This is a genomic window from Paenarthrobacter sp. NPDC089307, from assembly GCF_040685055.1.
Taxonomy (GTDB): Bacteria; Actinomycetota; Actinomycetes; order Actinomycetales; family Micrococcaceae; genus Arthrobacter.
Genome location: NZ_JBFBHE010000003.1, coordinates 277,746 through 335,063 on the forward strand (window position 1 = coordinate 277,746; position 57,318 = coordinate 335,063).

Here is a 57,318-nt window from a genome sequence, read left to right on the forward strand (position 1 = left end):
CGGTTCCATGGCTTGGCCGAGCATCGGGCCGATGAGCTGGGGCTCTGGCAAACCTTCATCGAAGGGCAGGTCCCGCTTGCCGGCGTCGAGGATCGCCAGGCCTGGCTCCGGCTGCGACACCACCCGCGCCCAGCCGTGCATTCCGGCAGTGAAGGGCTGATCGCCGGCCCGGGAGAACGGCGAGATTCCGCGGTAGAAGCCGTCGTCGTGGATGATGTAGGCGCCGCTGCGGATCATGAGGTCGACGCTGGGATTTCCCATTTCGGCACCGGTACTGATGCATGGCGAAAGGACTGTGACGACATCGTCGAAGTACGCGCTGCCTCCCGCAGTGATGAACACGGACCCCGATCCGTACAACCGGGCGGCGAGCAGTTCCTCATGCAGGAGCCGCATGTCGGCGAGGTAGCCGCGGACGGCACCGAGTCCGGCGTCGTCCGCCGTGTGCGCGAGTGAACCTTCATAGCCGCTGACGCCCACCAGCCGGAGGTGATCCGCGGCGTCCACGGCCTGGGCAACCTCCATGGCGGCATCAACGCCCCGGGCTCCTGTCCTGCCGCCGGGTGCGCCGAGCTCCACGAGGACATCCAGCACGGCGTCCGTGCCGGACAGGGTGCGTTCGATCACTGCGACCGTGTCTACGGAGTCAACCCAGGACAGGATGGTGGAGTCCTGCCCGGCGACCCACTGGATCGCGTGCGGATCCGTGAGGCTGTTGGCGAGTTGCAGGTTCTGCACGCCAAACGCACGGGCAACCCGCAGCTGCGCAAAGTTGGCCAGCGTAATGCCCCAGGCACCACGCTTGAGCTGCTCGGTCCAAAGCTGAGGGGACATAGTGGTCTTGCCGTGTGGAGCCAGCAGCACACCCTTTTCGGCGCACCACGCCGCCAAGTGGTCGGCGTTGGACTGGAGTGCGTGCGAGTCCAGCGTGAGCAGCGGGGTCTGCAAATCGGCCAGGGTGTGCCGGGCCGCCAGGAACTCTGCGTGGGTGACCCCGTTGGCCGTGGCGGGGACTGCCTTGTGATGCCAGTCGAGGCGGCGGTCTGACAGGGATGCCACGGCGGTTGCCGAGATGGCTTCGGATGTGTCCACGCGTTGATTCCCTTCGCGGTGCTGCGGCGTTGAAGCTGCGTTGTGGGTCATTTTACTTGCGTTGCGTATTTTGCAACGCTGGTTGCAAACCTGCTGGTGATATGTCTAACATGGTGGCGGATCGAGAGTCAAGGCCGCTGCAAGGCGCGTGAACATGGGAGAACGAGTGCTTTCAGCTGTATGTATTGGCGAAACCATGGCCATGCTCACCCCCGTCCAAGCGACCCCGCTGCACCTGGCCACCGAGCTGCACTTCGGGATCGGCGGCGCTGAATCCAACGTCGCCATGGGCCTGGCCGCCATGGGCCTGAAGACGCACTGGGTCAGCCGGGTGGGCCACGACGGCTTCGGCACCCGCATCCTCCACGAACTCCGCGATCACGGCGTCGGAGTCTCCGGAGTAGAGGTGGACGCACAGCGGCCCACCGGCCTGTATGTGAAAGTCCCCGCCCAGGATTCAGACCCCGACGGCGGCAGTTCAGTCCTCTACTATCGGCAAGGTTCCGCGGCGTCGGCCATGGGACGGGACACTCTTTCCAATCCGGCAGTTTCCTCGCTGCTGGAGAAAGCTTCGCTCATCCACTTGAGCGGGATCACCGCCGCGCTCTCCCCTGAGTGCCTGTCCCTCCTCGAAGCCATCCTCACTGCGCCCCGGAACGGCCGGACCATCAGCTTCGACGTCAACTGGCGCGAAGCTCTGTGGGCAGGGCAGGATCGCGCCGTCCTGCAGCGGTTGGCGAACCTGGCCGACGTCGTCCTCGTCGGTAAAGACGAAGCCGAGCACGCCTTCGGAACCACTGACGAAACCGAACTCCGCCGCCTGCTGCCGGACCCCGCGGTGCTTGTCATCAAGAACGAGGCCATCAGCGCCATTGCACTGACGCGCGGCACGGCTGACGCAAGTGGCACCCGGGAAGAGGTTCCCGCGCTGTCCGTCGACGTCGTCGAGCCCGTTGGCGCCGGTGACTCGTTCGCCGCCGGGTACCTCAGCGGCATGCTGTTCGGACTCGGGCAGAAAGAGAGCTTGCGCCGGGGCCATGTCGCGGCGGCCTGCACGCTGACGGTCCACGGCGACCGCGGGCCGTTGCCGTCCGCAGACGAGCTCGCTGTCATCCTCGATTCTTCGGATGACGCCTGGGCTGCTATCCATGTTGAAGACGGACAATTCAACACAAACCGGAGCGTGACACCTTGAGCCAAAGCCTCATGCGGGCCATCGACCTGCTCGGCGAACTCGCCGCGAAGCCAGCAACCCTGGATGAACTCTCGTCAAAGGCCTCGGTGCACAAGACCACCGTGATGCGACTCCTGCACGCGCTCGAGGAAAAACGGCTGGTGGTGCGGGACGAGGACCAGCGGTTCATGCTCGGTTCCAAGCTGTTCGAACTGTCCTCCCTTGCCCTTGAGCAACGGGACATCCGCAAGGTGGCCCACCCGCATCTGGCCGAACTCAACGGCAAGACCGGGCACACCGTGCACCTGGCCGCCTTTGAAGGGAACGAGGTGGTGTACATCGACAAGTTCGAATCGCACCACCCCGTCCGCATGTACTCGCGCATCGGCTTGACTGCATCGCTGCACTCAGCCGCTGTGTCCAAAGTCCTCCTCGCCGATATGCCGCGCAGCCGGCAGGAAAAGATCGCGGCCGGGTTGGACTACGTCAAAGTTACCGAGAACACCCTGACCTCGCCGGAGGCCTTGTTGGCCGAACTCCAGCAGGTCAAGGAACAGGGCTGGGCCCACGACAACGCCGAGCATGAAGCGTTCGTGCACTGCATCGCGGCCCCGATCCGCGACGCCAGCGGCGCCGTTGTTGCCGCAGCCTCTTGTTCGGTACCGGTAGTGATGCTCAGCTATGAAGGCCTGCTTGAGCTGCTGCCCGACCTCAAAGCCAGCACCGAGGCCATCTCCGAAGACCTCGGCTGGATCAGCCACGAAAGGAACCCAGCATGAGCGAAAAGACCGTAGTACTCACCGAAAACGCCCCCGCCCCGGCACACGTATTTTCCCAGGGCATCAAGAAGGGCGGCATGTTCCAGGTGTCCGGCCAGGGCCCCATGGATCCGGCCACCAACCAGTACATCGGCGACGGCGACGTCCGCGTCCAGACCCGCCAAACCCTGGAAAACGTCAAGACCATCCTCGAAGCCGGCGGATCCTCCGTTGAAGACGTCCTGATGTTCCGCGTCTACCTCACCACCCGCGACGACTTCGCCGCCATGAACGAGGTCTACGGTGAGTTCATCCGCGAGAACGTACCCAGTGGCCTGCTGCCGAGCCGCACCACGGTGTTCGTGGACCTGCCGCACGAGGTCATGCTGGTGGAGATCGACGCCTTGGCCGTCACCGCCTGACCCTCACTCACTTCCCGCGTGCTTGAGCCCAACGCTCATGCACATCCCGCGTGCTTGAGCCTAACGCTCATGCACCACCCGCGTGCTTGAGCCCAACGCTCATGCACCACCCGCGGGCTTGAGCACAACGCTCATGCGCCACCAGCGGGCTCGACGGCGGCACTCACTTGGGTGCCGCCGTCGGGCTTTAAGTGGTCGGAACCTTAAGAGGCGGTAACCCGTGCGGGTGCGTCCGGCTTCTGGAAGCGGAGCTCCCAAGGGGTGAGCGCGGATTCGAGTTGTTCGCGAAGATCCATCTTGGAAGCGCCCTCCACCCGCTCTTCAAAATGGATGGGAACTTCCATGATTTTCAGGCCGTTCCGGGCAGCCCGGTAGTTCATCTCCACCCGGAACGAGTACCCATCACTTCGGACGGAGGAAACGTCGATCTGCCGGAGGGCGGAGGCAGTCCAGGCCTTGTATCCAGCCGTGGCGTCCTTGACCTTCAAACCCAGGATGGCACCGACGTAAAAGTTCGCCCAGGCCGAGAGCGCCTTGCGGTGCCACGGCCATTCCGCAGCGGTGGAACCGCCGTCGACGTAGCGCGAGCCGATGACAAGATCGGCGCCGGAAGTCCCGATCCGTTCAAGCATGGTTGGGATGGCGGATACCGGATGGGACAGATCGGCGTCCATTTGGATGATGATCTCCGAATTCCCGGCCAGCGCCTCGGTCATTCCTGCCACGTAAGCCCGGCCCAGCCCATCCTTTTCCTTCCGATGCAGCACGGACAACGTAGCCGGGGATTCCACCGCTAATTGGTCCGCCAGCTCCCCGGTCCCGTCGGGCGAATTGTCGTCAACAACCAGCATGTGAAGTTGTGGAATGGCCAGTGCTTGGAGTTGAGCAACAAGAACCGGCAGGTTTTCCCGCTCGTTATAGGTGGGCACAACAACAGTTATCTTCGGATGAACAGCAGTCAAAACGTGGATCCCCAATTCGGTATTCAATGATCGCCGGGGCTCAGCGCAGTTTTCGCAGCCCTCCGGCAGGGCCAGTCTATTGAGCCAAGCTGAAGACTAAGACACCCTAACGCCCAGGTTGCAGTCGCTTCGGGGCAAGCGTTGGCGGGACCGCCGGAATCCGCTGCCGTTTGGCGTAGACACGGGCCCTCTGGCTGGAGAGTGCCAGGAGCACAAGGATGTCGGTGGCAAGGCCGGAAAGGCCCGCTTCCAAGGTGATGTTGGTGCTTCCGGTGAAGTAATCGATAGCTTGGACAACCACGGAAACGGAACTGAGGCCCATCGCCACCACGCGGGCTCCATTGCTGCCGAGGACAATCCGCCAGGCAAGGAAGATCTCACCCAACCCGAACAGCAGGACCACGATGGCAATGAAGGTGACTACCGCCGTCGTGGTTTGCGGGTCAAGGGGGTCACCGCCGGTGGTGAGTTCGGCAACCACCTCGGAAGAAGTCAGCAGTGTCATTGCCAGGATGAAGGCCGCAATGGATCTGGCCACCACCAACGCAGCCCCCATCATGGTGGGGGCCGGTCGCCGGTCGCGGCTGTCGGTTTGGCTTGAAGACTGCCGGGCCGGGACCGGCACGCGGCGCGCGTCGATGATGGGAAGGTCGCCGTCGGTGGAAATGGAATCCCCGCCGCCGTTCCGGGAGTGGTAGCCCGTGGAGAAATCCTTGATCACCTGAACGGAAACGGCAGGCACCGCAGCCGAAACGGTAGAGACAATGTGGTCCCGCTCAACGTCCGAGTTCTGCTCGATTTTGTGCGTGATCTGGAGGGTGAAGAGCGAGAATCCAACGCTGCGGTCGTAGGTGCCGGCGGCGAGCCAATCCACCTTGTGTCCTCCAGGCAACAGCCAGCCGTCCGGGCAGCGCCAGAAGCGGACGTGGTGGCGTTTGCCCGGGTTGTTGTCCACTTCCTGCTGGTACGCGAAATCCTGCTGCCGGTCGAACAAGTAGAGAGGACTCACCGGCGCCTCGGAGTAGCTTCGCCTGAAAACTGTTGAGCTGATGATGCGGCGGCTGCTGCCAAAGGTGATGTCATCGGCTTTGGTCCAGCCGGCAGCCCGCATGATGGCGTGGATCCGCGACTCGTCGCCCAGTAATGCAACGTTCACGGGATCGCCCAGGAGGCCATCGCTGGTCCGGGCCCGCCCAATGAAATAGCCGGGCACGTAGATGGTGGTGAGGATGCGGTGCAGCCGCGGCAGGAGCAGGTAGGCAAGGAACGCCCAGAAGAAGAAGTAGAACCACAGCTGACCCCAGCCCAGATGGAAGCTCTCGCCGACCAACAGGAACGCCAGCCACACAGCCGCGGCGCCGCCCAGGATGAAGAAGGCGTGGTCCAGCCAGGTGTCAGTCACGTCCTTGGTCGGCGCCTTGTACACGGAGAGCCCCCTACCCTTCGACGAGGCTGAGTTGCTTGTGTTCGATGAGCCACCGCACCGACTCGTGGACGGCCGCCTCCGGTTCGTAGCGGGGCGCGTAACCCAGCCGCGACTTGGCTTTCCCGATGGTCAGGCAATGGTTGCGGGAGAGGTGTGCCCAGCTTGTTTCTGCGTGCTCCTGCGTGGTGGTTCGGCGGAATTCCTCCCACCCGACCGTTTCAAACTGTGGGGTTTGCCCGAACCATGATGCCGCGATCCGGGCATAGCCGCGAACGCTCAGGGCGGTGGGAGCCACGATGTTGAAGTCTTCGCCAGCGGCCGCTTCGCGTCGCTCGATGGCTTTTTCAAATGCCTGGGCGAGGTCGTCCGCGTGGACGTGATGCATCATTTCCGCACCACTTCCGGGCATTTGCACCGGCTGCCCGGAAGAGATCTTCTGCCACACCGTGGGATCGAAGTTGCCCAAGGGCCCCACCGGATGCCAGCCCGGCCCCACGATGTGTCCGGGATGCAGGGACGTGGTGACCAGACCGCCGGATGCCGTCTCTTGTTTCAGCATCCGGGCTATGTCGCGCTTCTGGACCCCGTATTCATCACTTGGTTCGTCGGCAGAATCCGAGCCTTCGGCGATGGGCAACTTCAAGCTGGCGCCGTACCTCCAGATGGATCCACAGTGCAGGAGATGTCCCACCTCGCCGCGGAGCCGACCCACCAGCGCGGTGGCGGAGTCGAGCGTAAAGCAGACAAGGTCAACCACGACGTCGGCACGCAGCTCCGCGATTCGGTCACCGAAGATGCCGTCCCGGTCCTCCTGCTCGCGGTCCGCGACTACCTGGCGGACCTGCTGCCACTCCGGCGCGTCGGTGTAGGGCCTGCTGGTTCCACGGCTGATGTTGATGACCTCGTGCCCGGCTTTGACCAGCCTGGGGACGAGGAACGAGCCGATGTGTCCACTGCCGCCGATGACTACTGTTTTCATGGCTCTCCGATGTTTCTTTTCGGGAAAGAAAAGGCCTGGAATTACACAATAGTGAACTTACCCCTTACTCCCGGGATCCAATCTCCTGAATGGGACGGATCCGCAGGGTGGTGTGCGTGGAGACTGCTAGGGCAACAAGCGCCAGGGAACACATGGATATTATGACGGCCACGCTGGGGACCAAAGACAGGTGTGGAACTGCTTGGCCGGTGACTCCCACACTCATGCCGACCAGCGGCGGAACGGCTATGGCGACGCCGAATACGGCGGCGAACAGGGCCACCATGGCTGCTTCCCTGCGCATCATCGAGCGCACCTGCTTCCGGGATGCGCCCACCAGCTGCATCAACGCAAACTCACGTGACCGTTGTCCTGTGGCCATCATCAGTGTATTCACGACTGCGATTGCGATGTACCCCAGGATCACAATGAGGGCCACCATACCCACCCAGCCCTGCTGCGAGCGCCCTGCCGATCCGACCGGATCCCCGATACCGCCCCCGAGGACAAATCCTGCCTCCGAAAGGGCAGCACGCGTAGCGTCGACGTCGTTTCCGGGCTCAACCAACGCAAACCCGCTTAGCCCGGATGTAGTGTGCGAACGCACCACATCGCCGGACATCGTGACGTCGCCAAATCCCAGGCCGCGTTCGTAGATCGCCACGACCCTCGCCTCAAGTGGTCCGCCATCTCCAAAGTTTCCGGCAACGGTATCGCCGACGTTGAGGCCGAGCATCTGCTGGGCGTCACTGCTAAGGGCGAGTTGCTGCTCGCCTGCGAGTGCTCCCAGCGATCCTTCCCGCACTTTGAGGTCCAGTGTCTTTGGCGCAGCTCCTGGGTCAATGCCTTGCACAGGGAACTCGGAACTGCTCACTGGCTGGTCATCGCTGAAGCCGGGGCGACGAAGCACCACCTGGCTCACAGCCACGGGGTTCACTGCTGTCACGCCGGGGGTCCTTCGGATGTTTTCCACGCTCTCGTTCGAAAGCCCGCCGGGAGCACTGACCCGCAGCTGGGCCAGGACGCCAGCCCGGGCCTGCGATTCCGCCTCGCTGGCAAGGATGGACGGGCCGGCGAGCTGCACCAGGCCCAGCGCGATCCCGAGCGCGATCGGCGTAATCGCCGAGGCCAGACGCCGTGCATTGACGGCGGCGTTCTTCGAGGCGAGGAACGCCGGCGCCGAAGAACGCTTAAGAACCGTCCCAATGCTACGGACGGCAAAGCCCACCAGCACAGGCCCCAGGAGTGCCAAGGAGATAATCAGGATGATCGAGGCGCCCGCTGCTGCACCGGCTGATGCTTGTCCCCGAACCACCGTGGGCACGCCGGAGAGCATCAAACCGGCAATACCCAGTCCAATGCCTGTCATCAGCCGTCCCCGTCCAATGGTCACCGGACCGTTGGCTGCCTCACGCAGTGCCTCAATCGGGTCGATTTTTGCCGGACGACTCGCCGCAATGCGGGCAGCACTCCAACCTGCGAGCAGTACCAACATCACGGCCGCACATGCGGGGGCCGGACTCATTGCCAGTTCGAAATCACCAGGAATGACACCAGATTTCACAAATGCACCCTTCAGCGCAACAGCCAGCAGATAGCCAGGGACGACACCCAAAAGCGCTGCCGCTGAACCAACCGTGAACACCTCGCGGGTGATCAGGCGATGAATCTGGGACGGACTGGCCCCCACAGCCCTCAGCAGGGCGAACTCGCGGCGACGGGATTGCACCGAAAGAGACAACGTGCCCGACACGATGAACATGGTGACGAGCAGGCAGGTACCAGCAAACGCGGCCCCAATCGTCACCAGGGATGAACGCGCCGTCCCTGAGTCCGTGAACTCAACATCGCCACGAGCACTGCCGGAACGCACAGCAAGATCAGGAAAGCGGGCAGTGATTGCCGCTGCCAGTTCCGTGGAGGAGGTCCCCTTCTCGGCGCTAACGCCGAGCACCTGCGCGGCGCCCCCGCGGGGATCCAGCTGGGCGATTCGTTCCTCGCTGAGGAACACATGGCTGGCCCGCACGGGTTCCTTAGGGGCCTTCACCACGCCCACCACGCGATATTCAGCGCGCCCACCTCCGTGAGACAGAGGAATCGTGTCCCCAATACGGGCAGTCGAAGACGCCGTGACCACCACTTCATCCGCTGCCGAGGGCGCTTTTCCTTCCCGGATCTCAAAGCCGCTGAAGCCTCTCGCCTGCCAGGGGTGTCCCTCCAGGATCCCCTTTTCACCTGCCAGCCGGACGGTAACGTCCGCGACCACAGAGGAAACCCCTGGGAGTGTGGCGATCACCTGCGCCGCGCCGGCCGGAAGCACGGCACGCTCTTTCAGAGGCACTGGGATGTCTCCCTCCACCGGAAGCGATTGCCTGCCCCCAACAACCACATCACTTACGGCGTAGCGCTCGGGAGCTATGCCTCCGCGGATGCCGGACTCCACCAACACCCCGAGCCCTGTGATGAGGGTTGTCGCGACCAAGATCGACACTGCGACACCCAGGAAGCTGGTGCGGTTCCGCCGTAATCCTGCCCGGACGAGGCGGGCGAAGGTCAGCCGTTTGCCGGCCATTACCACTCCCCCAGTTCGCTCATGTGGTCACTGATCTGAGTGGCGTTGGCGCCGCCGAGATGTCCGGCGAAGAGGCCATCAGCGAGGAAGACAACCCGGTCAGCGTGGGAGGCAACCACGGGGTCGTGAGTGACGATCACCACCGTCTGCTCCAGTTCGCGTGCCGTTTGGGCCAAAAGATCCAGAACCTGCTTACTGGAACGGGAATCCAGGGCGCCCGTGGGTTCATCTCCGAAGACGACGTATGGCCTGGTGATCAAAGCCCTTGCGATCGCGACTCTCTGCTGCTGACCGCCGGACAGTTCGGAAGGCTGCCGTTCCCGGCGGCTCTCCAGGCCAACTGACTCAAGCAGGAAGTCCAGCCACCCCCTATCCGCACGGCCTCCTCCGAGGAGCAGCGGCAAGCAGATATTCTCTTCCACCGAGAGGGCGGGAAGCAGGTTGTACGCCTGGAATACGAAGCCTACGTTGTCCCGGCGGAAGGCCGTAAGGGCGGATTTGGAAAGTCCCGAAACCTCCGTGCCACCGAGGCTGACAGTGCCGCTGGTTGGCGTGTCCAGGCCGGCTGCGCAATGCAACAATGTGCTCTTGCCTGAGCCGGACGGACCCATGATTGCGGTGAAGCTGCCTCGTTGGAGGGACAGGCTCACACCGCCCAAGGCAGTTACCGGATTAGTCCGGGAACCGTACGTCTTGACGACGGAATCGAGGCAGAGCACCTCGGTGGACTGATGCGTCGCCCTGGCGACGTCGGGAGCGGATGAGATCATACTTCAACGCTAGGAGGCGCGCGCTGGCTGTCCCATCCAGCCAGGCACCGGACTCATGGTGGTGCCAGCTATACCAAGTTGGCACCTCCGGTATGACGCTAACGAACTGGACGCAGACGCGGGAGGTTTGTATGGCCCGTCAGTGCGCACGAGAAGAGAAGGACGCTCACGCCAGCGGTTATCGGGGTGATTCCTTCCACCAGCAGGACAATTACTCCCACCACTCCCAGCAGGGTGCTGAACACAACCCGGCTGGAACTGCTGGGGCGATCGCGTGGATCGCTGCCCGCGCGTTCGAAAATGCCCAGCACGTGGACGGTAGGAACAAGTGCGCAAAGGCAAGCCGCCAACCAGTAAGACCGGGTAAACCACCACTCCGCGCTCCCGGGAACGGGCAAGTGCAGCGGCAGGATCAGCAGCATGCCCGCGACCGCCACCAGAACCGGCATGTGCCAGAGGTAAATGGTCATGGCTCGTGTCCCCACCGAATGGGTGAGCTGCATGACAGCCGGATTTTCTGCCCAGGCGCGGATGGCAGGCTGGCAAAGGGAGAAGATCATCAGCTGTATTACGGCGAGCAACGCCAAGGCACCCGTGGGCGGGTTGAGATTGACGTACATGTCAGCGGAGTACCAGCCCGCGGCCACCGAAACCATCAGCAAGCCCAGCGTGAGGCCCGCAATCCATCCCCTGACCGCCGGCGTCGTGCGTTCCAAAAAGCCATCCGCGAGCCAGAAACCCAACTGCTGTATGAAGAGCCAAACAAAGGCGAGGTTCGCGTAGCCGACGGCGGTTTGGTCTGTCATTATGCGGAGCGCGTCCACTGCAAGCAGGCACAGGAACAAACCCAGCATGGTGCGGATCCTGGCCTTTTGATGCGCTCGGGCCATCAACGGAACCAGCGCGGAGCAGCCGATATATACAGCCAGGAACCACAGAGGTTGGCTTATGCGGTAGCCGGCGGTGGAGACAATGTCCGAGGGAAGGCCCGCCAAAGTGAGAACGAGCAGTCCGGCTCCAACAGCGCCGACCATGACTGCCGCCGGCACGAGGAGCCGCAGAAGCCGGGAACGGACGTAGTCCGCGGCGCTGACTCCTCGGGCTGACAGTGATCGCCACTGGGAGATTGAGCTGAAGCCTCCTGCAATGAAGAACAAGGGCATGATTTGGGCAAACCACGTCACCGGGACAAACCACTCCTGCCCATCCAGGGCGTTCTCAAGGACAGGTCCCTCCGGTCCGATACTGACGCCAACCATGAGGGCATGAAGCAAAACCACCACTATCAGGCAAAGGCTCCTGACGACGTCGATACTCAGGTCCCTGGGCGCAGATTTCGGGACGTCGAACGGGCGTTGGGCTGCCACAACGGGCGTACCGCCCGCCGTTAACTCCGCCCTCCTTATAGCTGTTGTTGTCTCTTCGGAATTCATGTTTTCGACGCTACGGATGGACGGCAGCGTCCACGATGGTGCAGGCTGCCTTCTTCCTGATGGTGGCAGCTACACCCTCCAAAGGTGGAGCTGGCTACACCGACAAGGGAACGCCTCTAGGGCAGACTTTAGGGGTGATCAAAAGACGACTTGGGCGATGGTGTCGCGCCTTTGCCTACCTCGCCGGAGAAATGGTGTCCGGGTTCATTTCCATGGGCTTCTTCATGCTCGCTGCGATCCTCACGCCGTTGCTTCTGTTCAGTGGGGGATGGCTCATCGCCCCCCGCGCCGTGGCAGCACTCCGTTGGTGGGCGACGCTTGCCCGGAACCGCACAGGCCGGTACCGGGAAAACGCAGTTCCCGCCGAATACATACCGATCCCGGACAAACCGTCCTTCGAGGAACGGCTGCGTCTCGTCTTCTCGCGCCCCACCGGACGCGACGCCGTCTGGCTGCTGGGGCATGGGCTGATCATCCCGATTCTCGCAGTTCTCTGTGTGGGCCTTCCCTTTGCTGCCGTGAACACGCTCCTGATCCCCAGCTACTGGTACCTGTTGCCTGAGGATCAGCCGGTCAGCAGCATCTACCCGGTGACTTCATGGGAGGGTGCCTACTGGATGCTGCCTATCGGCCTTGGTTATGCCGCCCTTTCGTGGTGGTTGATCCCGGCTGCGGCCAGGATGATTGCCTGGCTCCAGTCGGTGATCCTGGCACCTTCGAAGGCAACGCTGGCGGAGAGGGTGACGGCGTTGACGGCAAGCCGCGCCGCTGCCTTGGACGCGCACGCCGCCGAACTAAAGAGGATTGAGCGGGACCTCCACGATGGTGCGCAAAACCGATTGGTGGGTGTCGTCATGATGCTTGGCCTGGCCGAACGCACCCTTGAAAGGAATCCCGCTGAGGCGCTCCCCCACGTCCGGCGGGCGCAGCAGGCGGCCTCCGAAGCACTGGCGGGTTTGCGCACGGCCGTCCACGACATTCACCCGCCCATCCTGGACGAACTTGGGCTCGAAGGGGCCCTTTCGGCACTGACGGGGCGGTCAGCCATCCCGTGCCTCCTGACCCTGACCGAACTCCACAGGGTTCCTGCAGCCCTCGAGTCGGCCTGCTATTTCATCGTTGCCGAGTCCCTGACCAATGCGAACAAGTACAGCGATGCGACACAGATATCTGTTTCGGTCAGTCGGGACGCGGTAACCGCCGGATCGAGGGATAAACTACTGGTCGCCGTCGAAGACAACGGTTCCGGCGGCGCGTTTGAACGTCCAGGCGGAGGCCTTGCAGGCATCCGCCGCAGGACCGAGGCCTTCGAAGGATCGGCCCGGTTTGAGAGCCCGCCCGGGGGACCAACAACAGTCAGAGTGGAGCTGCCGTGCGAGTGGTAATAGCCGAGGACGACGCCCTCCTGCGGGAAGGGCTCTCACTTCTCCTCAAAAGTGAGGGGTTCGATGTCGTGGCCGCGGTGGACAATGCCGAAGACTTCCTGAAGGTTTTGGACGAAGCGGATGTGGCCGTCCTGGACGTGCGGATGCCCCCCACTTTTACCAACGAGGGGCTGCAAGCAGCCCGGGAAGCCCGACGACGGCGGCCCGGCTTCCCGGTGTTGGTCCTGTCCGCCTACGTGGAGGACCGCTACGCCGGCGACTTGCTGTCTGAAGGCGCTGCCGGCCTTGGCTACCTGCTCAAGGAGCGCGTGGGAAAGGTGGCCGAATTCACGGATACCCTGCGGCGCGTGGCCGGGGGCGCCACTGTCATGGATCCCGAGGTCATTTCCCAGCTCATGAGCCGACGTGGCGCCACCGATCCTGTCAGCACTTTGACGCCGCGCGAGCGCGATGTGCTGAGCCTGATGGCCGAGGGACTGGACAACCTTTCAATAGCCGCCCGGCTGGTGGTTACCGAGACGGCCGTCAGCAAGCACATTGGCAACATTTTCCAGAAGCTGCAGCTGTCCACCATGGACAGGGGGCATCGGCGCGTGCTGGCTGTCCTTGCCTACCTGCGAAGTTGAACCCTCCCTGGACGGCTACGCCAGGACCTCGCATTCGCTCACAGCCAACTCTGCCAGGACGTCCACGTCAACTTCGACGCCCAACCCGGGTTTCTCCGTCACCTGCACGTCCGGAACCACGTATTTCAGGTCTCCAGGCTCCTTTGCGAACCTCATGGGACCCGAAAGTTCGGTCGACACGATGTTTGGGTGGCTGAGCGCCAGGTGGAAGCCGGCCGAGGACGCGATGCTGGTTTCCAGCATCGAGCCGATTTGTACCTTCAGCCCCCCAAGTTCAGCTTGGGTTGCCAAACGGTGGCATGGCGTGATGCCGCCGCTCTTCATCAGCTTGAGATTGACCATGTCCACTGAGCGATCACGGACAAAATGCGCCAAATCCCGGGTATCCACCACGGCTTCGTCGGCCATGAGCCGCATGGACGTTCCCTGCCGCACCAACCGGAAACCGTCAATGTCATCGGCCAGGATGGGCTGTTCCACCCAGTCCACGTCGAATGGTTCCAGGGCCCGGATCATGGCGCGGGCTGTTGCCGGGTCGCCCCAACCTTGGTTTGCATCCACGCGGATCCCCATGTCCTGGCCGATGGCGGCCCGGACGGCCCGCACCCGTTCAATGTCCTGGCCGTCGCCGCCACCAAGCTTCATTTTGAGGTGGCGGTAACCTTCCTGCCGTGCCTGGATGGCTTGTTCCGCGAGAACATCCGGGGCCAGGATGCTCATCACCCTGGCAATGGTTGGTTGCTCTGGCCGACGCCCGCCCAGCAAGGAATACACCGGGCGCGCTGCTGCCTTCCCTGCCAGGTCCCAGCAAGCAATGTCGACTGCGGCTTTGGCTGCCCCGCAACCCTTGAGGACCGCGTCCAGCCGTTGATGGACGGCCGTGATGTCGCGGGGGTCCAGCCCCAGAACCGCTGGCACCAGTTCAGTTTTGAGGGCTTCAACGGTTCCTGTGGGTGTCTCACCGGTGATATGCCCGTCAGGTACGCTCTCGCCATACCCCACCAAGCCATCGTCCGTTTCGAGGGTGAGGATGATGCTTGGCATGGACGGGTACGTCGCGTAGGACACCACGAAAGGTTCAAGCAACGGAAGGTCAATCAGGGTGATGGTAGCGCGGGCGAGTTTCATAGGGGTTCCTATCGACTGATGAACGGAGGGGCGATACGTCACTTGGAGGGCTGTGACAGGATGCAGAGTTGAAGCATGGCGGCGAACCGGGTCCTGGGATCGTCCAGGTCCAGTCCTCCTACCAACGCCAAGCGCCGGAGCCGGTACCTGAACGTGTTCGGGTGGATGTACACGGAAGCCGAAGCGGTGGCCACATCGCCAAAGGCATCCAGCCATGCGCGCAGGGTGTCCACGAGGTTGGCGTTGTGTTTCGCGTCGTACGCGTACAAACGGGCGATCTGTCCGGTTGGTTGTTCACCCCGGGACGCCGCGAGGTCGGACAGTTCAAGGATCAGCGCCTCAACGTGGACATCGGCCAAGCGTGCAACGCGTTGTCCCTTGGCGTTCCCGGTGCGCAGTACGCGCAACACACGGTCTGCACTGGTCTTGGCTGCCGGCAATTCAGCCACCCCTCGAGCGAGGCTTCCGACGCCAATGGCCGCGTTTGCGCGCCCGCCCAACCTCCGCAGGAAGTCGGCGCCGGTTGACGCCGCGCGTTCTTCTCCTTGGTGATCTTGCCCTACGGAAAACAGCGCATAAGTGATGTCTCCAAGGAGGGCGACTGCACTGTTTGGCTGCAGGGCTCCCAGATGCATGGCGAAGCTGTCGTTGATTCTCTGCCGTTCCATGGCCAGCCCGGCGTCTGTTTCCAGATGCGGTTTACGACCCGGGTCCTGAAGCACTGCCAAGGCAAGCACCACCAAGGGCTGTTCGGCCAGACCCAGACGGTCCAGGGCATCCTGCGCGCCAATACCGCCTTCAAGAGCCTTGCCCAGCAGGTCGGCGCGCATCCGACGCTCTACATCGGCATCTGTGTGGAGCCGAAGCAGATGCAGCGCCACCAACTTGGCGGAGTCTTTCAAGGACTCCATCCTTTCTTGGCTCAGCGGGCTCCTCACAGCCACCCAGATGGAGCCGAGGACCTCGTCGCCGGCGCGGACGGCAACGGCGACACGTGGAAGGGAAACCGCGTCAAGGGATGGCGGCAACGCAGCAACGGTGACCGGCCCGTCCGAGCGGTACAACTCGCGGAAAACGCCCCTCTCGACAAATACCTGGGAAACCGCCTGGGGCACCTGGCGGCCCAGGATCGTTTCCACCCTTGAGTGGTCTGCTTCATCCTGTCGTCCTGAGAACGCGAGTACCCGGGAGTTGCGGTCCTCGATCGTGACCGGAGCGTCCATGAGGGCCGCAATGGCGTTGGCCAAGGAAAAAAGGTCACCGGAGGGCAGCCCGCCCAAAGTCAGGGGACCGTCAGCACGCGCGTCGCTCGAAGCCAGCAGGGTTCGCAGCATTGCCGCCAACTGGGCCCAGCCTGCCCCCGGCGTCAACCCCAGCAAGGCAACTCCCGATTCCCGGACTGCCTCAGCAATACGGGGGTCTGCCGCAACAGGGGCACGGACTATCAGCCCCAAGGCCCCTGATCCGCCCAGGCGCACCAGCAAGGAGGCGATGTACCCGGCATCCTGAAGGCCTATGCCCAGTACCAGGGCATGGGGCGGCAGCACCGGTTCGTCGAGGGGATCGTGAATGACGATCCCGCCGATCTCCTCTTGACAGCCGATATCGCCGTCAACGTGCTCAAGAAGGGTGGCCCCGAGATCGTCCAGAAGGCGCCCCAGGCTGACGCGTGGATGTAGGTCCATCATTCAAACCCCGCCTCCAAGGCCAAACGCGGTACCCCACCAAGCCGGCCGCCATTGGCGTGTTCCTCGATCCACTCAACAATGCGGCGATTGAAGTCGATCCGGTGGGACGGTGGACCCTCATCCGGGAACAAATGGGAGCCCCCGGGATAAAGGACCAACCGGCTCACCACGCCCCTTTCGCACAGAGCCGCATGCCACTGTTCCGCTTGGCCAACCGGGCACCGGAGGTCACTGGCGCCGTGGAGGATAAGCGTCGGCGTCGAGACGTTGTCCACCATCGAGATGGGCGACATTGCCTCGTAAGCCCCGCCGTTCACGGCGGTGCATCCGAGTTCGCATTGGTTGAAGAAGTGTCCGCTGTCAGAGGTCCCCGCGAAGCTCCTGAGGTCACTCACCACCCCACCTGCCACTGCGGCAGCAAACCTGTTGTCATGGCCGGTCAAGTAACAGGTCATATATCCCCCGTAGCTGTAGCCGGTCACCGCCAAACGATCCGGGTCCGCGACACCTTCAGCAACAAGCTCATCCAGCGGTCCCAAGAAATCAGGGGCATCCGCGATCCCCCAACGCCCGACTGCAGCCCGGTAGAACTGCTCTCCATAGCCATCGCTGCCCCGGACGTTGAGCAACAGCACGGCCCACCCACGAGCCGCGAGTTCCTGATGGTAGACATTCACTTCATCCGCAGCACTGTTCCAGGCGTTGTGCGGGCCACCATGGATGTCCAGGAGCAAAGGCTGGGCTTCCACGACAGCCGGGTCCCGCATCAGCCAACCGTGCACCACCGTGCCGTCAGGGGTCGTGAACTCCCGCTCCTTGCGCTCGAACAGTTCCACCTCCGCCAAGTTCGCCCCGTGCCCGGTGAGGACCCGCACGGCGCCCGATTCCACGTCCACGCTTGTAACTTCTCCGAAAGAGGTGGGCGTCCGGAGGATCGTGACAGCCGTAGTGCCGGCAACGGACAGCTCCGAGACCACAATGCCGTCTCCGTCCAGCAGCGGGCTCGGGAAACCGCCGTCGGCGTCTACTTCAAAAAGGTGCGTACAACCGCGGTCCCGCAGGCAGAACAGCACGGTCTTGTCGTTGTTCACGAGTCGCGGCGAAGCCCCCGGATAGGCAGGCGCCCCGGACATGACGTTTCGATCCAGAGCTTCCGACAGGTCTGTGCCAAGGCCACCATCCAAGGGAAGCCGAACCAGGGAACTGTGGCCCACCGGCCGGCTGAGAACCGCAAACAAGGATTCTCCATCCCCCGCCCATTCAAGCGCGCTGACAACAACGTCGGAGGGGCCCACCACTACGGGGGCAGCCTCCGGCTGATCAACATTCACCACATGAGCCGGCGCCACCAGGCTGGCCTCGTTGTCCACTGCCGGCCCTGCGGAAAAGGCCAAGCGACGGCCATCGGGAGACCACTCGGGATCCCTGACATGCCATTCCCCATGCGTCAGCTGCATGCACGCTCCGCTGGACGGCTCCAGGACATGGAGCTGCCGAACCAGCGATCCCAACATGCCAACACCGTCCGACCGGTAGTTCATGCCATCGGCAACCATCGGGGCATCTGCCAGCTGATGCTGCCCCTTTTCCCCAATGCTCGGAGCGGAACCGGACACGAATGCGGCGAAAGCCAACCGCGAACCGTCGGGACTCCACACGGGTTTGCCCGCTCCCGGCGGCAAGGTGGCTGCCGTCGCCACGCTTCCGTCGTTGAGGTTCATGATGCGGAGATTCTTCTGCCCCCCGGATTCGTGGACGAACGAAAACACTCCATCAGCAAGCCACGCGGGTGCTGACTCATTGTTGCTGAAGGTGAGCTGCCGGGGTGAACCACCACGAGTGTCCACCAACCAGATGTTCCGCTGGGTACTGTCCGTGCCGGCGTCGAGCGTCCGCAAAACGTAGGCGACCAGCTGGCCGTCCGGCGAGAGCGCAGGCTGCTCCGGGACCGCGAGATCCAGAACGTCCTCGCAGCGAAGCCTGCGGGTCATGGCTGTCCTGCCTTTCCTGAAAGCAGCAGTTCATCTGCAAAGTGGCAGGCGGCGGCGTGCCTGTGGCCGTCCGGGGCTGGGTCCACGTCTTTACAGACATCACGACCCGGAAGGACCAGGGGGCCAATCGGGCACCGCAGGTGGTACCTGCACCCGCTTGGCGGGTGGTGGGGGTTTGCTGGTTCTGCGTCATTGACGGCGCGGACGGCTGGGTCTGCCGCGACCGGCGTGAGGTCGGCACTGCTGTTGCCCGGTACAGCGGCCAGCAGATCCTTGGTATACGGATGTTGGGGATTCGAGAGAATCTGTTCTGCGGGCCCCTGCTCCACGATCCGCCCAAGGTACATCACCGCAATGGTGTCAGCGACGTACCGGACGACGGCCAGGTTGTGCGAAATGAACAACATGGACAAGCGGAGTTCCCGTTGCAGGTCCCGCACAAGGTTCAGGACCGTTCCTTGGACCGATACGTCCAGCGCTGACGTGATCTCATCCGCCACGATCACCTCCGGCCGCCCGGCCAAGGCCCGTGCCAAGGCAACCCTCTGCAACTGGCCACCTGACATCTGCCCGGGGTAGCTGAATGCCCGCTGTGGATCCAGGCCCACAAGCTCCAGGAGCCGCTCTACCTCGGCGGTCCGGATTGCGGCCCCCTTCACGGAACGCGGAATGGACTCGGCGATCGAGTCACCAATCCTCATTCGGGGGTTCAGCGACGAATGGGGATCCTGGAACACCATCTGCAGCGGCCTGTTTCCACTTCGTCCGGGCCGGAGGCCGTTGCCATCGACCAGGGGTTTGCCGTCGAACAGGACTTGGCCGCCGGACAGGGGCGTCAGGCCCGCGGCGGCACGGGCCAACGTCGATTTTCCGGAGCCGGATTCGCCCACCAGGCCAACCACCTGGCCTTGCGGCACCACCAGGTCAACGCCGTCCACGGCGGTCATGCCGCGGCGGCCACCGAAGCGGACAGAAACCTGCTGGAACCTCAATTCGTTCATGACGCGTCTCCTTGCAGTGCTGCGGCGTGCAGTTTCAATTCCACCGGGACCCGGCGCGGCTCCGCTTCATCCGAGGGGTGCCAACATGCCACCCGGTGTCCATCCTCGTGCTCCACCAGCTGGGGATCTTCGCGGGTGCATCCTTCCGAGGCCTTGGAACAGCGGGAAGCGAAAGCGCATCCTTGCGGCAACTGCGACGGATCGGCTGGACGTCCTGGAACCACAGCCAAGGGGCTTTCCCGGTCCGTATTCATGTCTGGAACCGCAGCAAGAAGTGCTTGCGTGTAGGGGTGCTGCGCCCGGCCTAGCTCCGAGGCGGGAAGGTCTTCCACGATACGGCCGGCGTACATCACCAGGACCCGTTCACACACCTGTCCTACCAGGGTGAGGTCGTGGCTGATGAGCAGCATCGCTACGTTGTCTTCCTGCCTGATCGCGGAGAGCAGCCGGAGCACCTGTTGCTGCACAGTCACATCCAACGCCGTGGTGGGTTCGTCGGCCACGATCAAGGCGGGCGTGCCCATGATGCCCATACCGATCATGGCGCGTTGCCGCATGCCGCCGGAGAACTCATGGGGATACTGCTTCAGCCGCCGCTCCGCTGCCGGCACCCTGACCGCGCGCAGCCGATCAGCGGCGCGGGCCAATGCTTGACGGCGATTCATCCCCTGATGACGCATGGCGACTTCAGCGAGTTGCCTGCCGATACGCATGGTGGGGTTGAAGGACTTCATGGGATCCTGGAACACCATGGCCAGTGAGGTACCCAACAGTTGCCGGCGGGCGCGGGAAGCGCCCTTCAATTGATCCTGGCCGAGAAACTCCAGTCGGGACGCGTTGACGCGTCCGGGATATTCCACCAGCTGTGCCAGCGCCAACGCTGTCTGCGTCTTGCCGGAGCCGGATTCACCCACTACACCCACAGCTTCTCCGCGAGCCAGGGTAAAGCTCACGCCCCGCACGGGGGTGATGGGACCGTCGGGACCGGGGAAGCTGACAAACAGATCCCGGACAGTCAGCACTGCGTTATCGGCCTCCGCTTCCTCACTGGAACCCCTGACAGCGGCAGGTTGCGCGGTGGGATGCCCCAGGCCGGCAGGTGCGGGGACGCGCTGGGGTGCCGTGCCGGAGCCGACGACGCCGGTCGGGGTGCCGAGGGTTTTGGCGACGGCTTCGCCGAACAGATTGAACGCCAATCCTGCGATGACCACCGCCAGGCTCGGAGCGAGTGCCGCCATGGGATGGACGTAGATGTCATTGAGGCCTTCATTGAGCAACCTGCCCCAGTCATAAGCCGGCGGTTGGACACCGAGCCCCAGGAACGACAGGCCGGCGAAGGCGAGGAGCGCGCTGCCCGCCCCTATGGTTGCCGTCACGACGAGAGGCTCTGCGATGTTCGGGAGGATGTGCCGGAGCAACCGTTGGACCCTGCCGACTCCCGCCAATTTCGCGGCCGCAATGAAGTCGCGGTCCGCTTGGGTCGAAACCAGCGTCTGAGTCAACCGTGCAAAAGATGGTGCCGTGGCAAAACCTATGGCCAGAACCGCGCCCGTTTCACCAACGCCGAAGATTACGGCGAAGAACATGGCCAACAGCAGGCCCGGGAAAGCTACGGCAATGTTTACGAACGCCGTGACGAGCCTTCCTGCACGCCTGCCCGCCAGTGATGGAACGGTGCCAAGCACGAGGCCGGCAAGGACGCCGATGCCCGTTGCGGCCAAGGCCAGCTTGACGGACAGTCCGGTAGCAACCAGCAAGCGGAAGAACAGGTCACGGCCAAGGCTGTCTGTTCCTACCAAGTGTTCTGCCGAGGGTCCCTGGAGAATGGCTTTGGTGTTCATTTCCTCGGCCTGTCCGGACCACAGCACCGGAGCGGCGACTGCCAGTGCGAGGACCAGGAAGAGCATCACCGCTGAGACTGCGCCAACCGGAGTCTTCAGCGCAGCCAACCAGCGGGTCCCCGCCCCCGGGGTTGCTGCCTCTCTTGAAGTGCGCATAAATCAGCTCTCTTTTATCGTCGAACGTGGATCCAGCATTCCCAATGCCACATCCACCAGAAGGTTCACCAGCAAGACGCCCAACCCGTACACCAGCACCACGCCCTGCACCACGGGGTAGTCCTTGGCCAGGATGGAGGAGACGATGGTGCTGCCAAGGCCAGGCCAGGCAAAAACGTTTTCAACAAGGACTGTTCCGGCCACCATGGCGCTGAGCATCAGGCCGCCGATTGTCAGGGTTGCCGTCAGGGCATTGGGAAGTGCATGCCTGAAATAGACCATCCAGTCGGGAAGTCGCTTGGCACGGGCGGTACGGACGTAATCAGCGCCCAGGACAGCAAGCATTTCCACGCGCACTATTCGCGACAACACTGCGGCAGACCCGATTGCCATGGACAGTACGGGGAGGACGTAGGAGTTCGTGTCTGATCGTCCCGCCACAGGGAACCAACCAAGATTGACCGCAAAGAAGAACACCAATCCCACGGCCAGGAGAAACTCAGGTATTGCGGCCACCACGATAGAGGTGGTGGTGAAAGCGAGCTCCGTTGACGGCCGGCGGCCACCTCTTGTAAGCACTCCCATGAGGGCACCCAGGGGCACTGCAATCAGAACGGCCAGCGCAAAGGCAAGGCTGGCCAACTCGAAAGTGGCGGGAAAGCGGTCCCCGACCACTTGGGCCACGGGGAGGTCCGAGGTCATGGACGTTCCCAGATTGCCACTGAGCAGGCCTTGAAGGTAGTGGATGTATTGGAGCCACAGCGGATCATTGAGGCCCAAGGCTTCCCGTCGGGCTTCCACCAGTGCGGCGGGGGCCGTAGCGCCCAAGGCGGATCTCACCGGATCACCGGGGATCAGGTGGATCATGAGGAACGACGCCGTGACCAGGACCCAGATGGACACCGTCAGGCGACCCAGTCTTCGCGCCGCAAACTTTGTCCACGGACTGCCCGTTGCCTCCGCAACCAAACGTGATGCAGTGCTCAATATTCACTCCTGCTCTGTGTATCTCTGTGGACCTCCACGAGACCGGCGACCTCCATTATCCAGCTCACATTCCGGTGGACCGTTGGCCATTTCGACGACGCATCTGGCTCGGGAGAGTGGAAACGGACAACGCTGGCGGAATGCCTGCGCCATAGCATTGGCGCATGACGAACCTCAACGAACTTCGGACGTGGCTGGAAGGCCGCCTCCCCGCCTTGCTGGCTGAGAACCAGGTCCCGGGCGCTGCCATAGCCGTCTCGGTCAAAGGCGAGGTGATCGAAGCCGCCGCTGGCGTGCTCAACAAGGCCACCGGCGTCGAAACAACCGTCGACTCGCTGTTCCAGATCGGCTCGATCACCAAGCTCTGGACCGCCACCTTGGTCATGCAGTTGGTGGACGAGGGAAAAGTGGACCTCGACCTCCCCGTAAGGAACTACCTCCCTGGCTTCAGGCTCGACGACGAGTCGGCCGCTGCTGTCATCACCACCCGCCAGCTGCTGAGTCATACGGCCGGATTTGAGGGCGACATCTTCACCGATACCGGACAGGGCGATGACGCCATTGCCAAGCTCGTTGAGACATTTGGAGACGTCCCGCAGCTTTTCACGCCGGGCACCATGTTTTCCTACAACAATGCCGCCTACGTGGTGTTGGGCAGGATGATAGAGGTCCTGCGCGGCAAGCCCTATGACGAGTGCCTGCGTGAATATCTGTTCGCCCCACTGGAACTCACCCACGCGGCCAACGGACCCTACGAGGCCATCCTCTTCCGCGCCGCCGTTGGACACATCGCAAACAATGAGGGCGAAGAGCCGCAGCCAAGCCCAATCTGGGCCTTGCCCCGCTCCACGGCTCCTGTGGGGGCCATGCTCACCATGAGTCCACGCGACCTCCTGGCGTTCGCACAAATGCACATGGATTCCGGACGGACGCGGACCGGGCGGCAGGTGCTCAGCGCCGCCTCCGCCGCTGCAATGCTGGAACCGCAAGTGAAGCTGCCGGACCTGGGGTGGATGGGCGCTGCTTGGGGCCTCGGCTTCTCGCTCTTTGATTACGACGGCGGTACTGTGGTGGGTCACGACGGCGGCACGATCGGCCAAACGGCCTTCCTTCGGATCTGCCCGGAGAAGGATGTCTCGATTGCCCTCTTTTGCAACGGCGGCACTCCACTGGCGGTGTTCACGGAGATCGCACAACGCGTGCTTGACGAGTTTGCCGGCATCCGGTTACCGGAACTTCCCGCTCCCTCAGAACCGCACACGCGAGTAGATGCTTCCCGTTATATAGGCGAGTACTCCTCACGGGTAGCAGACGTCGTGGTCAGTCAGGACCCGGACGGCCGGCTCTGGCTGGAGAGAATACCCAAGGGCCTCTACGAGGAAGTCGGCGATCAGAGGGAAAAGATTGAACTGGTGGCTGCTGGCGGGGACTCGTTCCTGCCCGCGCAACTGCAGTATGGCATGCACCTGCCCCACGTGTTCCTTGGCGACGACGGCGAAGGCCGCGCGCTGTTTGTCCACACCGGGCGCGCCGATCGCCGCGTCAGCGCATGAACCAGGGAACGGAGCAAATCGCCCGGATCTTCGCGTCTGCCGGGGCCGTGGGCTCCTTGTACGCGCGTGAGGTCGGAGTCGTTGGCGGGCCCGAGGTTTCCTTGAACGCCGACGAACCTGTTGTCCTGGCCTCTGTCTTCAAGGTGCCCTTTGCTGTGGCCTACTCCCGCGAAGTCTCCGCGGGCCGTCTGGTGGAAACAGAGCGAACCACCGTGACGTCCCGATACCGGGTCGGAGGCCTGGGGACCGCCGGCTGTGCGGACGACGTCGAAATGAGTTGGCGTGACCTGGCTTTGTTCATGCTGACAATGAGCGATAACGCTGCCACAGACGTCATCTTCCACCGCGTGGGCCAGGCAGCAGTTGACGCCGTCCTGGACGACCTTGACCTGAAGCACACGCAGATCATCGGGTGCGGAGAGGATATGGACCATCAGATGGCGGCCGATCTGGGCGTGGACCTGGCCGCTGGTCCCCTCGACATAGAGGCCGTGCTGGCCGCGGCGACACCGGAACAGATTTGGTCCTTGGGAATCCTTGACCCTGCCAGGACTCCCTCCTCCACGGCACGGGACATGGTCCGCCTTTTGGATGCCATCTGGACGGACACCGCCGGCTCACCCGAAGCGTGTGAACGCGTCCGCTCGATGATGGCCCGGCAGATCTGGAGGCAGCGCCTGGCATCCGGATTCGATGGCGGTGTCCTGGTAGCCGGCAAGACCGGCACCCTTCCGGCCATCCGCAATGAGGTGGGAGTGGTGACATACCCGGATGGCCGGCAGTACGCCGTCGCCGTCTTTACCAAAGCAGCGGATCTTGAGGACCCGCAGCCTGCAATCGATGCGTCCATCGGCCAGGCGGCACGCCTGGCCGTGGAATTTCTCCGCCAACAGTAGACCGAAAGAAGACCCCATGAAGACTCACCGCAGAATCAAGGCGGCGCTGGGCATCACCGCCGTCGGGGCGTTATCAATGACGATGACGGCCTGTTCGGGTTCCGCTCCCAAGACAGGTGGGGCAGAGCTTGCCAACGGCAAAACGTTCACCATGAGGCTGAGCGTGGATCCGGGATCCCTGGACCCCCACTTTGCTTCCAACTCGATCACTCAACAGGCCACGAGGTTCCTCTACGATTCGCTCGTCAACCTTGATCCGGACGGGAATATGGTCCCTGGTCTTGCGCAGGCGTGGGAAGGAACCGGCACTACGGTCACGTACACCCTGCGCAAGAACATCACGTGCTCCGACGGCACCCCTCTGACGCCGGAGATGGTCGCTTCCAATATCAACTTCGTGGGCGATCCCGCCAATAACTCCACACGGACCGGCGTCTTCGTTCCTCCCGGTGGCACAGCTACCGCGGATGGCACGGCCGGAACCGTCACCGTTACATCTCCTTCGCCCGAACCCTTCCTGGTCCGCAACGTGGGTAGCCTGCCCATCGTGTGCGCCGCGGGAACGAAGGACCGAAGCATCCTCGCCCAAGGGGCGGATGGTACTGGTATGTACACGGTCAGCGAGGTGGCAGCCGGTGACCACTACACCCTGACCCGGCGCAAGGACTACGCGTGGGGCCCCGGAGACTGGAAGAAGGACCAGGAGGGACTGCCGGACAAGGTGGTCCTCAAAGTCATTGCCAACGAGACCACCGCTGCAAACCTGTTGCTGTCCGGTGAGGTGAATGCTGCCACCATTGTGGGTCCTGACAAACAAAGGCTTGAAGGGAAGAAGACGTTCCACCGGGACCTGGTCACGGCACTTGGCCAGCTGTGGTTCAACCAGAAGCCGGGGACTCCGGGCTCCGATGAAAACGTCCGGCGCGCGCTGACGCAGGCGCTGAAGCTTGAAGAACTCGGGCAAGTGGTCACTGGTGGCAGCGGCAAGGCTGCCACGGGAGTCATCGCACCCGTGCTAAGTCCCTGCAAGCAGGACACGCTGACAGGAAATCTGCCGGAACACGATCTCGAAGCGGCCAAATCCACCTTGGACGCCGCTGGGTGGAAAACCGATGCGAACGGCGCACGGAGCAAAGATGGAACCCCGCTGAAATTGGAGTTCTTCTACCCCAGCACCATGGGTCCTTCTTTTGCCGCCGGGGCGGAACTGATCAAAGAGCTGTGGTCCGGCATCGGTGTGGACGTTCAACTCCGGCCGGTTACCGACGCCGAGGGCAGCTCGCTGATTCTGGGCGGACAGGGCGGCTGGGGTGCAGCGTTTGTGCCCATCGGCGTAGCGCTGCCGAATGAACTCGTGCCCTTGGTGTCCGGGACCACCCCGCCGGATGGCACAAACTTCGCCTATATCAACAATCCGGGCTATCTCGAAAACGTCCAAAAAGCAGTTGCAACCACGGGTGAGGCAGGGTGTGAACACTGGGCTGCCGCCGAAAAGCAACTCTTTGAGCACGTCGACATCGTTCCGTTCGTCAACTCGACCACCCCAACATTCGCCCAGGGCGCCACTTTCGAAATGGCCGACGGACAGCTGGCTCCGGCCACCGTCCGGATGCTTCGCTAACCTGCATTTGTTTGCAGCGAATGCTCCGTCCCGCACCCGCAGGGCGGAGCATTCCGCATTTTCCGGTGGTTCTCCCAGACAAGCAGCACTCCAACTGTTGGTCCGGGCGGACAAAGCCACGCGCCCCTCACCACGCAAGGATTGAATCATGTCACTGAATCTTGACGCCCACCCCTCCGCAGAGCGCGCACTGTTCAATGCCGCGTCTGCGGCGGCCAAGGCCAATGTCCACATCGTAGACGAGCACCACCGGGACAAGCTCCAACAGGTAGAAGAGCTCTTGGTGTCCGTTTGGGGGATGTCTCCCCACGGAGCTCCCATCCCGTTTGACCTGCTCCGCAGCATCTCACACGCGGGGTGCAACGTCTCTGCCGCCTATACCCCTGACGGTATCCTCTGCGGAACCGCGGTAGCCATCGTCTCGCCCGAAGGGTCGGTGTATTCGCTGATCGCCGGGGTCCTTCCGGGCATTGCCGACAGAGGCGTGGGATTCGCCCTCAAACAACACCAGCGTGCCTGGTCGCTGGCACGCGGCATGGAAACCATGACGTGGACCTTCGATCCGTTGGTCAGCCGGAATGCAAGGTTCAACCTGACCAAGCTGGGCGCTGTTGCCTCTGAATATGAGCAAAACTTCTACGGCGAAATGCAGGACCAGATCAACGCCAACGACGAATCGGACCGGCTGGTGGTGGTGTGGCCGCTGTCCTCACCACGCAGCATCAGGTGCAGCGAAGGCCTGCCCGACGAGGTAGACCTGCCGCAAGGGGCGCAGGATCAGGTATTGGAATACGGCCCGGATTCGCAGCCGGCCCTGGTGCAGTCGGACGGCAATCTCTGGTGCCGGGCACCTCAAGACATCGTCTCCTTGCGGGCAAGCAACCCGCACGAGGCTGCCCTCTGGCGCACACATCTGCGAGCCGTCCTGGAGGCCGCACTGGCGTCGGGGTACGTCGCATCTGGAGTCAGCCGTACGGGCTGGTACAAGCTCACCCCCGCCGCATTCACATTCTAAGGAGTCCACATGAAGGTCTACATTTCTGTTGATATGGAGGGCATCTCCGGGGTAGCCACCTACGATCAAGTCGTTCGGGGCGGCCATGGCTATCCCCGGGCGCAGGCACTCATGACTGCCGAAACCAACGCAGCCATTGAAGGCGCGTTCGAAGGAGGCGCCACGGAGGTCCTGGTCAATGACAGCCACGGCACCATGAACAACCTCCTGCACGAGGACCTGGACCCACGGGCACGCGTAGTCTTTGGTTCCCCTACCGCTTTTTGCATGGCAGAGGGATTGACGTCGGACTTCGATGTCGCCTTCTACGTTGGCTACCACGCCCCTGCCGGCGTTGAGGGCCTCCTGGCTCACAGCTTCTCTGCTCTCTTTACCAGTTTCAAGCTCAACGGGGAGATCGCGTCGGAGGCCGGCATTAATGGTCTTTTTGCTGCCACCCGGGGGGTTCCCGTGGGCCTGGTGACCGGCGACGACGTCATCTGTGCCATCGCCGAGCAGGACTTCCCGGGAGTAGTGACGGTCCCGGTAAAAGTCGCCCACGGATTCACCGCAGCCAACAGCCTCTCCCCCTCATTCGCCCGCGAGGCCATCCGCAAGGGCGCCCGTGCCGCAGTCCAGGGCGTGGAAAAGACCCGGTTGCTTCCCGTCCCTGGCCAACTCCGGCTTGAGATCGGTTTCCAGAATCCCCTGGCAGCCGAACTGTTGGAAGCCGTTCCGGGTGTGTCACGGGTAAGCAACCTTGTCATCGCGCGGGAGGTGGAGTCAGCCGAAGAGCTTTTGGGAATGATTGGCACTACTTATGAAATGGCTGCAGTCGCCGCCAAGACGATGTTCCTTCGGGAGTCCCTGAGCTAGCATTACGCCCACATAAACGTCTTTGCAGGGGCCGGTTGCGGCCCCTGCAAAGACGTTTAAGTGGACATTCGGGTGATTCGCAGTCAGTACTTGATCCTCGGGATCGAGTTGAGGAGAGTCTTGGTGTACTTTTCGCGAGGTTCAGCGAAAACTCTCTCCGTAGGTCCGGCTTCGACGATGTTTCCGTGGTACATCACGGCCACGTTTTCGCAGAGGCTCCGGACAACCGCCAAATCATGGGCGATGAACAGGACGGACAACCCCAGCTCATCCCGCAGGTCGGCCATCAGGTTGACGATGCCCGCTTGAACGGAGACGTCCAGTGCGGAGACGGCCTCATCGGCCACCAACAGCGTCGGTTCAAGAGCCAACGCCTTGGCGATCGCCACTCGTTGGCGCTGGCCACCGGACATCGAAATCGGATAACTGTCCAACGCCCGGGCCGGCAGTTGCACCTGCTCCATCAATTCTCTGCATCTGTTGTTGACGTCCCGCCGTTCCACGACCCTGTGGATGCCCAGCAATTCGGCAAGAGTCTGCCGTACGGTCATCCGGGGGTCCAAGGAGGAATAGGGGTCTTGGAAAACCATTTGGATCCGGCGTCTGAGCTCTTTGGTCCTGCGAGCGGGCAACTCTGCCCCGTCGAAGACCATGGTCCCGGTGAATGACCTTTCCAAAGCGGTAAGGACCCGGGCCAAGGTGGATTTTCCTGAACCCGACTCACCAACCAGCCCCAGGATTGTGCCTCTCGGGACAGTGAGATCAACGCCGTTGAGGGCAACCATCTGGCGTTTGGAGCGGCCGCGTCCACTGGAGAACTCCACCCGTATGTCCCGCATCTCCAGGATGTTGTCGTGGGTCGGCTGGCGTGGCGGGGTGTTGGACATGCTAAAGCTCCTCAGAGTTGGTTTGGATCCCCAGTGCATGGTCCGCCATCCGCATTGTGAACGAATAGTCCGTCGGCCTGTCCCTAAGCGCCAACGTGGTTCCAGGGATTGGTTGCAGTCGCTGGCCGGGCTCATCGATACGCGGCGTAGCAGCCAGGAGCGCCCGTGTGTACTCCTCCTCCGGCTTCCCCAGGACCTCCGCCGCGGTGCCGGATTCAACCAGCCGTCCGGCATAGAGAACACTGATGGTGCTGCAAAGTTCGGACACAACCGCGAGGTCGTGGGTGACGTAGAGTATGCCCGCGTTCAGCTCCGCCTTCAACCCGGCAAAAAGGTCCAAAACCTGGGCTTGGACCGTTACATCCAGGGCTGTTGTAGGTTCATCACAGAGAATCAGCTCTGGCTCGCAGGCAACACTGGCGGCGATCATGACGCGCTGCCTCATTCCACCTGACAACTGGAACGGATAGGCGTCCACGCGGAGTTCCGGACTCGGGATACCCACGAGGTCCATCATGTGGATGGCGTAGTCCCGGGCCTCTTTGCGGTTGAGCTTCCTCCGCTGGGCGATGCCGTCCGATATTTGCGTACCGACCCGGGCGATCGGGTTCAGGGCCACGGCGGGTTCCTGGAAGACCATCGAAATTCCTGAGCCGCGGATCTTCCGGATCTTCCTGCCGTTGTCGGCGAAGAGATCGGCCCCCTTGAAAAGGGCTCTTCCCCCAGTCACGCGTGCGTTCGGGGGGAGCAAACCCATCAGGGAGCGCAGAGCAAGGCTTTTTCCTGAACCGGACTCCCCCACAAGGCCGTGGGCTTCCCCCCGCTGGACAGTGAAGGAAACATCCCTGAGAGCTGGGTACGCGCGGCCCTCAATGGACACATCTACGGATAGGCCTTCAACCGCCAGCAACGGCTCCATGTCCGGTACTCCCCTCATCGCTTTGCCCTCAGTGAATTGGCGATTCCATCCCCAAGGAAGGTCAGGGAAAGGCTCGCAAGGATAACTGCTGCACCAGGAATCAGAACCAGTGAGTAATTCCCGGAGGCCAGGAATTGTTGGCCATCGCTGATCATTTGTCCCCAGTCCGGCGTAGGCGGAACAATTCCCAGCCCGAAATAGCTCAATGTCACAATGACGCCGATATTTGCTACGACATCGCTCATCGCGAAAACAATGGCTTGGGTGGCTGTGTTGGGGAGGACATGCCTAACCACGATTCGCGCGTTGCCAAGTCCCCCCGTTTCACAGGACTGAATGAAGTCCCTCCTGCGGATGACAAGTGTCTCGGCCCGCACGATGCGTGCGTACGAGACCCAACTCACCACACTGATGGCAAGGAAAATACTCATCGGGCCGTTCCCGAACACGAATACCAAGGTGATAACCAGGACAAAGAACGGAAAGGCAGACACAACATCAGCGATCCGCATGACCATGGTGTCGAACCAGCCCTGGAAGTAACCACACAGTGCTCCCACCACCGTCCCCAGGACGAAGGGAAAAAGGACGGCAAGAAAGGCGATGCCGAGGTCGCTGCGGGCACCAAACAGCAAGCGGCTCCAGGTATCGCGTCCGAGGTTGTCCGTCCCCAAGGGGTGGGCAGCCGTGGGTCCGGACAACGTATTGGCCAAATCTTGCGTCGTGGGGTCGTAGGGAGTCAGGAGTGGGGCACAGATAGCGGCCAGTACCATCGCCCCGAAGATGGTTCCCCCTACGATGAGTTCAATGTTGGACCCACGGTGCAAAGGCCGCATCCTGAGCCGCAACGGCCGTTTCGATTCAGTGATTCCGGACTTGGACGAAGGCTGGGGTAGAAGTGTCTGGGTCATGCCAGTCTCGCTCTCGGGTCGAGTAGTGCATAGGACAAATCCGTGACGAGGTAGACCACAACGACGATCCCCGCGAAGATCAGCGTGGTGGCCTGCACCACGGGAAAATCCCGTCCAAGAATGCCTGTCAGCATCAGACTTCCCATCCCGGGAATCGCAAAGACCTTTTCCACCACCAAAGCCCCGCCGGCCAGCGCGCCGGCCTGGATTCCCAAGATGGTCACGCCGGAGATGCTGCCGTTGCGAATGGCATAAGCACCCAACACGGTGGACCGACGGAGTCCTTTTGAATGGCCAAAAGCAACAAAGTCGCTCTGCAGCGCATCCGTCAGGGACGCTCTCAAGCTGTTCACCAACATGGGGACGATGCCCAAGGCGATAGTCAGGGCAGGCAGGACGAGCGAATGAAGATGTTCCGCCGTCGTTCTTCCGTAACCTCCCACCGGAAACCAGCGCAGGTTAAGGCCAAAGACGATAACCAACAGGGTGCCGGTCAAGAACGCCGGAGTTCCCTGCGCGACAGCACCAAAGAACCGGACTCCGACGTCGGCGCCGCCCCTGCCCCGGACGGCCACCCAGGTGGCCAGCGGCAGGGATATAACCACGGCGAACACCACGGCCAGCAGCATCAGCAGAAGCGTCGTGGGCAGCCGTTCGGCGATCAACGACTCAATCGGTGTGCGGAACTGAAATGACTTTCCCAAGTTGCCGCCCAGAAGGTCAGCCAGGAAATTCCAATACTGCACACCGAGCGGCTGGTCCAGTCCCCATTCGGCCCTGAGCGCCTGCACGGCCGACTCGGAAGCCTTGTCTCCAAGCGTTGTTCGGGCAGGGTCACCCGGAGTTGCATGGACCAGAATGAACGTTGCCGTGACAACGCCCCAAATAACCAGGACAAGCAAGCCGAGCCTGCGAACCAGGAAGCGGGTCATCCTCTTACATCCCAGGCGTTGCTGTCCGCGGTTGGCAGGGGTTGGTCTCTGACAATCAGTTGGAGAGCCATGTGTTCACCAAGTTGTAATTGCCGGTGATGGACGGCTGGAAGCCCTGGACCGCATCACTGTAGCTATAGAGGGCCGGCAGGTAGAAAAGGGGCACCATCGGCTGGTCCTCGTCCACCCTCTGCTGGATCAGGGAATAGATCTTGACCCTCTCGGCCTGATCGCTGAGTCCCGCTGCCTGGGTTGCCAGGTCAGCAACTTCTTTGTTGTCGTATCCCGTGTAGAGAGCATTCGACCCGCCTGACTGCACCGCGATGAACCGCACCATTTCGTCGGGATCAGTGATGTCCGTTGTGGCCACGCTGATGGCCATGTCGAAGTCCATCGATTTCCGCGCTGCCCGCTGTGCTGCCGGTTCCATCTGGTTTATGGTGACGGTGATGCCGATTTCGGCGAGTTCACTCTGGAGGATCTGGGCAATGGTCAACTGCGTTGCGTTGCCACTGGTCACCAGGATGTTGGCGTTGAAGCCGCCGGGCTTGGCAGACTGGGCCATCTCCTTCTTTGCTTCATCGAGGCTGAACGGCCGGCCCTTTACCGTTTCGTCGTGGGCCCAGTAGGCCGGGCTCAGGAAAGAACCCGCGGCAGAACCCTGCCCAAAGTACGCAGCTTTCAGGATCGCCTCACGATCAATCGCGAAGGCGATTGCCCGCCGGACGTGGTTATCGTTGAACGGCGCCCGGGTGTTGTTGAGGGTAAGGAAGCTGGTCAGGCTGCTGTCGAACGCGGAAGCCTTAAGCCCCGGCGTAGACGTCAGGGCGGCGAAACTACTCGCAGCGGGTGCTTCATTGATATTGATCTGGCCCCCTTGGAGTTGCGTCGCACGGGTATTTGCGTCGGGCACGGTCACGAACGTCACAGCATCCAGGTAGGGCCGGTCAGCGCCCCAGTAGGAGGTGTTCCTCACCAGCTCCAGTTGCTGCCCCTTGGTCCAGTTCTTCACCTTGAAGGGGCCGGATCCCACGGGCGCCTGGGCAAACTGCTCCCTGGACAAGCCGCCGTAATTCTCCGGGACTATGGAGTTCGCGAAGAGCGCCAGGACCGAGGGCAAAGGCGACCACACGCTCTTGGTCTTGATAACCACCGTCTCAGGTGCCGGCGCCTCGATGGCGGCAATCTGCTCGTTGAGGAAGCCTGACGGCAAATCGGGGTCGGAGGCAGCCTCCAGGGAGAACTTCACATCGGCTGAAGTGAGGGGACTGCCATCGGAAAAGGTAACGCCAGGACGCAAGGTGAATGTCCACGACAGCTTGTCCTCGGACTGCACCCATGCGGTGGCAAGGGCAGGATTCAGGCTTTCTCCGTCCGGCGAGGGCACAAGGAGGGTGTCGAAGATTTCTTCAACTGTCCATATCGATTCGTTGTCGGTGGCATCGGCCGGCATCAGTGTTGACGCGTCCGCTTCCCTGGCCATGACGAGTTGTCCTCCGCTTTTGGGCGACCCGGGATTCTCCGAAGACATGGACTGGCCCGGGGAGCATCCGATCAGCAGCAATGATGTGAGTGCAGTGATGGCGGCCAACGCTGGCAGCTTTTTTGTTGGGATCATGGTTTTTCCTAGATGTGATGCAGGTGCTGGATGATGAACGTGGTGTGGTTGCGAAGGGTTCAGGTCCTGTTGACCAGGGAGTACACAGTCCTGGCAGCCACGCCTGCCAGGTTGTAGCTGGTTGCGATCATTCCCAGAAGGTCCTCCGGTGAGTCCAGGTCCCGGGCAATGGACAGGTTGCTGGTGCGGACTACTCCTGGTACGGCCTCAACGAGCTCCGCGGCCAGTGCAGTCTGAAAACCCACTTCAAGGCGGATGCGCTCCGGCACCGGAAGGAGCCGGGTGCCACTGATTCCGTGTACCGCTTCGGCGGCCTGCTTCCGGATCCGTTTTCTGGCTTCCTGCGGTGAGAGGCTATTGGCGGCCATGACTCCCCTGGCTTCCTTGACCTGCACGGTCCGGACCCCGGGGAAGCTGCTCGCGGCGATACCACAAATGACGTCGTCGCCTGTCACCAGGCCGACGGGTACACCCCTGGTTGCTGCGAACATGGCGTTCACCGATGCCTCGGAGGCTGCTTCACCGTTGACATGGAAGCTGGCAAAGTAGCCGGAGAAGGAGTGTGCCAACACTCCCTCGGAACCGGCCGGAGCGTGGTAGCCCACATAAAGGGCGATATCGAAATCCGATGTCAGGCCTTCGGCCATGCAGAATGCCTTTGGAGAACCAAAAATGACACGTGCTCTGGGATCCAGCTGCTCGTGGAGGAGGTTGTCCATGGTTCCGTGGCTATCGTTCACCAGAACCTCTGTGGCACCTCCTTCAAAGGCACCTTCGATGGCTGCATTCGTTTCCGCGGTCATCAACAGCTGGGCACGGGTATAACCGCTTCCGCCACGGATGACCTGGTCATAGGTGGCAATTCCCGCAATGCCTTCCATGTCCACTGAGATATAGACCTTCATAAGAGCCTCCTTAGCCCGCACGGACGGGGTATTTAGAAATAGGTCCTGATGGCGTCGATGACTCCGTACGAGTCATTCACCACGGGAATGAGAGTCCACCGGTCGAAGGCAGAACACGGATGTGAAATCCCCAGGCAAAGCAACTCACCCACTGCGATGTCGTCTGCGTCGGAAAACGAGAGAAAGAGGTGCTGGTCATTAAGTGAGGTGACTTTCGCGTCTACCAAGCCCCTGTCGCCGTCTCGGTTCCTCACCACCAAGGGAATGGGCATCCCGGCGTCGTAGGGGACGTCACGTCGGCCGCAACCAACAATCGCCATACCCCGCGCTGGTACGGAGAGGACCTGCGCCCAGACTTCCAAGGCCGGACGGAAAGGTTCCGCATCATTGCGCAGCGGTGAGGCCGTTCGATAGAGACCGTGATCGTGCGTGATGTAGCAGCCGCTCCGCAGGACCACCTGAAGGGATGGGCCCTGCCATTCATCCACGAACTCGCGGACAACTTCGTCGAAGTAGGCGCTTCCGCCACATGTCACTAACGGACGCGGGGGAAGAAGGCCTGCGGAGTCCAGGGCCAGCACCGTAGCCGCCATGTCGGCAAGGAAAGCCCTGGCAGCAATAAGACGCCTGACGGTCGTTTCGCCGGGAACAAGGCCCTCGAAACCCTCAACTCCAGCCAACTCAAGATGGGACGAGGACGTAATGCACGAGGCGAGCGCCACTGCCTCCCCCGTCGTTCGACATCCGGCCCTGCCGCCGTCGTAACCAAGTTCCAGCAACACCGGCAGGCGCGGTCCAAGCCAGCCAATCCGGTTCAGTGCTTCATCCATGAGGCGGACACCCTGCATGGAATCCACCAGAACGTATACTTCCCGTGCTTCGTCCCCACCGCGGAATCTGCAGATCCATTCAAGATCCACCCGGGCGAAAACCTGATTGGCGATGATGATCCGCTCGATGCCGAACTCAGCCAGCACCCGCGCCTGCGAAATGGTGGCTACCGTGACGGCCCAGGCACCGGCTTCCAACTGCCGGTAGATCAACTGCGGACTCATGGTTGTCTTGGCATGCGGTGCCAGGACAACCCCACGGCTCCGGCACCAGCCGGCCATCCGCTCGATGTTGTGGTTGAGCTCCGATTCCTTGAGCACCATGACCGGCAGCGAAAAATCTCCCGCGAGCGCATTCCATTCCTGCTCGGGAATGTCGGCAACGGAAAGCGCGGAAGCACCGGAGGAAAATGCCTTGAAACGGTAGTCAACGAGCTCAGCGTGAATTTTTTGCGCACTCGAATTGTGCACATTATTTAGTGCCATAGAACGGTTCTCCTCGATCTCTCTTCGAAGATACGCCGCCTTTTATGCGCACTTTTGGTGCTGTAGGCAGAGCTATGAGGCGTGGTTTCTGCCTTTTGGACAAAGGAGTCGCATTGTCCCTGCATCCGCGTCGAACGGGGCGGGGCCGTCAGTCGACTTTTTTGGCGCAGATTTCGTGAAGGCGCAACTGGAGAGCCAAAGCAAGGCGGACATCGGGATCATTGATGTCAACAACGTGTGCCATCCTGCGGAGTCGGTGGCGCAGAGTATTCGGATGCAGCACCAGGGCCTCAGCCCCACGCGCGATGTCATAGTGGGCAGCGATCCAGCTGCGCAGCGTCTTCACATACTCGGTTCCGTGCCTGGCATCGTGGTCTGCTACGAGGGAGAGCGGCTCGAGTTCGGCCTCTGCCTGTATTTGCAGGGCATTCATCACTTCGAGCAGGAACAACGAAGCTCCCAGCTCCTGGTGTTTGCCTATGTCTCCTCGGCCGAAGGGGCCCGACACCACGCCGAAGGCCTGTTTTGCCTGTGCGTAAGCAACCGGTACGTCCGCCACAGTGTCCATGTCACGGCTGATTCCCGCCCGCCAATTCCCTCCGAGGCTTTCAGCAGCGCGGGTTAGGACCGAGGTAATGATGTTTTGCAGTACCGGGGAATCCGCCGCGGTGCCGATGGCAGCAACCGCTTGGCCATCCAGTGAGCCAGCGGCTGCCTGGAGACGATAAGAGGAAAGCGCCATTCTCAGCAGCACACTAACGTGCACGGCGGCCGACTCTGCAGACATCCTGCGGGCCCGGGCTGGGACGTTCTCGTCACGCCCGATCACCACAACGGTGGTTGGGGCATCGAAACGGAGGCCAAACGATTCGGCGAGGTCTCTGTCCGGGTCAGGCCCGCGGAGAAGTTGTCCCAAACGCTCGGCACGTTGCCGGCGGTCAGCGTCCGTGGCGACGTTCAGTCGGGCCAGGTGTGGCGCCACAAGACGGGCGCCTTCCGCCAACACCTCAGCGGCGTTTGCAGCCAACGGGGTCTCGCCTAACTGTACCCAGATGCTGCCGAGGGCTTCCCCGCCGTCGCGGACGGCTATGGCGAGCCTTGGCCGGAAGTCGGCTTCAACCCCTATCCAGATCGCCGTTCCGGCGCGCAGCACGTTGGCGTAGTCCTCAGCGTTGGTGGGGTGATCCGGGACTCGTCGTCCGAGGATTCCGTCCCTTCGCAGATCGTCGACCGTTTGGCCCGGAATGCTGGAGTAGGCCAACACCCTCATGGACAGGTCCTCGATGGCCACCGCACCGCCGGCGTGCAGCGCAATATCATTGGCCAGCGAGAACAAGTCCGCAGCCCGGTCGTCCTGGTCGTGTACCGGATCCTTGATGGCCCGAAGTGCGTCGATCAGCACATAAAGTTGCCCCCACGACAATTCTTCGCTGCACTCCAGCAGCGTTATTCCCGCTTGATTTGCAGCTTCTGTCAGTCGCTCGATTTGCGCGCCACCCGCACGAACCACTACTGCAGCCACCCGGCCGTCGGCCGCCACTCCAAACAAAGCAGGGTCCGGATTACCAGGCACCAGCAGGATAGCGTCGGTGAGATCCACATTGACCTGATCCGTGTCATGGATCAACGGGGAGCCAATTGGTGCCGACGGGCCTTGCGGGAGCGACAGAGGGCGCACAACGTCCGGACCCAAGCTGTCCAGGAGCACCCCAATCGTGATGCCCCTGAACGATGCCTGTTCCTGCCTATCAATCTGATCCGTCATACGGCTGGGATTTCCTCGATCAAGAACCTGTCATGGTGCGATGCTGGGTGCTAACGAGGCTACCAACTTGGTGGTCCGTTACGTACCACTTTCGGTGCCAGCTACCGTGTCGTGAAGGGTGGCGGAACTCTCTGGAACATGCATGCAGGCGTCCACCAGGACGCCTACTGCGCGCCCCATTGCCGCAAATTCGAATTTCATGTCCGGATGGTGGAGTCCGGGGAAAACGTCTGCTCCGACACCGAGCATGGCTGCCTGAAGCCGTCGGTTGCGGACGGAATAGAAATGGAAATCGTCCGAGCCTGAGGTTACTATCCGGGGCATCAGTGCCTCCCCTCCACACTGCGACTGGATTGACGCAGTAAGAACGCGTTCGGCCACCGGACCGATTACGGCTGCAGGAACGCTGTCCTCGAAATCCAGGTCGATGGTCACCATCCTCATGGACGTGATGTGCCCACATAACGAAACGAGTTCCTGCTTCAACGCTTCCATGGCCTCGTTGGTCTGGGCTCTGAGATCTATCCCGAATTGGGCACTGCCAGGGATGACGTTCATTGCCCCTCCAGCTCTCAAAACTGTCATTTTCGCTGAGCTGGGTGTCTGCGGATCGATCTTCATTCGATACAGGGCCTGGGATATTTCACAAGCCACGTCTATGGCGTTGACCCCCTGATGTGGCCGTGCACCGTGGTGGTCTTCCCCGTGGATGGAGCCTCTGACAAAGAGGCATGCCCCATGGGCTATCGCTGGGGCAAGCCCGGGAGAAGGAAGCTCTTCTCCCGGACGCAGGTGCACTCCAAAAAGGTAGTCAAGATTGTCGGCGACCCCAAGACCAGCGACCAATTCAGCCCCATTTCCAGCCTCCTCGGAAGGCTGGAAAATGGCTCGGACGGCAGGGCAGCTTGAATTGTCCATTTCGGCCAGTTCAAGCATGACTGTTGCCACGATGGCCATGTTGGCATCGTGGCCGCACGAGTGGACTGCTGTTGGAACGCCGTCAACGTCCTGAATGAGGGCATCCATGTCGGCCCGTAGTCCGATTGTGGGTTGGCCAGTGCCTATATCAACGAAAAACCCCGGGAACTCCTTGAATCGCTGCGGCTGAAGACCTGCTTCTTTCATGATGGTCTCAAGGAAATCGGATGTCTTGAACTCCCGCATGCTTGGCTCCGGATATCGGTGCAGGTACTTCCAGATTCTGGAAAGGCGCCTGCTCCGGTTTCTTCTTATCAAGGGGGATGAGGGGTGGGCTTCCGCCGTTACTGCCATGAATTCATTATTTGCAGCTGTCGGAAGTCTGTCTTGGGCGGCCAGCACCAAGCAGGTTGGAGATATTGGTTCCGGAGTCCAAATCAAAGCCGCTATGGGGGTCTCTGGCTGCAGAGACAGCGCGCCGCATCCGGCAGACGCCGCCGCCCGCGCGGGGCGGGAATGCCGTCAAGGCACGACTCACTTCTCCCCGAGGTCGACAAACGGCTACCAAGGATGCTTAGCATGATTACGCCGGGCACGCCCGGGTACGTGACCTCTTGAATGACCCCTCGGACGGTCGGCGCCATGCGGCGACCACGTAAAGGAGAATGCTGTGCGGGAGCCTGTAGTCAACGAGAGCGCGGCAGAAGTCAGCGCTGATCCAGCTGAATCACAGGAAGAAGCACGGGAAGAACCGCAAGAAGAGCCGCAGGAAACCGCGGAAACCGCCACCGAGTCACCCGAGATCACGTTCGACGAGCAGTTCTACCCTGCGCGGCCTAAAGCGCTACGGCCCATCGCCCGCCGTCGTCAGTTCTTTGCCGCGCGTCCGTCCCTGGAGTTTGACGGCCTTAACAAGACATATGTGGACTGGCTGAGAAACCAATCAATGCTCGGCGATGCCAACACCATGGCCCGGCAGCTTTCGGGCCAGGCGAGCATGTGGCAGAACTCCTACGCCAGGCCCAATCCCAGGGCAGCCGTGGAACGCGCGCCCGTGTGGTTCACGGCCTACCCCCTGTCCTTCATCACCAAGGACGGCCAGTCGTTCCTGTCGGCATTGGGCGATCCGGAGCTGTGGGACGCGTTCAGCCAGATCGGCATACGGGGGCTTCACACAGGCCCCGTGAAGCTTGCGGGCGGTATTCGGGGATGGTCGCAAACTCCCAGTGTTGACGGGCACTTTGACCGCATCAGCATGGCAATCGACCCCGCGTTCGGCACCGAGGAGGAGTTCCGCCAGATGTGCGAGGTCGCTGTGGATCACGGCGGCACGATCATTGATGACATCGTTCCCGGGCACACGGGCAAAGGGGCCGATTTCAGGCTCGCCGAGATGAACTTCCGGGACTACCCCGGCATCTACCACATGGTGGACATCCCTGAGGAGGACTGGCACCTGCTGCCGGACGTTCCTGAGAACGAGGACTCCGTCAACATCAGCCCGGAGGCAGAGAAGGCACTCCAGCAGGCCGGTTACATCATCGGCCGGCTCCAACGGGTGATCTTCTACGAGCCTGGCGTCAAGGAAACCAACTGGAGCGCAACAAAGGCGATCGTGGACACCACCGGCAAGAAGCGCCGCTGGGTCTACCTTCACTACTTCAAAGCCGGTCAGCCGTCCATCAACTGGCTGGATCCTACGTTCGCGGGCATGCGCCTGGTAGTCGGGGATGCGCTGCATTCCCTGCTGGACCTCGGCACGGGCGCCCTGCGCCTGGATGCCAACGGGTTCCTGGGCGTTGAGAAAAGCGCCGAAGAGGAGCCGGGCTGGTCCGAGGGCCACCCGTTGTCCGAGGCAGCCAACCAGCTGATTGGCTCCATGATCCGCAAGGTGGGTGGGTTTTCCTTCCAGGAACTCAACCTCACCATCGACGACATCAAGGCCCAATCCGAGTCCGGCCCTGACCTCTCCTACGACTTCGTTACCCGGCCCGCCTACCACTACGCCCTGGTGACCGGCGATACCGAGTTCCTGCGCCTGACGTTGAAGCTTGCCATGGAGATCGGAGTGGACCAGGCATCCTTGGTTCACGCCCTCCAGAACCACGACGAACTGACCTACGAGCTGCTGCATTTCGCCGCCGGCCACAGGGACGATGTCTTCGAACTGGCCGGGGAAGAGCTGACGGGTGCGGAAGTGGCCGAGAAGGTTCAGGACACTTTGCGGGAACGCCTCACGGGTGAGAACGGCCCCTACAACGCCGTCTTCACCACCAACGGCATCGCCTGCACTACCGTCAGTTTCATCATGGCCACGCTTGGCATTAAGGACCCGGACACCATCACGGCGGAGCAGGAAGCCCAGGTGCTGGACGCACATGTCCTGCTGTCCATGTACAACGCGCTGCAGCCTGGCGTTTTCGCACTTTCGGGCTGGGACCTCACCGGCGTTACTGCACTGGACCGCGAGACCGTCCGGGAGCTGACGTCCCAGGGCGATACACGCTGGATCAACCGTGGAGCCCACGACCTCATGGGGACCAGCCCTGACGCGAAGACCTCCCTCGCCGGCATGCCCCGGGCGCGGAGCCTTTACGGCCCCTTGCCCGAGCAGCTCAAGGACCCTGATTCGTACGCTCGGCGCCTCCAGAAGATCCTCACTGTGCGGGAGGAGTCCGGAATCGCCACCAGTACCCTGCTGGACATCCCCGATGTTTCCAACCGCGGCTTGCTGGTGATGGTCAACCAGCTCGCCGACGGCGCGGTGCAGGTGACGGTCCTGAACTTCTCCGACCAGGACATCGCGGGCAGCATCCAGTCCTCGCACCTGGTGCCCGGCGCGACAGTCCACGATTTGTTCAGTGGCGAAGACGTGGGCCAGGTTGACGATCTGGGAAGCTTCTTCCTGGAACTTCGCGCCTTCCAAGGCACGGCCCTCCTGCTGAAGGACCCGGTAGAGGACGACGTCACTGAATAGGGAGTTCGACGTCGGCACTCACCGCGAGTGCCGACGTCGAAAGCGGGTTACTTCGAGCGGAGCTGGTCCCAGCTCTGGACCATGAACGCTTCACCGGTCGGAGAGCACACGCCCAAATCCTGGGTGCCGGGCGAAAGCCCCCCTCCGAACGCAAAGTCCTGGCCGACATCGACGTGAGTTTCATCCGGCAGGATTACGCCCGAGCCGGTGACCTGTGTTCCGTAGGGGAAGATGAGTCCACTTGACGTTCCATCGGCGGAGATCCTGGCGAAGCACCCTCCGCTGTTCAGGCCAAGCTTGCCGCTATTGAGAGCGTCCATGATCAGATTGACGCCTTCGTCCGTGGAGACAGCGGCCTTGTTGCCGTTGCCGGCTGTGACGATTTCTGCAGCCCCTGTTGCAGCTTTGGCACCAACGATTTCGGGTAGCCGTGGAGTCCCGGACGAGTCTGTCTCCGGTGTGGCAGCCGGCTGCATGGCCGCCGGTCCGGTCTGCTCACTGGGCGGCGAAGGCAGGGAGGACGCCACGAAGACACCTGCCAAGACCGCTGCAGCTGCGAGCCCAAACCCCGCTGCCAATCGTCGACGCGACGGTCGCTTGGGGAAGTCTTCGATGGATCCGCCTACCGCGAGTTGCTCGGCGTCACTGTGCATGACGGCCAGGCTCTTCTCCCGGCTCCGGGCCAGGTCTTCTTCCGTGACGGCGAGGCCGGGATCGGCCGCCGTCAGGCGTCCCATGAATGGTTCTTTATTACTCACCGCTGAACATCCTCTGTGGCGTGACCTGCCCGAAGCAGTTGGCTGAGTTGTTTGCGCGCCCTGGAAACGCGCATGCGGACGGCCGTAGCCGAAATATTGAGCAACTCCGAGATCTCGGCGGAGGTGAATCCATCCCAGTACGTGAGGAGGAGTACCTCGCGTTCCCCGGGCGTGAGCTGGTCCAGCGCCTCCCGGACCGCGCCGTCGTCGGAATCCAAAGGGTGGCTCCGCTGGGCCTCCAGTTGGTGCGCAAGATTCAGCGACCGCGCGTTGGAACGGTAATGGTTCCGCAGGATATTGCGGGCAATGCCGAACACCATGAGGACCGATAGTTCCCGGTCTGCGGACTTTTGCCAGGCGACGCGGAAAACCTCGGCGCAGAGGTCCTCGGCCGTGGATACCCCTTCCGTGCGACGACGGAAATAGCCGTAAACCTGGTCGTGGCAGGCCGCGTGGGTCGCCAGGAAATGCTTCTCCCGGGGCACCTCCACGCGATCTCCTTGCTCCGCTTCCACCCTCATACCCAATTAATGTCCGGCAACCGGAAGAATGTAACGGAACTTCCAAGAAAGGCGCACGACGCCGGCACTCACGTTGGGTGTGGAACAAGCCTTTCGCGTTAGTTTTGTGGCCGCGAAACATCTATCCAGTAGCGGCGGAACAGGCGACCGTCAGCGTCCGTGCGCTTGTCCTCGAGCACCCCACCCGCGCGTTCGATGGTCCTGGCGGACGCTGCGTTCGTGTCATCGCACGTCAGGAGGACACGGGCGAGGTCTTCCTGCGCTGCCAACCGGGCGCACGATTCCTGCAGGGCCCACGACGCCGCACCCCGCCCACGCTCCGACGGACGAACCCCATAGCCGATGTGGCCACCCGTATTCAGGAGGGCCGGAGTGAGGTGGTGCCGGAAAGCGATCGCTCCCACGTATCGGGTGCCCTCAGTGATCCACAGATACGTGCAGGGCACAATCCCGTTCGCTTCAGCGGCATGTTCGGCGTCCCGGAGCCGCTGAACCCAGGCCGCGAATCCGCTGGGGGTCGTAACGTCCTCTGCCATGAAAACGCCTGCGCCGTCCTGGTGGACGCCGCCCCACTCACCGTGGGACTCAAGGAACGACTGGTGGAAGGAGACATCAGGAGCAACGAGTGTGAACATGCAGACGAGCCTAGCCGCCCTCAGACCACAGGCGAGTTCATCAAGGCCAGCGTGATCAGCAGGGCGATCCCGAACATCGGCAGGCAAAGGACCATGTTGGTCCGGCGGTTGTCCCTCATCACCGCCACGAACTCGCGAAGGAAGGCGCTGGGGACGAAGTATCTGGCTGTCGGCGCACCCACTACTTCCGCGTTGATCTTCTGCCTGCGCGACAGGAGGGCAGCGCGGAGCACGTGGTAGTTATTGGTGCAGACCAGCAAGGGGCCCTGGATGCCCCTCTCTGCGAGCAACGCCACGGAATATGCCAGGTTTTCCCGCGTGGTGGTTGCCTTGTTCTCTTCCAGCACGTCTCCATCTGCTGCCCCTTTCGCCACCAGGTACTCCTTCATCGCTGTGGACTCGGGGCGGGGCTCATCCGGCCCTTGGCCCCCGGAAGGTACCAAAACAGGCCTGACCGGGGTGACGCCGTCGTAAATTTCCAAAGCCCTGTTCAAGCGCGCGGCAAGCAAGGGCGGAACCTTGCCGTCGATCAGGCCGGAACCCAGGACAATGACGGCTGCCGGGTTCGGGCTAAAGCGCATCCTGGAATAAACCACCGCGTAGCCCAGGAAGACGACAAATGCGCAGCCAAGGTAGGCGCAGAGGAAGAAGGCCAGGGCTGCAATGCCGGCCAATACGGGCTGCCCGCTCAGGACGAAGAGGAAGGCCACCACCGGCGCCAGGAACACGGTCAGGCCCACCGCAATTGGAAGGAAGCTGGTAATTCCTGGGCCTTCGCGACGGACCATCGTGACACCGTTCGCGATCAGGAAGCCGGCAAACACGAAGATGCTCACCACAGGGACCACAGCAACCAACAGGTTCAGCCACTCGAACCACGGGTTCAGGTCGATCAGGAAGTCCAGAAGCGCCTGTAGCAGGAACCATGCGCCCACCAACAGGAAAACGCCGTTCCGAAGCCTCCGCCGGTCGGACTGGTAGGAGGCCAGGAAGAGCCCGGCAAAGATAAGGCCAAGGACCAGGTTCAGCATGGTCCAAGCCTATGCGGTGCCTGGATGTCGATCAGATCCGGTCGTACTCATCGATACTCAAGCTTCCTCGGTTGAGCGGTTCTCCGCCCACAGCGATCCCCCAGGTGCAGCCCAGACACCGCTGGAGAAACTACCACGCTTCCGCAATGTGCCGGGCAAAGTCACCAAGAGCGGCGGCTACAGCGTCCGGATTGCTCAATGTGGCGTAGTGACCGCCGGGGATTTCCAGTGGATCGGTTCCCAGCCGGTCGCGGATCTGGCGCCTCATGAACGACGCCGGGAAGAACAGATCCTCACGGCACAGAATCCCCAAGGTCGGCACATCCGGATGCTTGCCTGGCCAAGGCCCTGACATCCAGGCACCCTGCTGGTCGCGCACCCGGTCGGTTGCCTGCTGTACCAACTCGGCTGGGACAAGATTGAAATATGGCTCTTCGGGGATGGTTTCCCGATCATGGCCTGTGTTGGTCCACCACTCGCCGAAGGTCTCTCCCGGCATCGGAATCATGGCTGAGAGGTACACCAAGCCGTTCGATTGGAGCGCTTCGCAGACCAAGGGGGCCGTGAAACCACCCAGCGAATGCCCCACAACTATCGTGTCCTCAGCCGTTCCTACTGCCGCCGTTACTGCGCGGGTGTAGTCCTCAAGGCGGGCTTCAACATCCTCAATGGGCAAGTCGACAGCTATCACTCCGTGTCCGGACGCTTCAAGGAGTGGGGCGACCAAATGCCAGTCCCACGCAGTGGAACCACCGCCGTGAATCAGTACGAAAACCGTCATCGTCCCCCCTTTTCACATCACGCCGTGCGCGCCGTAACCAGCGCATCCGGCGCATTCTGAACGACACCGCCGGCGGTCTCAACGGGAAGCCCGTTCCGGATCCAATACTCGATGCCCCCGATCATTTCCTTCACTGAGTAGCCGAGCTCCGCAAACGCGAGCGCAGCGAAGGTGCTGCCGTTGCAGCCCGGGCCCCAGGAATACACCACTACCCGCGAACCCTCCGGAATTCGTCCGGGTGCTTCGGCCGGAATGGAGGCTGTGGGCATATGTACGGCCTGAGGAATATGTCCGTGGTCCCAGGACGAGCGCCGGCGCGTGTCAACAATGACCAATGATGCGGGGGCCGCTTCGGCCACCTCCATAACGTCGATCTCGCACTGAAGCTTGGCGCGGAAATATGCGGCAGCATCAAGTTTCATGCCGGAACTCCCGGAGTTGTCATCGGACGCCATGCAGTCACCTTGCCTTTTGTGATCGATTACTTATCTTTCTTCACCATACCCCCTGGGGGTACTTGACGCATACCCCCTATGGGTATAACTTGGGGACATGAACTCACCTGACTTCAAACTGAGCCACCCGGATGCGCCAGTCATTGAGGTGGAACTTGAGCACGCTGCACCGCATGGCTACACCAGCAACAAGGACGCGTACCTCAAAAGGCTGAAACGGATCGAAGGACAAGTCCGCGGGATTGCCCGGATGGTCGAGGAAGACAAGTACTGCATTGACATCCTCACCCAGGTCGCCGCAGCCACCAAGGCCCTTCACGCCGTGAGCCTGGGTCTCGTTGAGGAGCACATCGGCCACTGTGTCGTGGGCGCTGCCTCCGAACCCAACCCCGAAACCCGCGCCGAACAGATCGACGCCAAAGTCAAGGAGGCCACCGATGCCATCGGGCGCCTGCTGCGGTAACTCCGCCACCACCCACCACACCATCCAACTCAGCACCAAGGAGCTTTCCATGAGCCAAGCCATTCAGACCAACGTCAATGTATCCGGCATGACCTGCGGCCACTGTGTCTCCAGCGTGAGCGAGGAACTCGAGGCTCTCAGCGGTGTCCAGGATGTCTCTGTCGATTTGAACCCGGGCGGCCTGTCGACCGTCACCATCACGTCAACCCAGGAGCTCTCGCCGTCGGAAATCGGCGAGGCCGTGGCGGAAGCCGGCTACCTGGTGGTAGCCAACGAAGCTTAGGAGTTTCCTTGAGCGACGGGGGGATCTTTAACCAGCCCACACAACGGGTAATCGAGCTGGACATCGAGGGCATGACCTGCGCCTCATGCGTCAATCGAGTGGAACGGAAACTGGGCAAGCTCGAGGGAGTCGAGGCAAGCGTCAACCTACCCCTTGAATCCGCTCAGGTCATTGTTCCTGCCACGGTGACTGACCAGCAAATCGTGGACACGGTCAACGCGACGGGATATAAAGCAACCCTTCGCCAAGCGCCGGCGCCGCATAGCCGCCCGGCTGCTAATGCGACGGCCCATCATTCGGCTGAGAATGATCACCAGCAGCACCTGGGAACCGAGCCCCGCGATGAGCATGCCTCGCACGGCCATGGCCCGGCTGCCCACGAGAATCACATGGACCATGGTCCGTCTGCTTCGACGCTCCGGCCCCGCCTCATCGTGGCTGCCCTCCTGACCGTTCCCGTCTTCGCGATCTCCATGATTCCGGCCCTGCACTTCGCTAACTGGGGCTGGGTTGTCGCAGCCCTCGCACTGCCAGTGGTGAGCTGGGCGGCCTGGCCGTTCCACAGGGCAGCTGCCATCAATGCGCGGCATTTAGCATCCACCATGGACACCCTGGTTTCCATTGGCGTCATCGCGGCCTACGTGTACTCGGCATGGCAGTTGTTTGCAGACCCACGAATGACCGAACACCCCGGCATGGAAAGCATGTCCAGCGGCGGGCTGTACTTTGAAGTCGCGGCTGTGGTCACCACGTTCCTGCTCCTGGGCCGTTACCTTGAAGCGAATGCGAAGGCCAAAGCAGGCAATGCACTCAAAGCACTGCTGAACCTGGGAGCCAAGGACGCAACCATACTTGTGGACGGCGTCGAGCAGAAAATCCCTGCGGAGCAACTGCTTGTGGACGATGTCTTCGTCGTGCGTCCTGGTGAGAAGATTGCGACTGATGGCGTGGTGATTGATGGCGCCTCAGCCGTCGATGCTTCCTTGGTAACGGGCGAATCCGTTCCGGTTGAAGTCGGACCCGCGAGTGCCGTGACCGGGGCTACGATCAACACTTCCGGCCGTCTGCTGGTTCGTGCCACGCGGGTTGGATCGGACACCACCCTCGCCCAGATGGGGCGCCTGGTCAGTCAGGCGCAGACCGGAAAAGCTCCGATTGCCCGGCTCGCGGACAGGATCAGTTCCGTCTTCGTCCCCATTGTGCTGGTCATCGCCGTGGTGACGTTCCTGCTCTGGCTGTTCTTCTCAGGCGACCTCAATGCAGCATTCACGGCCGCCGTCGCCGTCTTGGTGATCGCCTGCCCCTGCGCGTTGGGACTGGCGACTCCAGTGGGCCTGCTGACAGGTACGGGCCGCGGCGCGCAGTTGGGCATCCTCATCAAGGGCCCGCAGGTTCTTGAGGACACCCGGCACGTGGACACCATCCTGCTGGACAAGACGGGCACTGTAACCAGCGGCAAGCTCGCTGTGGACCACACCGTAGCCTTGAACGGCCACTCCCCCGCCGCTGTGCTCACTTTGGCAGGTGCTGTCGAGTCCGCCTCCGAGCATCCCATCGCCCATGCGATCGCGGCGGCGGCGGAAGGCGTCACGTCCGACGCCGGCCGCTTGCCGGCAGTCGAAGGCTTCAGTTCCGCTCCGGGTGGCGGAGTGCGGGGCAGCGTCACGCTGGACGGCAGTGCGAAGACCGTAGTCGTGGGCCGTTCGGGTTGGTTGGAGGAAAATGGCATCTCCCTTGAAACCCAGCATCGGGACATCCTCGCTGCTCAGGAGAACGGGGGCGCCACTGCCATATGGGTCGCTGTTGACGGGGCACCGGCGGGAATTGTGACCCTGACCGATACCATCAAGCCCGGTTCGGCGGCGGCGATCCAAAAGCTGAAGGATCTGGGAATCCGCCCCATCCTGCTGACCGGTGATAACGCTGCCGTAGCCGCCCAAGTGGCCGACGCCGTCGGGATTTCGCCGGAGGATGTGTTCGCCGGAGTACTGCCCGAAGGCAAAGTTGAAGCTGTCAGGAAGCTTCAGGAAGCCGGCGCCACGGTTGCCATGGCCGGAGACGGTGTCAACGACTCCGCAGCCCTGGCGCAATCGGACCTGGGCATCGCGATGGGTTCCGGCACGGATGTTGCCATCGAGGCCTCGGACCTGACGGTAATGGGCAGCGATCTGGGCCAGCTTGTGCAGGCGATCGAACTGTCCCGGAAGACGCTCTCGACTATCAAGACCAACTTGTTCTGGGCGTTCTTCTACAACGCGATCGGCATTCCTGTTGCCGCACTCGGGCTGCTGAATCCGATGATCGCAGGTGCAGCGATGGCGGCCAGCTCGGTGCTGGTGGTCGCCAACTCGCTGAGGTTGCGCTCGTTCGGCAAATAGAAACGGAGAAGGCCCGGGCTAGGCGGTCCCGAAACGGACCGCAGCCCGGGCCCTCGCCTTTGCTGCTTCCTCGTCCCGGTTCTTGGCGGGACCGTGGCTCACCAAGGAGTCCAGGAGATGCTGCGTAATATGCGCGATCTCGTGGACAGCTTCCGCGAAGGCTTCCTCGTTGGCCTTGGAAGGTTTGGTGGAACCACTGATTTTCCGCACGTATTGGAGGGCAGCGGCCTCCACTTCCTCGCTGGTGGCATGCGGTTCGAAGTTATGCAAAGTCCTGATATTCCGGCACATAACCCCATGCTAACCATGGGCAGTGCTGCATGGGGAGGGGTGCCCATCGACGCAGTTGAGATTCCCGGGATAGGTTTTAGCTATTGGATCTTCCGGATGAGCCGGAGGCCGCTGGGGATGCCGAAGAGCTCGGGTCCGAACAAATGAAGGAGAATCTCATGGCTATTTGGGGTGCAGATGTTGATCAGCTTCGTCAGCTCGGTAACAAGCTGAAGGCAGGTGCCGAGCACATCGAGCAGCAGCGTTCACAGCTGAAGGGTGCCCTTGACGGCACCGACTGGAAGGGCCCGGACGCCGACAAGTTCCGCGGCGAGTGGGACAGCCAGCACGCTTCGAACCTGAAGAAGGTTGCCGACGCCCTCCGCGAAGCCGGCGATCGCGCTCAGAAGAACGCTGAGCAGCAGCAGCAGGCCTCCAACTAGGACAGTTGGGAAAATGCCCGGACGCACATGCGTCCGGGCATTTTTGCGTCCGCTTGAAACCGGAAGCTATTCGTCTCCCCTGGCGTTGTACCCCGAGGGGACCGGTTCGACGTCGTTCGGGTGATTCAGTGCCCCGACCACAGCGGCACGTCGGTCACCGCGCAGTTCATCGACACGAACCAGGACTACGCCGCCCACAATCAGGAGACCACCCAGGAGCTGGATGGGACCGGGGAGTTCGCCGAGCAGCAGCCATGCCCAGACCACCGCGAACAGCACCTCGGTCAGGGAAACGAATGAGGCCACTTTCGAACCCAGGCTGCGCGCCGCCATGATTCCGGAAACATAGGCCAGGACGGTGGCCAGGATGATCAGGCCGACGGCGGACACCCACCAAGGCACGGTCCACGGACCCAGCGTTGTGTCTGCCGTACTGAACGTCATGGGAAGAAGTCCCAACAGGCCCACCAGCCACATCACCGCTGCTCCCACCAACAGGCCGCCCGAAGCGAGAACCAGCGGCGGAAGTGTGTCATTTTCCTTGGCTGTGATGAAGAAGTAGATCACCAGGCATACGGCTGCGGCCATGCCCCAGAGAACACCAATGAAGTCCACTTTCACAGCACCAGTGAGGTCAAGAACCAGCACCAGGCCGCCAAGGGAAAGCAACGCTCCACCTGCAGTGAGCGCACGCGGTTTGCGACGACTGGAGATCCAAAGCCACAACACGATCATCACCGGAGCCAGGTACTCAAGCAGCAGGGCGACACCGACGGACAGGCGAGCCACAGCGTTGAAATAGAACAGCTGGCAGCCGGCAACACCAATGAGGCCGAACAACAGGATGGTGAGCCAGTTGTCCTTGAGTTGGTGCCAGCGGCCGCGAAGAACCACGACGGCGGGAATCGCCAGGATCAGCGCGGCACCTGTCAGACGTACGGTAACGGCGGCGCCGGGTGACCACCCGGTTTCCAGCATTGATTTGGCGAACGAGCCTGATGTGCCGAAGACGGCTGAAGAAAAGAGTGCGATGCCGAGTCCTGATGCCAGGAAATTCTTTGCATCAGCCTTCGTCGTTGGAGCTGACACAGCAGCCTCCTGTCAGGAGTAAAGTGGGCTTATGGTCATGACAGTACTCCCGGAATATGTAAGGAGTCAAAGTGCTTTTTGCGCCTGACACTGAGGTTGCCCTCCGCAGCGTGGTCAACTTGATCAACACTGCCGCCAATGGGGAAGAGCTGCTGGCCACCTTGGAGGACCTCGATTCGTTCCTGGATGCTGAAAAGTTCACGGGTTCGCGCGTCAATTCGCGGGAGGAACTCAGCAGCATCAAGCGCCTTCGCAGCGAACTCGCAGCACTCTGGAGCTCCGACGAAGACACCGCGGCCAAGTCCGTAAACAAGCTGCTCGCCGATGCCAAGGCACTGCCGCAATTGGTCAAACACGACCATTGGGACTGGCACCTTCATGCCACGACACCGGAGGCACCACTGTCGGACCGAATGGGCACCGAGGCTGCAATGGCGATCATCGACGTCATCCGCAGCAAGGAAATGGAACGCATGCGCGTGTGCGCCGCCGATGACTGTGACGCCGTCGTGCTTGACCTCAGCCGCAACCGCTCCAAGCTCTATTGCGATACCGGGAACTGCGCCAACCGAACCCACGTCGCGGCGTATCGGGCACGCAAGGCCGCGGAAGGCGAGTAACCGGGCATAATTGCCGCATGGGGGAACAATCGAACGCAGGAGCCTGCAACTATCCAGCAGGCCAGTCACCGATTCCTAACACGGCCTGGGTTCGGCCCCCTGATTGGCCAGACATGGCTCCCATCAGCCAGCTGGCCATCGCGTACCCCTTTTTGGCCGCACTGTGGCTTGTGTGTGGGATGTCCTCAATGGTTGACGGTGAGCTTCCCGGCATCTTTCTCGCTGCCCTTCTTGGCCCCATTTTCGTGATGGCCGTTGCCGTAGCAGTTGGACTGCCGCTCCGCCTGAACCGCCGCCTAAGCCGCTGGTGGTTGGGCAACCTCAAGGCATACATCCTCACGGTGGCCGGCGGAGCAGCGCTCATAATCTCCGGCTACATCAAACTCCAACGCCAGTCAGGAGCCAATGACGGAGACCAGTATGCCGCCCTCACGCCGGATGTCGGACTCATCATCGGCGGCTGCTTTGTGCTGACGTTTCTGGCGGTCAACGCTGGATTCACTCAGCGGACCACCCGGGAGGCCGCCCAGGCCACGGAGGCCACCCAAATGCGCTGACGCCCGGAATATGTACTGTCGCCCCCCGGATTTGGGTGTCGTAAACCCGCTGGCGCGGCAGAGAACGGGAAAGGCAGCGGCAAACCCACCCCAACAAAAAGCGCTCCCCCAACCAAGGTGGGGAAGCGCTGGAAGGTTAGCGGCCGGCGTCGGGCGTTTCGGGATCGTCAGGCAGGTCCTGGACCGGCGATCCGCCGTGCGGACGCTTGGAGCTGAGATTGACCCCGGAACCCTTGCCGAGGTGGTCGGCGTTTTCCTTGTAGCTCATGGACAGCATGGCAGCCACAACGAGGCTCACAATGAACGCGATGCCCGCGCCGGTGAAGGCGAGGTCGAACCTCGGAACACGCGCGCTGCCGCCGGAAGCAAAGATCAGCACGGCCACGAAAGCCAGTACGGCAAAGAAGGCGGAGAACATGAGGGGTCCCTTGACCGAGGTCCGCATCTTGCGCGGTTCTCCTGGTGTCTGGTCTGCCACGGTCATTCCTCCAATGATGGCGGTACGTGCCCGCCGGTCTGCAAAAGTTCTACAACGAGTAGAACGTCCAACTACTAGTTTACGGCCTCCGGCGCGGAGCCCGGCGCAGCGCCTGGTGCAGAGGCCTGCGCACCCGTGCTCGCATCGTGCCGCAGCGACAGTCCCGAGAGCATCCACAGGACCCCGGACAGAATCGCGCCACCGCCGGCGACACCGAGGAGCGCATGCGCGCCCAGCGAGGTGAAGAATGGCAACGCAATCGCCGTGCCCACCGAGATGATGCCGGAGATGAGCCAGTCGCGCGCCAGCGAATCGCGCTTCCTGAGGCCGTGCATGAACTCCAGAAGCCCAAGAACCAGGAGCGCGAACAGCGCCGAAAGGGCCACGCCTTCATCGGACTGGGTAACAAGGGCGCCAATGCCGCCCAGGGCCACCACCGCAGGCACGGCCACCGGCAACGCGCGGGACATCCACACGGCCACGGCAGTTCCCAACAGATACAGCCCCACTGCCCACGCAAGGACCTGCACCGACGGCGCGCTCCAGAAGATGGTCACCAAGCCGAACACCACCGCAACAGTTGCACGGATCAGCACGGGTTTCCAAAGTCCCGCCGGAGCGGCAGAAGGGGTCTGGGCAGGAGTCGATGGAAGAGTCACCCGTCCAGTTTAGTGCGAACCCAACACCATCCACCGATCGGTCCGCGCCCGCAGCCCCAGCGTCACCGCACGGGCCAGCATGTAGCCCAGCGCGAACGCCGCCCACAGCCACAGGAGCCCCGCCTCGCCGTCGGGCTTCAGTTGGTGGACGGCCACCAACAGCGGCAGGTAGACCGCCAGGTTTACGACGCCGGCAATCGCCAAATAGCGCGCGTCGCCGGCACCTATGAGGACACCGTCGAGAACGAAAACGTACCCGGCAATGGGCTGCCCCACCGCGAGTACCCAGAGTGCAACGGTCAGCGCGGACCGGACACCCGAGTCGGACGTGAAGATGTAACCCGCCCAAGGAGCTGCCACTGCCAGCAGCAAGCCGGTGATCACACCGAATCCCAGGCCCCAGCGGATCATGGTGCGGGTCAACTCACGGGCCTTGGCAGCATTCCGGGCGCCGAGTTCCTTGCCGATCAAGGCCTGCGCCGCAATGGCCAACGCGTCCAGGGCAAAGGCAAGGAAGGAGAACATCGTCATGGCCAGTTGATGCGCTGCCAGGTTGGTGGCACCTTGGGCCGTCACCACCACGACAGTTGCGAGGATGGCCAGTCGGAGGCTGAGCGTGCGGAGCATCAGCCACGAACCCACCCTGGTCATGGCCCTGATCCCGTGCCAGTCGGGCTTCAGCGAAACGCCGTGTTGCCGCGCGTTCCGGCCTACCATCACCAGGTAAACCGCAGCCATGGCCCACTGCGCAATGCTGGTGCCGATCGCCGAGCCTGTCACGGACATGTTCAACCCGTAAACCAGGAACCAGTTCAGGGCTATGTTGAGCGCAAAACCGGCTGTGGCCACCACCAACGGCGTCCGGGTGTCCTGCAAGCCGCGGAGAACCCCCGTGCCGGCGAAAATCAGGAGCATCGCCGCCAGGCCAGGCATGGACCAGCGAAGGTAGTCCACGGCGAATCCCCGCACGTCACCCGTCGCGCCCATGAAGCCGACCAGAGGCTCGGCCGCGACAAAACCAACCACCGCGAGCGCCAAGCCAAGAAGCAGGGCCAGCCATACGCCGTCGCGCCCTGCCGCCAAGGCCTTCCCCAACTTGCCGTCGCCGATCGCGCGGGCCACTGCCGGCGTCGTCGAATAGGCCAGGAAGACCATAAGTCCCACCGCGGTGTGCAGGATGGTGGAAGCGAGGCCGACTCCAGCCAGCTGGTCCACCCCCAAATGCCCCACGATTGCGGAGTCGGCCAAGAGGAACAGCGGTTCGGCAATGAGCGCGCCGAATGCGGGGACGGCCAGGCGCAGGATTTCGCGCGCGTTGGAGCGATGGGGGGCGGTTGTGGTTTGAGGCACTAAACAAGCCTAGTCTGCTGGGAGGCGGGTACATTTGGGCCGTGTCATATGAGCATCCAGTCACCGTTTCCGTAGCCCGTACCATCCTTCCGGGCTACACCCGCCAAGCCAACGCCTGGGCGCATGCCGGACAGGAACTTGCCCGCGAGTGGCCGGGCTACCTGGGATCCGGTTGGGTGCGCAACGGTGCGGAGTCCAGCGAATGGCACATGCTCTACCGGTTCGCTGACGCCGAATCGCTTCAGGCCTGGGAGGACTCCGAAGAGAGGCGCTGGTGGATCGACAGCGCCAGGGACATGATGGAAACCACGCGCGTGGAGCGTCATACGGGCATTGAAGGGTGGTTCTCGCGTCCTGGCGATGTCTCGGTGGTGGTCCCGGAAACCGTGGTGCCTCCGCGTTGGAAGCAGGCGATCAGCATCTTCCTGCCGTTTTTCCCGCTCAGCCTGCTGGCCAATTTCCTGCTGCACCCAGTGACACAGAACTGGCCCCTGGTGTTCGCTGTCCTGCTCAACATCGTGATTTTGACTCCTCTGATGACGTATATTTTCCTGCCGATCACAACCCGGCTGCTTCAGCCGTGGCTTCAGAAACCAGCCAGGAAGCGGCGGCTCCAGGCGAAGGGCACTGCGCGATGACGTTCGTTCTCTCCACCGACAAGAACCGCGTGGACCGGGACTGGCTTTGGAACGAGCTCTCCACCAACGTCTACTGGGCGAAGTGGCGTACACGGGAGGACGTCGAAGCGCAGCTGGACAACGCGTGGCGGATCGTCGGCGCGTACGACGCCCGGACCGGAACCATGGTGGGCTATGCCCGGGCATTTTCCGACGGCGTCGCCCTCGCCTACCTTGCCGACGTTTACGTTCACGAGTCCGTGCGCGGCCAGTCCCTTGGTAAGGCACTGGTGCGGGAAATGGTCGACGGCGGGCCGGGGGCCAACTTCCGCTGGATGCTCCACACCAGCGATGCCCACGGACTTTACAAGCAGTTCGGATTCGCCGAGCCCGACGCGCGATATCTGGAACGGCCGGAAGTTCGATAGCTGCGGCTTTGGTCATGTGGCGCCTCATTTAGTTGACAGTTCAACCAATGGCCTGCAAGGGTTGAAACATGAACAAGTCCAGCTTGACCACCACAGCCCTGACCATCCTGCGCGTCATTGCAGGATTCCTCTTCGCCGCGCACGGTTGGCAGAAGTTCAACGAATTCACCATCGCCGGCACACAGGCATCATTCACCCAGATGGGCGTGCCCGGCGCTTCCGTAGTAGCCCCGATCGTGGCAGCGCTGGAGCTCGTGGGCGGGATCGCGCTGATCCTCGGCCTCCTGACCCGCGTCTTCGCCGCACTCCTGGCAGTCGACATGCTGGGGGCTCTGTTCCTGGTCCACGCTCCGGCCGGCATCTTTGTGGGCAACGGCGGGTACGAGCTCGTGCTGCTCTTCGCGGGCGCCGCCCTGGCCCTCGCACTGGCGGGCGCGGGAAGGATCTCGGCCGACGCCGCGCTGTTCGGCCGCCCGAGCTCAAAGCTTCGCATCCTGGCATAAGCCCCCCCCCGCGACCCTCGCTCACGTAATAGCCCCTTCAACCGGACGCTCGATCACTCCCTTGGAGAGAGTGATCGAGCGTCGGCGGTTAAGGGATGGGATGGGAGCGAGCGTCGATAGGGAACTAACCCGCGACGCCCGTGAACTCGTTCGGCGTGTGCTCCAGCTTCGCCGACTTCGCCACCTTGCCCGACTTCAGGTCCACAGCGTGAAGTGACTGCGTCGCGGGTTCGGTGACATACGCCGTCGAACCTTGAACGAAAAGGGTGGGCCGCGGGTCCTGCCACGTCGCCGATTCTTCCCACGGGGCAACCACAGGAATGGTGGACTTAATCGCGCCGGATAAGGGATCGATCACCCGGAGACCGCCATCAGTACCCAGCACCAGCGCTTCACCCGCGGGACCGCGGCCCAGCGAGCGGAACGAGTAGCTGGTGCCGATATCCACGAGCTGCATCGAAGCAGTCTCAGTGTTGACCAACGAAATCCTGGTGGGCCGCTCCGTCTTTGCCGCCTTGTCTACTTTGTAGTCGCCGAGGATCACGGGGGATTTTTCCGATCCGGCCTGGTTACCCAGGCGGCCGTATGCATCGGGGCTGGCCACCTTGGTGATTGCGCCGTCCTTGTAGATCAACATGCCGTTCTCACAGCCAACCACCACAGCCTCGCCGGCAGCGACCGCCTCGCCGTGGACTCCCGGGCAGTCTTCGTTGCGCACAATCTCATGTCGCTCCTGACCCTTGCCAGCCGAGAGCACCGCGATTCCGGACCGGCTCTCCTCATCACCCAAAGTAACCAGCAGCTTGCCGTCCTCGAGTTCAACAGCGACCCCGTGATGCGCCTCAGGGGTCGTGTAAACCTCCGTTGCGGGCAGCTTTCCGTCTTCCACGGCAGGGCCCAGGGCGGAAGTCTTGAAGCTCTCCACCTTGCCCGAACCGTCACTGAACAGGACCGTTTTACCGGCATGCAGCACCACATGGCCGGCCTTGTTGGCCTCGAAAGCGAGATCAGTCAACGCAGGATCTGTCACATACGAGTGACTGTGGTCGCCGTGCGGTTCTGTCCACGCACCGGCGTCGAAAAGTCGGAAGGCGTCGCCGGTGGAAACGAAAACGTGGCGGCCGTCGCCTGCGGGGTTGAGGCGGTTGAAGCCGTCCAGCTCCGCGCTTCCCACAGCCTCGAGGGAGGTGGCGTCGAGGACTCCGATACCGCCGTCATAGGTGTAAACGAGGCGTGGCGTCGGCGCGCCGGCTTCCTTGGGGCTCGGCTTTGAGGCGGCCGACGGCGGCGCTTCGCCTGCGTTACCGGCGGAGCCGCCGGGGGCCGCGCAGGCGGTGAGGAGTAAAGCGAAAAGCCCGACGGCGGCAATCGGCCCTGTGGGCAGGCGGCGTTTACGGCCGGGCGGGAAAGAGGGGGCGAGTTGTGGGTGATATGACATGGGTTAATGATATTGATTCTCATTTGTAGCGCAAACCAGCAACTGCAGTCTTAGTCACGTAACAGAAACATGGCGACAGTAA

Annotated in this window: 54 protein-coding genes (1 of these 54 cut by a window edge); 20 read left to right on the forward strand and 34 right to left on the reverse strand. The window is 62.2% G+C overall.

Going from position 1 to position 57,318, the window contains the following annotated elements; all coding sequences use genetic code 11:
- Positions 1-1,143: the 5' portion of an amino acid deaminase gene (locus AB0N72_RS08845; RefSeq protein WP_363932177.1), read on the reverse strand. Its footprint begins 207 nt before the window's first position; 1,143 of the gene's 1,350 nt are visible here — the first part of the coding sequence; its start codon is at positions 1,141-1,143; the stop codon falls past the left edge of the window.
- A 103-nt stretch (positions 1,144-1,246) separates the two neighbouring features.
- On the opposite strand from AB0N72_RS08845, the gene AB0N72_RS08850 reads away from it, so the two are divergent.
- From AB0N72_RS08850 to AB0N72_RS08860, 3 genes are read left to right on the forward strand one after another with little or no spacing between them, the layout of a single operon-like run.
- Complete coding sequence (locus AB0N72_RS08850) at positions 1,247-2,287, forward strand: sugar kinase (protein ID WP_363932178.1); 1,041 nt, start codon at positions 1,247-1,249, stop codon at positions 2,285-2,287.
- A complete protein-coding gene (locus AB0N72_RS08855; protein WP_363932179.1) occupies positions 2,284-3,045 on the forward strand; it encodes an IclR family transcriptional regulator in 762 nt (253 codons plus the stop codon). The genes AB0N72_RS08850 and AB0N72_RS08855 overlap by 4 nt, the downstream gene beginning before the upstream one ends.
- Entirely contained in the window at positions 3,042-3,446 is a 405-nt protein-coding gene (locus AB0N72_RS08860) for a Rid family hydrolase (protein WP_363932181.1), read from the forward strand. The genes AB0N72_RS08855 and AB0N72_RS08860 overlap by 4 nt, the downstream gene beginning before the upstream one ends.
- 203 nt (positions 3,447-3,649) lie before the next feature.
- Here the strand turns inward: AB0N72_RS08860 and AB0N72_RS08865 are convergent, their stop codons facing one another.
- The 6 genes from AB0N72_RS08865 to AB0N72_RS08890 form a co-directional block, all read right to left on the reverse strand.
- Complete coding sequence (locus tag AB0N72_RS08865; protein ID WP_363932182.1) at positions 3,650-4,435, reverse strand: polyprenol monophosphomannose synthase; 786 nt, start codon at positions 4,433-4,435, stop codon at positions 3,650-3,652.
- Between the two features lie 79 nt (positions 4,436-4,514).
- On the reverse strand, positions 4,515-5,834 hold the full coding sequence (locus AB0N72_RS08870) for an LssY C-terminal domain-containing protein (RefSeq protein WP_363932183.1): 1,320 nt from the start codon (positions 5,832-5,834) through the stop codon (positions 4,515-4,517).
- 10 nt (positions 5,835-5,844) lie between these two features.
- Entirely contained in the window at positions 5,845-6,813 is a 969-nt protein-coding gene (locus tag AB0N72_RS08875; RefSeq protein ID WP_363932184.1) for an NAD(P)-dependent oxidoreductase, read from the reverse strand.
- 64 nt (positions 6,814-6,877) lie between these two features.
- Positions 6,878-9,385, reverse strand: coding sequence for an FtsX-like permease family protein (locus AB0N72_RS08880; RefSeq protein ID WP_363932185.1), 2,508 nt, complete (start codon positions 9,383-9,385; stop codon positions 6,878-6,880).
- On the reverse strand, positions 9,385-10,155 hold the full coding sequence (locus AB0N72_RS08885; protein ID WP_363932186.1) for an ABC transporter ATP-binding protein: 771 nt from the start codon (positions 10,153-10,155) through the stop codon (positions 9,385-9,387). The genes AB0N72_RS08880 and AB0N72_RS08885 overlap by 1 nt, the downstream gene beginning before the upstream one ends.
- A gap of 98 nt (positions 10,156-10,253) precedes the next feature.
- Complete coding sequence (locus tag AB0N72_RS08890) at positions 10,254-11,588, reverse strand: acyltransferase (RefSeq protein WP_363932187.1); 1,335 nt, start codon at positions 11,586-11,588, stop codon at positions 10,254-10,256.
- Positions 11,589-11,722: 134 nt separating this feature from the next.
- On the opposite strand from AB0N72_RS08890, the gene AB0N72_RS08895 reads away from it, so the two are divergent.
- Positions 11,723-12,973: a histidine kinase gene (locus tag AB0N72_RS08895; RefSeq protein ID WP_363932188.1), complete on the forward strand. Its 1,251-nt coding sequence runs from the start codon at positions 11,723-11,725 to the stop codon at positions 12,971-12,973.
- On the forward strand, positions 12,961-13,599 hold the full coding sequence (locus AB0N72_RS08900) for a response regulator transcription factor (RefSeq protein ID WP_363932189.1): 639 nt from the start codon (positions 12,961-12,963) through the stop codon (positions 13,597-13,599). The genes AB0N72_RS08895 and AB0N72_RS08900 overlap by 13 nt, the downstream gene beginning before the upstream one ends.
- 15 nt (positions 13,600-13,614) lie before the next feature.
- Here AB0N72_RS08900 and AB0N72_RS08905 read toward each other — a convergent pair whose 3' ends face one another.
- From AB0N72_RS08905 to AB0N72_RS08930, 6 genes are read right to left on the reverse strand one after another with little or no spacing between them, the layout of a single operon-like run.
- Positions 13,615-14,727, reverse strand: coding sequence for a dipeptide epimerase (locus AB0N72_RS08905; protein WP_363932191.1), 1,113 nt, complete (start codon positions 14,725-14,727; stop codon positions 13,615-13,617).
- 38 nt (positions 14,728-14,765) lie between these two features.
- Entirely contained in the window at positions 14,766-16,412 is a 1,647-nt protein-coding gene (locus tag AB0N72_RS08910; protein ID WP_363932192.1) for a helix-turn-helix domain-containing protein, read from the reverse strand.
- The gene (locus tag AB0N72_RS08915) at positions 16,412-18,406 is read right to left on the reverse strand and encodes a S9 family peptidase (RefSeq protein WP_363932193.1); all 1,995 of its coding nucleotides are present in this window, start codon (positions 18,404-18,406) and stop codon (positions 16,412-16,414) included. The genes AB0N72_RS08910 and AB0N72_RS08915 overlap by 1 nt, the downstream gene beginning before the upstream one ends.
- The gene (locus AB0N72_RS08920) at positions 18,403-19,407 is read right to left on the reverse strand and encodes an ABC transporter ATP-binding protein (RefSeq protein ID WP_363932195.1); all 1,005 of its coding nucleotides are present in this window, start codon (positions 19,405-19,407) and stop codon (positions 18,403-18,405) included. Before AB0N72_RS08920 ends, AB0N72_RS08915 begins: the two co-directional genes overlap by 4 nt.
- A complete protein-coding gene (locus AB0N72_RS08925) occupies positions 19,404-21,404 on the reverse strand; it encodes a dipeptide/oligopeptide/nickel ABC transporter permease/ATP-binding protein (RefSeq protein WP_363932196.1) in 2,001 nt (666 codons plus the stop codon). Before AB0N72_RS08925 ends, AB0N72_RS08920 begins: the two co-directional genes overlap by 4 nt.
- 3 nt (positions 21,405-21,407) lie before the next feature.
- On the reverse strand, positions 21,408-22,391 hold the full coding sequence (locus tag AB0N72_RS08930; protein WP_363932197.1) for an ABC transporter permease: 984 nt from the start codon (positions 22,389-22,391) through the stop codon (positions 21,408-21,410).
- Between the two features lie 164 nt (positions 22,392-22,555).
- Between AB0N72_RS08930 and AB0N72_RS08935 the strand changes: the two genes are divergently transcribed.
- The 5 genes from AB0N72_RS08935 to AB0N72_RS08955 all read left to right on the forward strand — a co-directional run bounded on the left by AB0N72_RS08935 (position 22,556) and on the right by AB0N72_RS08955 (position 28,331).
- Positions 22,556-23,944, forward strand: coding sequence for a serine hydrolase domain-containing protein (locus AB0N72_RS08935; protein ID WP_363932198.1), 1,389 nt, complete (start codon positions 22,556-22,558; stop codon positions 23,942-23,944).
- Positions 23,941-24,840, forward strand: coding sequence for a serine hydrolase (locus AB0N72_RS08940; protein ID WP_363932199.1), 900 nt, complete (start codon positions 23,941-23,943; stop codon positions 24,838-24,840). Before AB0N72_RS08935 ends, AB0N72_RS08940 begins: the two co-directional genes overlap by 4 nt.
- Positions 24,841-24,856: 16 nt before the next feature.
- Complete coding sequence (locus AB0N72_RS08945) at positions 24,857-26,461, forward strand: ABC transporter substrate-binding protein (protein WP_363932200.1); 1,605 nt, start codon at positions 24,857-24,859, stop codon at positions 26,459-26,461.
- 148 nt (positions 26,462-26,609) lie between these two features.
- Positions 26,610-27,476, forward strand: coding sequence for a hypothetical protein (locus tag AB0N72_RS08950; protein WP_363932201.1), 867 nt, complete (start codon positions 26,610-26,612; stop codon positions 27,474-27,476).
- A 9-nt stretch (positions 27,477-27,485) separates the two neighbouring features.
- Positions 27,486-28,331, forward strand: a complete 846-nt coding sequence (locus AB0N72_RS08955) for a M55 family metallopeptidase (protein WP_363932202.1) — start codon at positions 27,486-27,488, stop codon at positions 28,329-28,331.
- An 83-nt stretch (positions 28,332-28,414) separates the two neighbouring features.
- Here the strand turns inward: AB0N72_RS08955 and AB0N72_RS08960 are convergent, their stop codons facing one another.
- From AB0N72_RS08960 to AB0N72_RS09000, 9 genes are all read right to left on the reverse strand, one after another.
- The gene (locus AB0N72_RS08960) at positions 28,415-29,218 is read right to left on the reverse strand and encodes an ATP-binding cassette domain-containing protein (RefSeq protein ID WP_363932204.1); all 804 of its coding nucleotides are present in this window, start codon (positions 29,216-29,218) and stop codon (positions 28,415-28,417) included.
- 1 nt (position 29,219) lies between these two features.
- Positions 29,220-30,155, reverse strand: a complete 936-nt coding sequence (locus AB0N72_RS08965; RefSeq protein WP_363932206.1) for an ABC transporter ATP-binding protein — start codon at positions 30,153-30,155, stop codon at positions 29,220-29,222.
- The gene (locus tag AB0N72_RS08970; RefSeq protein WP_363932208.1) at positions 30,152-31,048 is read right to left on the reverse strand and encodes an ABC transporter permease; all 897 of its coding nucleotides are present in this window, start codon (positions 31,046-31,048) and stop codon (positions 30,152-30,154) included. Before AB0N72_RS08970 ends, AB0N72_RS08965 begins: the two co-directional genes overlap by 4 nt.
- Positions 31,045-31,980 (reverse strand): ABC transporter permease, encoded by a 936-nt coding sequence (locus AB0N72_RS08975; protein ID WP_363932209.1) that lies wholly within the window; start codon positions 31,978-31,980, stop codon positions 31,045-31,047. The genes AB0N72_RS08970 and AB0N72_RS08975 overlap by 4 nt, the downstream gene beginning before the upstream one ends.
- 55 nt (positions 31,981-32,035) lie before the next feature.
- On the reverse strand, positions 32,036-33,598 hold the full coding sequence (locus AB0N72_RS08980) for an ABC transporter substrate-binding protein (RefSeq protein WP_363932210.1): 1,563 nt from the start codon (positions 33,596-33,598) through the stop codon (positions 32,036-32,038).
- 59 nt (positions 33,599-33,657) lie between these two features.
- Positions 33,658-34,503 (reverse strand): M55 family metallopeptidase, encoded by an 846-nt coding sequence (locus AB0N72_RS08985; RefSeq protein ID WP_363932212.1) that lies wholly within the window; start codon positions 34,501-34,503, stop codon positions 33,658-33,660.
- A gap of 32 nt (positions 34,504-34,535) precedes the next feature.
- The gene (locus AB0N72_RS08990) at positions 34,536-35,819 is read right to left on the reverse strand and encodes an alanine racemase (RefSeq protein ID WP_363932213.1); all 1,284 of its coding nucleotides are present in this window, start codon (positions 35,817-35,819) and stop codon (positions 34,536-34,538) included.
- Positions 35,820-35,967: 148 nt separating this feature from the next.
- Complete coding sequence (locus tag AB0N72_RS08995; protein ID WP_363932215.1) at positions 35,968-37,584, reverse strand: helix-turn-helix domain-containing protein; 1,617 nt, start codon at positions 37,582-37,584, stop codon at positions 35,968-35,970.
- Positions 37,585-37,662: 78 nt separating this feature from the next.
- Positions 37,663-38,904 carry an amidohydrolase gene (locus AB0N72_RS09000; protein WP_363932629.1) on the reverse strand — a complete coding sequence of 414 codons (1,242 nt, stop codon included), beginning with the start codon at positions 38,902-38,904 and terminating at the stop codon, positions 37,663-37,665.
- 268 nt (positions 38,905-39,172) lie between these two features.
- On the opposite strand from AB0N72_RS09000, the gene treS reads away from it, so the two are divergent.
- A complete protein-coding gene (gene treS / locus AB0N72_RS09005) occupies positions 39,173-41,479 on the forward strand; it encodes a maltose alpha-D-glucosyltransferase (protein ID WP_363932217.1) in 2,307 nt (768 codons plus the stop codon).
- 47 nt (positions 41,480-41,526) lie between these two features.
- On the opposite strand, the gene AB0N72_RS09010 is transcribed toward treS, so the two are convergent.
- The 6 genes from AB0N72_RS09010 to AB0N72_RS09035 all read right to left on the reverse strand — a co-directional run bounded on the left by AB0N72_RS09010 (position 41,527) and on the right by AB0N72_RS09035 (position 45,660).
- A complete protein-coding gene (locus AB0N72_RS09010; RefSeq protein ID WP_363932218.1) occupies positions 41,527-42,237 on the reverse strand; it encodes a hypothetical protein in 711 nt (236 codons plus the stop codon).
- The gene (locus AB0N72_RS09015; RefSeq protein WP_363932219.1) at positions 42,234-42,728 is read right to left on the reverse strand and encodes a sigma-70 family RNA polymerase sigma factor; all 495 of its coding nucleotides are present in this window, start codon (positions 42,726-42,728) and stop codon (positions 42,234-42,236) included. Before AB0N72_RS09015 ends, AB0N72_RS09010 begins: the two co-directional genes overlap by 4 nt.
- A gap of 128 nt (positions 42,729-42,856) precedes the next feature.
- Positions 42,857-43,393 (reverse strand): GNAT family N-acetyltransferase, encoded by a 537-nt coding sequence (locus AB0N72_RS09020; RefSeq protein WP_363932220.1) that lies wholly within the window; start codon positions 43,391-43,393, stop codon positions 42,857-42,859.
- A 20-nt stretch (positions 43,394-43,413) separates the two neighbouring features.
- Positions 43,414-44,424, reverse strand: coding sequence for a YdcF family protein (locus AB0N72_RS09025; protein WP_363932222.1), 1,011 nt, complete (start codon positions 44,422-44,424; stop codon positions 43,414-43,416).
- Between the two features lie 130 nt (positions 44,425-44,554).
- Entirely contained in the window at positions 44,555-45,205 is a 651-nt protein-coding gene (locus tag AB0N72_RS09030) for an alpha/beta hydrolase (RefSeq protein WP_363932223.1), read from the reverse strand.
- 17 nt (positions 45,206-45,222) lie between these two features.
- A complete protein-coding gene (locus AB0N72_RS09035) occupies positions 45,223-45,660 on the reverse strand; it encodes a rhodanese-like domain-containing protein (RefSeq protein ID WP_363932224.1) in 438 nt (145 codons plus the stop codon).
- A gap of 97 nt (positions 45,661-45,757) precedes the next feature.
- Between AB0N72_RS09035 and AB0N72_RS09040 the strand changes: the two genes are divergently transcribed.
- The 3 genes from AB0N72_RS09040 to AB0N72_RS09050 are packed head-to-tail and all read left to right on the forward strand — an operon-like array spanning position 45,758 to position 48,784.
- Complete coding sequence (locus AB0N72_RS09040; protein ID WP_363932226.1) at positions 45,758-46,123, forward strand: metal-sensitive transcriptional regulator; 366 nt, start codon at positions 45,758-45,760, stop codon at positions 46,121-46,123.
- 49 nt (positions 46,124-46,172) lie between these two features.
- Entirely contained in the window at positions 46,173-46,406 is a 234-nt protein-coding gene (locus tag AB0N72_RS09045) for a heavy-metal-associated domain-containing protein (protein WP_363932227.1), read from the forward strand.
- An 8-nt stretch (positions 46,407-46,414) separates the two neighbouring features.
- Positions 46,415-48,784 carry a heavy metal translocating P-type ATPase gene (locus AB0N72_RS09050; protein ID WP_363932228.1) on the forward strand — a complete coding sequence of 790 codons (2,370 nt, stop codon included), beginning with the start codon at positions 46,415-46,417 and terminating at the stop codon, positions 48,782-48,784.
- A gap of 18 nt (positions 48,785-48,802) precedes the next feature.
- Here the strand turns inward: AB0N72_RS09050 and AB0N72_RS09055 are convergent, their stop codons facing one another.
- Positions 48,803-49,075 carry a DUF2277 domain-containing protein gene (locus AB0N72_RS09055; protein WP_363932229.1) on the reverse strand — a complete coding sequence of 91 codons (273 nt, stop codon included), beginning with the start codon at positions 49,073-49,075 and terminating at the stop codon, positions 48,803-48,805.
- 158 nt (positions 49,076-49,233) lie between these two features.
- Here AB0N72_RS09055 and AB0N72_RS09060 point away from each other — a divergent pair, with 158 nt between their 5' ends.
- Positions 49,234-49,497 carry a WXG100 family type VII secretion target gene (locus AB0N72_RS09060; protein WP_018779397.1) on the forward strand — a complete coding sequence of 88 codons (264 nt, stop codon included), beginning with the start codon at positions 49,234-49,236 and terminating at the stop codon, positions 49,495-49,497.
- A gap of 66 nt (positions 49,498-49,563) precedes the next feature.
- Here AB0N72_RS09060 and AB0N72_RS09065 read toward each other — a convergent pair whose 3' ends face one another.
- Positions 49,564-50,586 carry a DMT family transporter gene (locus AB0N72_RS09065; protein WP_363932230.1) on the reverse strand — a complete coding sequence of 341 codons (1,023 nt, stop codon included), beginning with the start codon at positions 50,584-50,586 and terminating at the stop codon, positions 49,564-49,566.
- Between the two features lie 71 nt (positions 50,587-50,657).
- Between AB0N72_RS09065 and AB0N72_RS09070 the strand changes: the two genes are divergently transcribed.
- Positions 50,658-51,206, forward strand: coding sequence for a CGNR zinc finger domain-containing protein (locus AB0N72_RS09070; protein ID WP_363932231.1), 549 nt, complete (start codon positions 50,658-50,660; stop codon positions 51,204-51,206).
- Between the two features lie 113 nt (positions 51,207-51,319).
- A complete protein-coding gene (locus AB0N72_RS09075; protein WP_364081252.1) occupies positions 51,320-51,763 on the forward strand; it encodes a hypothetical protein in 444 nt (147 codons plus the stop codon).
- A gap of 136 nt (positions 51,764-51,899) precedes the next feature.
- Here the strand turns inward: AB0N72_RS09075 and AB0N72_RS09080 are convergent, their stop codons facing one another.
- The 3 genes from AB0N72_RS09080 to AB0N72_RS09090 form a co-directional block, all read right to left on the reverse strand.
- Positions 51,900-52,247, reverse strand: a complete 348-nt coding sequence (locus AB0N72_RS09080; protein ID WP_363932233.1) for a hypothetical protein — start codon at positions 52,245-52,247, stop codon at positions 51,900-51,902.
- A gap of 68 nt (positions 52,248-52,315) precedes the next feature.
- Entirely contained in the window at positions 52,316-52,900 is a 585-nt protein-coding gene (locus AB0N72_RS09085) for a hypothetical protein (RefSeq protein WP_363932234.1), read from the reverse strand.
- A gap of 9 nt (positions 52,901-52,909) precedes the next feature.
- On the reverse strand, positions 52,910-54,250 hold the full coding sequence (locus tag AB0N72_RS09090) for an MATE family efflux transporter (protein ID WP_363932235.1): 1,341 nt from the start codon (positions 54,248-54,250) through the stop codon (positions 52,910-52,912).
- Between the two features lie 41 nt (positions 54,251-54,291).
- Here AB0N72_RS09090 and AB0N72_RS09095 point away from each other — a divergent pair, with 41 nt between their 5' ends.
- From AB0N72_RS09095 to AB0N72_RS09105, 3 genes are all read left to right on the forward strand, one after another.
- A complete protein-coding gene (locus AB0N72_RS09095; protein ID WP_363932236.1) occupies positions 54,292-54,888 on the forward strand; it encodes an antibiotic biosynthesis monooxygenase in 597 nt (198 codons plus the stop codon).
- Positions 54,885-55,295 carry a GNAT family N-acetyltransferase gene (locus tag AB0N72_RS09100; protein ID WP_363932237.1) on the forward strand — a complete coding sequence of 137 codons (411 nt, stop codon included), beginning with the start codon at positions 54,885-54,887 and terminating at the stop codon, positions 55,293-55,295. Before AB0N72_RS09095 ends, AB0N72_RS09100 begins: the two co-directional genes overlap by 4 nt.
- Before the next feature lie 68 nt (positions 55,296-55,363).
- A complete protein-coding gene (locus tag AB0N72_RS09105) occupies positions 55,364-55,798 on the forward strand; it encodes a DoxX family protein (protein ID WP_363932238.1) in 435 nt (144 codons plus the stop codon).
- Between the two features lie 124 nt (positions 55,799-55,922).
- Here AB0N72_RS09105 and aztD read toward each other — a convergent pair whose 3' ends face one another.
- Entirely contained in the window at positions 55,923-57,236 is a 1,314-nt protein-coding gene (gene aztD / locus AB0N72_RS09110) for a zinc metallochaperone AztD (RefSeq protein ID WP_363932239.1), read from the reverse strand.
- Between the last annotated feature and the right edge of the window lie 82 nt (positions 57,237-57,318).

Coding starts and splice junctions, on each gene's coding strand:
- AB0N72_RS08920 (WP_363932195.1), bottom strand. CDS start 19,407: ATGAACGAATTGAGGTTCCAGCAGGTTTCTGTCCGCTTCGGTGGCCGC.
- AB0N72_RS09020 (WP_363932220.1), bottom strand. CDS start 43,393: ATGTTCACACTCGTTGCTCCTGATGTCTCCTTCCACCAGTCGTTCCTT.
- AB0N72_RS08960 (WP_363932204.1), bottom strand. CDS start 29,218: ATGTCCAACACCCCGCCACGCCAGCCGACCCACGACAACATCCTGGAG.
- AB0N72_RS08890 (WP_363932187.1), bottom strand. CDS start 11,588: ATGAATTCCGAAGAGACAACAACAGCTATAAGGAGGGCGGAGTTAACG.
- AB0N72_RS09040 (WP_363932226.1), top strand. CDS start 45,758: ATGAACTCACCTGACTTCAAACTGAGCCACCCGGATGCGCCAGTCATT.
- AB0N72_RS08860 (WP_363932181.1), top strand. CDS start 3,042: ATGAGCGAAAAGACCGTAGTACTCACCGAAAACGCCCCCGCCCCGGCA.
- AB0N72_RS08905 (WP_363932191.1), bottom strand. CDS start 14,727: ATGAAACTCGCCCGCGCTACCATCACCCTGATTGACCTTCCGTTGCTT.
- AB0N72_RS08980 (WP_363932210.1), bottom strand. CDS start 33,598: ATGATCCCAACAAAAAAGCTGCCAGCGTTGGCCGCCATCACTGCACTC.
- AB0N72_RS09080 (WP_363932233.1), bottom strand. CDS start 52,247: ATGACCGTGGCAGACCAGACACCAGGAGAACCGCGCAAGATGCGGACC.
- AB0N72_RS08965 (WP_363932206.1), bottom strand. CDS start 30,155: ATGAGGGGAGTACCGGACATGGAGCCGTTGCTGGCGGTTGAAGGCCTA.
- AB0N72_RS09075 (WP_364081252.1), top strand. CDS start 51,320: ATGGCTCCCATCAGCCAGCTGGCCATCGCGTACCCCTTTTTGGCCGCA.
- AB0N72_RS08915 (WP_363932193.1), bottom strand. CDS start 18,406: ATGACCCGCAGGCTTCGCTGCGAGGACGTTCTGGATCTCGCGGTCCCG.
- AB0N72_RS09030 (WP_363932223.1), bottom strand. CDS start 45,205: ATGACGGTTTTCGTACTGATTCACGGCGGTGGTTCCACTGCGTGGGAC.
- AB0N72_RS09025 (WP_363932222.1), bottom strand. CDS start 44,424: ATGCTGAACCTGGTCCTTGGCCTTATCTTTGCCGGGCTCTTCCTGGCC.
- AB0N72_RS08910 (WP_363932192.1), bottom strand. CDS start 16,412: ATGGACCTACATCCACGCGTCAGCCTGGGGCGCCTTCTGGACGATCTC.
- AB0N72_RS08940 (WP_363932199.1), top strand. CDS start 23,941: ATGAACCAGGGAACGGAGCAAATCGCCCGGATCTTCGCGTCTGCCGGG.
- AB0N72_RS08850 (WP_363932178.1), top strand. CDS start 1,247: ATGGGAGAACGAGTGCTTTCAGCTGTATGTATTGGCGAAACCATGGCC.
- AB0N72_RS09105 (WP_363932238.1), top strand. CDS start 55,364: ATGAACAAGTCCAGCTTGACCACCACAGCCCTGACCATCCTGCGCGTC.
- AB0N72_RS08925 (WP_363932196.1), bottom strand. CDS start 21,404: ATGCGCACTTCAAGAGAGGCAGCAACCCCGGGGGCGGGGACCCGCTGG.
- AB0N72_RS08875 (WP_363932184.1), bottom strand. CDS start 6,813: ATGAAAACAGTAGTCATCGGCGGCAGTGGACACATCGGCTCGTTCCTC.
- AB0N72_RS08970 (WP_363932208.1), bottom strand. CDS start 31,048: ATGACCCAGACACTTCTACCCCAGCCTTCGTCCAAGTCCGGAATCACT.
- AB0N72_RS08990 (WP_363932213.1), bottom strand. CDS start 35,819: ATGGCACTAAATAATGTGCACAATTCGAGTGCGCAAAAAATTCACGCT.
- AB0N72_RS08950 (WP_363932201.1), top strand. CDS start 26,610: ATGTCACTGAATCTTGACGCCCACCCCTCCGCAGAGCGCGCACTGTTC.
- AB0N72_RS08975 (WP_363932209.1), bottom strand. CDS start 31,980: ATGACCCGCTTCCTGGTTCGCAGGCTCGGCTTGCTTGTCCTGGTTATT.
- AB0N72_RS09055 (WP_363932229.1), bottom strand. CDS start 49,075: ATGTGCCGGAATATCAGGACTTTGCATAACTTCGAACCGCATGCCACC.
- AB0N72_RS09100 (WP_363932237.1), top strand. CDS start 54,885: ATGACGTTCGTTCTCTCCACCGACAAGAACCGCGTGGACCGGGACTGG.
- AB0N72_RS08985 (WP_363932212.1), bottom strand. CDS start 34,503: ATGAAGGTCTATATCTCAGTGGACATGGAAGGCATTGCGGGAATTGCC.
- AB0N72_RS08880 (WP_363932185.1), bottom strand. CDS start 9,385: ATGGCCGGCAAACGGCTGACCTTCGCCCGCCTCGTCCGGGCAGGATTA.
- AB0N72_RS09035 (WP_363932224.1), bottom strand. CDS start 45,660: ATGGCGTCCGATGACAACTCCGGGAGTTCCGGCATGAAACTTGATGCT.
- AB0N72_RS08935 (WP_363932198.1), top strand. CDS start 22,556: ATGACGAACCTCAACGAACTTCGGACGTGGCTGGAAGGCCGCCTCCCC.
- AB0N72_RS09045 (WP_363932227.1), top strand. CDS start 46,173: ATGAGCCAAGCCATTCAGACCAACGTCAATGTATCCGGCATGACCTGC.
- AB0N72_RS08955 (WP_363932202.1), top strand. CDS start 27,486: ATGAAGGTCTACATTTCTGTTGATATGGAGGGCATCTCCGGGGTAGCC.
- aztD (WP_363932239.1), bottom strand. CDS start 57,236: ATGTCATATCACCCACAACTCGCCCCCTCTTTCCCGCCCGGCCGTAAA.
- AB0N72_RS08885 (WP_363932186.1), bottom strand. CDS start 10,155: ATGATCTCATCCGCTCCCGACGTCGCCAGGGCGACGCATCAGTCCACC.
- AB0N72_RS08995 (WP_363932215.1), bottom strand. CDS start 37,584: ATGACGGATCAGATTGATAGGCAGGAACAGGCATCGTTCAGGGGCATC.
- AB0N72_RS09060 (WP_018779397.1), top strand. CDS start 49,234: ATGGCTATTTGGGGTGCAGATGTTGATCAGCTTCGTCAGCTCGGTAAC.
- AB0N72_RS08945 (WP_363932200.1), top strand. CDS start 24,857: ATGAAGACTCACCGCAGAATCAAGGCGGCGCTGGGCATCACCGCCGTC.